Raw genomic sequence first — 57,671 nt, forward strand, 5'->3', positions numbered from 1 at the left:
TGACTCATCTTTTGTATCTCTTTTGCGGTTAATTCTGAAACTAGTCTAAACAAGTTTTTCAGTTTAATTCTTCAAGAAAGCAAAGAAGGCAGATTTCTTCTGCCTTTAAGCGGGCGCTTAATCATCCGTCTCTGACGGATTTCTTTGCTCCACTTATCGATTAAAAAACATTTTTCTTTGCGTTTAAGAGGTTCTTCATGTAAAAACTTTAAATTATATTCGATAAAGATTATAAACGCAAAGTTTTATGTTTAGCCTAATTTATTCAAGAAGGCAAAGAGGGCAGATTGCTCTGCCTTTAAGCGGACGCTTAATCATCCGTCTCTGACGGAATTTCTTTGCCTCACTTATCAATTAAAAAAACAATTTCTTTGCGTTTAAGTGGTTCTTCATATAAAAACTTTTAAAGTTATATTCCAAAAAATTATAAAAACGCAAAGTTTTATTTTTCATGTTTGCTTGAACTTTTTATATAACCGCAAAAGCCACAAAAGATAATCTTAAAGCATTGATTAGAATATTCAAGGTTCTCAAAAGAATAAAAATCGAAGATTTTTAAAGCTATTGTGACCTTTTTTCATTGTAGTTATCAACTTTAGATAAAATTGACTCATCTTTTGTCTTTTGCGGTTAATTCTGAAACTAGTTTAAACAAGTTTTTCAGTTTAATTCTTCAAGAGGCAAAGAAGGCATATTGCTTCTGCTATTAAGTCTACGCTTAACCATAGAGTTTATTTCTTTAAAAAGTTTAAACCCTTTGAAGATTAATTTTTAGCAATGTATCATTGTTTTATCTATATTTTTTTATAATTTCGCAGCAGATGTAAAGAAAAAACGTTTCACCGCTGAAAAAAACAGATCTCTTAAAATAATACGACACGGTCTGTCGCCGTTAAAGAGTAGTTTTACCGTCAGATTGAAATCTGATCTTTACATCGGAACATTAAAAATTTAACCATGATAACAACCACTCATTTTCGGGCAATCCTTCATAAAGACCACCATCATTTTGCAAGGATGAGGTTTCCCTTATTTTCTTAAGAAAAAACCTTTCTAATTTCGCCACAACGAACATAACAATTTAATTATTCAACAATTCAACGCTACGTATGAAAAGACTCTATTCCAGTGCATTAACTTTATGCACATTCCTGAGCATTTCCGCCCAGGAAGTAGTCTGGCAGAAAGACATCGAATCCTCAACGCAGGATTTTTTAAGCCAGATCACCACGACTATTGACCAGCAGTATTTGATAACTGGAAGCACCCTTCCCTTCGGCTCCGCTCAGGGTAAACTGGCTCAGGGACCGGGGCAATCTCAGGAAAAGCAGAACAACGGTTACGACTATCATTTAATTAAGTTAAACCAGCAGGGTGAAGAAGTCTGGGAAAAATATTTCTCGGGACAAAACCATGATTTTCTTTCTGCAACCGTAAATACCCAGGAAGGTGGGTTTCTTCTTGCAGGAACGAGTTTCAGCGGAAAAGGTCTGGATAAAAAGGAAGATTCCAGAGGAGGTTCTGATATCTGGCTGATAAGGATTAACGAATTCGGGGATGAATTGTGGCAGAAAACCATTGGCGGCGTTTCGGATGAAGAGGCCAGAGCGGTGATCCAGACGACGGATATGGGATTTTTTGTGGCGGGGAATGCTGCCTTCGGCTCTCTTCCCTTCGACTCCGCTCAGGGTTCCCTTCGAGAGCCTCAGGGAACATCGGGAACACAGGCAACAGCAGGCTATGGGTCGAAAGATGTTTTGGTAGTCAGACTGGATAAAAACGGGAAAGAATTATCACAACTGGTGTTGGGCGGAAAAGGTTTGGATGAGGTGGAGAAGATGATTCCGACGAAGGATGGCGGGGCCTTATTGGGTGTGTATTCGAGAAGTAGTGCGGTAACAATGAATGATAAACAATCAATGATGAATGATGGTTCTCAGAACATAAATTCTAATTCAGGAATCAATCATCAATTATCAATTATCAATCATGCTAAAGCTACCGGCAACTATGGTGAGGGTGACTACTGGATCATCAAGCTTTCCAAAGACGGTAAAGTGGAATGGGAGAAGAATTTCGGGGGCAACGGTGATGATCATTTGAGAACCCTGGCGTTGACTTCTACAGGCTATTTAATCGGAGGAGAATCGAGATCGGAAAGATCGGGAAATAAAACGGTCGGAATTGAAGAAGGAACCGATTTATGGTTGATTTCACTCGATGAAAGAGGGGAAGAAATCTGGCAGAAATCGTACAATTTTAAAAACCGGGATGTGCTGATGGGGATGAGTGTGATTACAAAGAGCCAAGGAGAAAGAGCCAGGAATCAGGATGTGACATCCGGGATTTTGCTGGGCGGTTATACCCAAGCTGAAGGGAGAATTGAAAATGATGATGAAACGTTCTGGATGCTGTATTTAGATCAGAATGGAAACGAACAGTGGAGAAAACATGTGAAGGGAGAATCAAAGAAAAAAGAAGAGAGACTTTCGGATATTAAATTAAACAGAGACGGTTCAATTGTATTGGCCGGAACGAGCGCTGAAGAATTGGGGAAAGAGAACTGGAAGATTGTAAAGCTGGGAGATAAGCAGATTGACCAGTTGATTGAGAAGCAGGATATTAGGATTTATCCGAATCCGGTGAGTGATTATGCGTATGTGGAAATAGGAGCCTCCCCCAACCCCTCCAAAGGAGGGGAGTCTTCGTTTGAAGCGGAGATTACGGTGTATGATATGGGAGGAAGGCAGCTGCAGAGTGTAAAGACGAAGAATAAGGTAACGAAGATTAATATGCAGGCGCTGGTTCAGGGAGCGTATCTGGTGAGCGTGAAAACAAATGATAATAAAACAGCGAGTGCTAAACTGATTAAGAAATAAACAGACATGAAAAAAGTAAAAATAAGTGCGTTTCTAGCGGCATTGTTATACAATGGCATACAGGCTCAGAACGCCACTTTACCGGAGCCCACTACAGGATCTCTTTCCAATTATATCAATACAGCCGTATCCGCTGCTACCGGGGTTCCGAATATCGGTATTCCGATCTATCAGCTGGAGAGCTCAAGTAAGGAGTTTCCCATAAATATAACATTGTCTTACCATGTGTACAATGCAAAACCAAATATTCCGGCCAGTGATGTTGGACAGGGATGGTCTTTATTTACTTCCGGAATCATTACCCGGCAGACAGCCAATGACATTGATGAAACAAAGCCGTGGGCAGATATTAATGAAGAACAGGCGGATATATTCTATTATTCCATTCCCGGGCATTCCGGAAAATTCAAGATTTACAGGGATGCGGAAACCGGTAATCCAGTGCTGAATAATATGACCGGAGAAAAAGTAAAGATAGAATATGTAAAAGATGCTTCCAGTACAAAATTTATCATCAACTCCTTCAAAATCACCGATGATAATGGCTTTCAATATTTTTTTAATGAGTATAATATTGGCCTTTTCAGAGATATTACTTCAATCAATTATAAAACTTCGTTTGTACTAACCCAGGTCAAAGATCCCAATGATAATGAAATCGTAAACTACACTTATGATAAAAAAATAAAGTACATGGGTACTTCTTCCATCAAGAAATACCAATACTGCAAGATCAATACGATTTTTACGGCAAAGGGAAAATTAAAATTTAATTATAGCTACGAAGAAACCCGTGACAATGATGTGCTGGAAGACGATCCTTATACCCTTAACAGCATAACGTTGACAGATCCTGCGGACCATCTTCTGTCAAGGTATCACTTTCTCTATTCAGAAACTGTTTTACTGGCGGACGAAACATCACAGGATAACGAGATGGTGGGTACTATAAAGCAGAGAAAGGCACTGAGCTCTGTACAAAAGCTGAATAAAAATCTGGCCGTGGCTGAAGAAACCTTGTTTGAATATGATCAGGAAGGATCAACCACGCAATACGGTTACTATAATGATATGAGATATGGTAATTTCCTTTGCAGCGAAAGCCAGACCCTAAGCCCGAAAAAATATTCAATGGGACTTCTTAAAAAAATAACATTCCCCACCAAAGGTTCTGTAGTGTATGATTTTGAGGCTAATACCGTATATCTTGACAAAAATTCAGGCAACATATTTCATAACTGGGAAACTCAGTATTATGAAATGACCTCAGAGACTGCATTTGACACCAATATAACCAACAATTATCCGCTTACGGCAGGCGGATCCGGGGATACGTATTTTGAAGTGATTATCAGTGAGCTGTATCTTACTACAGATCCCCATGGAAATCTTATTCCTTTTACTTATGAAATGAGAAATTCCGGAAATCAGCTTTTGATGCCTACAGCATGCGGTTCGAATACGCTGTATAAATTATTTGCCGGAAACTATAAGCTGGTAACAAAAGGCGGTGCGAAAGGAGCTATACGGAAGTACACCCTGAAAACAATGCCTTCTCCCTATAAAAATGAGGAAGTTGTAAAAGCAGGAGCCAGGGTAAAAATGATTCGCTCTTATGATGCCGACGGAACACTGGTAAAAACCAAAAAATTTGAGTATAATGCATTTGCAAACTCTATGGATTCTTCGGGAGAAGGCTATTACAATGATAATTATATCAACTCAAGTTCTCCATATGATATTTTTATCTTATATAAGAATGTAAAAGAAACAGAAATCTCCGGAGTACAGAACAATGGCTACATTCAGTATTATTTTAAGACACCCAATGATTATCAGCTTAACTATGACAGTTATTTCCCCTATTACAATTTCACTTCCGCAGGAATCATGGAAAAGAAAGAAATTTATAACAATCAGAACCAGCTGACGGAATCTTCCGAATATGAATATAATTTCCAGGAGATTCTGAATACTTCCCAGTATAATCTTTCATCAGGAACGACCAAACCATCATGGCTACAGTACACAAAAGAAACAAATAAAACCTATCTGAATCAGACTTCCTACCAGACTATTTCCGAGACGACATTCAACCCGGATAATTTTCAGGTGTCCTTATCCAAAACCACGGCACAGGATGGCTCGGTAACGGAAGTTTCCACGAAATATGCTGCGGAGCTTGCAAATACCCGTCTGGTGAATGCCAATATAATTTCTGTTCCATTGCAGATAGAGACCAAAACTGACGGCACCATCATGACGAAAGTTACAACCAAATATGATGATACGAGTCATCTTTATCCGACCTCGCTGGAATCAATCGACCTTAAACAGATCGCGGAAACACAAATAACTTTTGATGTGTACGACAGCAAAGGAAACCTGGTGCAGACCACAGACAAAGCCGGGAATTCCGTTACTACCATTTGGGGATACTATCAGACGCTTCCGATCGCACAGATTACCGGAGCAAAATATAGCGATATAGCTTCTATCTCCACCATTGCAGCTGCCATTACCGCTTCCAATGCGGATGCAGACAACCCGGCCAATGAAGCCGCATTGCTTACTGCTTTGGAAAACTTACGTCTTGATCCCGCATTGCAGCAATATCCGATATCCGTATCTGCTTATGATCCATTGGTTGGCGTTACCCATTCTATTTCTTCCAACGGGATCAAACAGAGCTATGAATATGATGCTTCGGGAAGATTATTCAGAGTGAAAAATGCCAGCGGACAGATCATTAAAGAAAATCAGTATAACTACAAACCTTAACAGAACCATGAAAAACATATTTTCAATAGTAAGCCTTTTGTTGGGGATTGTTGTTTCTGCACAGACCACCAATCTCTCAACAAGCGAAAACTATATCTACACCAAAAACTGCCTGAATGAAGACTGCAGCAAAAAAACAGAGGCGGTACAATATTCCGATGGATTGGGCAGGCTCAGGCAGACCATCAGCATCAAAAGCTCACCAACAGGGAAAGACATTGCCGTACCTGTTGAATATGATCAATTTGGAAGACAGCTACGGTCTTACCTGCCGATTCCGCAGCCCGGAACACAAAACGGCGCCATCTACACCAATCCTAAGTCCAGTGCTTCACAAACCTATGGTTCAGATCCGTATTTCTATTCCGAATCGGTTCTGGAAAACTCACCTGCCGCAAAGCTTCTTTCCACCACAAAACCCGGAACAGACTACCACGGACATTCCATCAATTACGGATATGCGCTGAATACCGCCACTGAGGTGAAGAAATATACCGTGACCACCTCATGGGTAAACGGTGCCACCGATAATGCCATCACCCTGTCCGGAAACTACAGTGCCGGGCAGCTGATGAAAGCTTCTGTCACGGATGAAGGTGGCCATATTACCACAGAGTTTACAAACGGAAAAGGACAAACCATTCTCGTACGGAAAGAGAATACGGATACTTATTATGTTTATAACAAGTATGGGCAGCTGGCTTATGTTATTCCTCCCCTAGCGGTTTCACAGGCATTGACCACCACTCTTCTCAACGATCTTTGCTACCAGTACCGATACGATAGCAAAGGAAGGCAGGTAGAAAAGAAGCTTCCCGGAAAAGGATGGGAATATATCGTCTATGATAAGCAGGATCGTGTACTGATGTCGCAGGATGCCAATATGGGAGCCTCTAAACAATGGCTTTTCACCAAATACGACAAATTTGGAAGAGCCGTCTATACCGGAATCTTTACCAGCTCGTACAACTATGGAAGTGAAGGCCGGCAGGCCGAGCAGAATAACGTCAACAATACTGCAACAGCACAAAATGAAATCAGAAGTACAACCGGGTTTAATGCTACCGGTGTAACGGCTTATTACACCAACGCTGTATATCCTACGGCGCTTACCAAAATCCTCAGTGTGCATTATTTCGACACCTATCCTGCCGGAAGTCCTGAAAGACCTTCACAGATCTTCTCTAATAGTACCATAGGGGACAATATGGGCGCTTCCGTGAATACCAAAAACCTTCCCACCGCTTCGTATGTAAAGAATATTGAAGATGACAACTGGACCAAAAGCTATATCTGGTACGACAACAAAGCAAGGGCAATCGGCACCCATTCGATTAATTATTTGGGAGGCTTTACCCAAACAGAATCTTCACTGGATTTTGCAGGGGTGGTACTGCAGACCCGAATTACTCACGCCAGACTATCCTCAGATACGCCGAAAACAATCACCCAGGCTTTTGAATATGATGCTCAGAACCGCCTGAAAAAACAGTGGCACCAGGTAGACAGTTTTCCCCAGGAGCTGCTTTCCGAGAATACCTATAACGAACTCTCACAACTCGCCAATAAAAAAGTGGGAAACAACCTGCAGAGTATAGATTACACGTACAATATCAGGGGATCGGTAACCAAAGTAAATGATCCTGCCAACCTGGGAACAGATCTTTTCGGTTACTCCCTTTCTTACTATGATCCGTCAAGTACTGCCTTAGGTAAATACAATGGAAGTATTTCCGAAATAAGCTGGAACTCTGCACAGGATAATGTGCTGAAAAAATACAGTTACCAGTATGACAATCTGAACAGGCTCACTAAAGGAACCTACGCTGAACCCAATACTTCTGTTCCGAAAAATGATTTCTACAATGAATCGGTTGCTTATGATATTGCCGGAAACATCACATCTCTTCAAAGGAATACAAAAAATTTTTCTGGCACCGCTGAACTCATCGACAACCTTACTTATACCTATGCAGGTAATAAGCTCCTTTCTGTAAATGACGGATCGGGTAACTATGCCGGTTATCCTGATACTTCCGGAACGGCAATCTCTTATGACGCCAATGGCAATATGAAAGACCATCAGGACAAAGGAATTTTACAGATCGATTATAACATCCTTGATTTGCCGGATCTGGTCAAATTTAACAAAACCTATGTCCCTCGGTTTACCGGAACCGAAATAGATTATAATGTTAAAACTAGATACCTGTACAGGGCAGATGGAGTGAAGCTTAGAAAGATCTATACCTACGGAACAGGAAAGACTAACCTGGAAGCAAGCACCATTACCGATTATCTTGATGGTTTTCAGTATGAAGAGAAATACACAGGAAGTCCTTCAGATCCCCTATTAAAATTTGTTCCTACTTCTGAAGGCTATTACGATTTTGAAAAAAATAAGTATATTTACACCTATACCGATCATTTGGGAAATGTGCGTTTAAGCTACTTTAAAAACTCAAATGACAGCGCAGAAGTTATTGAAGAAAATTCGTATTATCCGTTTGGGCTGAAGCATGATACCAATATTCTTTCCATCAACAGTACTTCTTACAAATACCAGTATAATGGTAAAGAGTACCAGACAGAAACAAAATGGAATGACTATGGGGCAAGAATGTATATGAGTGATATCGCAAGATGGGGCGTCATTGATCCATTGTCGGAGACTTCCAGAAGGTTTTCTCCGTATAATTATGCACTGAACAACCCGGTAATGTTTGTAGATCCGGACGGCAGAAAGGCCTACAATCCGGAACCTGTGGTATCCGATATCCCAAGAGGAGGGCTTTTAGATTTTTTCGGAAGCGGAGGCTACACCCAATGGGGGTCTTATGAAGAATTTATAGGAAAAGACACTTTTGGATATAGCAAGAAAGGAAGTGAGGGAGTATATGGTGGGGGAAGTGCCGCTACCTTCGGAGAAACCCAGATGTACAAAGACATCATGGCTTATCTTGCACAACCAGAGTATTTTCAAGGAATAGACTTTACGCAGTTTATAAACGATAATAATGATTGCCCTAAATGTCCGAAATTAGCAAACCCAATTGGCAAAAAAGTTCTGGAGGCTAAAACATCATTCTTAGGAAGATTATGGGCTACAGGTGAACCTAGAACTTGGGAAGATGGTATTATAACATATAATGTTAATGCGGATGGAAAAATAACTGGAGTACGACCGATAGGTGGTGCAGGACCTTTAGAGTATATTGGTGGTGTTGGAGAACTTAAATTTTTATTAGCTAATAAAAATGCGTTAAAAACATTTAAGTCTACAGAAATAGGAGCACAAGTTACTTCTAAAATCAAAGGAATGGCTGAGTCAATGAGAAAAGGTGATATGATGGGTATATATAGTGAAAAAATTGTTGTCTATTTAAAAGATGGAGAAAGATATATTTTAGATGGCCATCATAGGATACAAGCTGCAATACAAGAAAACAAAACTTTAGAAATAATTGAAGTTTCTGGACAGAGGGCATTGCAAATGTTTGGAGATAAAGTAAAACAAATTAATGCTGGACTTTTTAAATAAATGAACACAAAAAAAATATTAATAGAATATATAGATTTCATAAAAGAATTTGAGGATACTATAAAAAAAGAGAAAAACATACCCAATAATGAAAATATTTGGAGCTATATGGTAAGTAATTTAATTGATAAAGGAACTATTAACCCTTATAAATTTATAAGACATGGTTCAGGATTTACTGTTGAAAAAAATGCAGTTGTATGTGAATATGATAAAGCTCCTTTGAATGAATATGATGTTAAATTTTCGTTTTGGAAATTTAAAAATTTTATAGAAAGTAATTATAAAGAGATTATAATAGATCAAATTGTATTAAAAAAAGATTTATCTGATATGATTGAGAAAGGAATTTTGCACTGGTTAATAATCGATGACATTAACTGGAATATTTATCAAACGAATTTTAGATCATATGAACCTTAGATATTTATTTACATCCTAAATTCATTATCGGGAATAATTTTAAATAAAATCAATAAAAAACAGATGGTCATTTGGATCATCTGTTTTTATTTTATGTTAATATAAAAATCTTAAAATAATCAATATATTTACAGCTATACAGATCATTTGGAAAATGTGCGCCTGAACTATTTTAGAGACTCAAATGACAGCGCAGAAGTTATTGAAGAAAATTCGTATTATCCGTTTGGGCTGAAGCATGATACCAATATTCTTTCTATCAACAGTACTTCTTACAAATACCAGTATAATGGTAAAGAGTACCAGACAGAAACAAAATGGAATGACTATGGAGCCAGAATGTATATGAGTGATACCGCAAGATGGGGCGTGATAGATCCTTTGACAGAGACCTCCAGAAGGTTTTCTCCTTACAATTATGCACTGAACAACCCGGTGATGTTTGTAGATCCGGACGGCAGAAAGGCCTACAATCCGGAACCTGTGGTATCCGATATTCCAAGAGGAGGGCTTTTAGATTTTTTCGGAAGCGGAGGCTACACCCAATGGGGGTCTTATGAAGAATTTATAGGAAAAGACGCTTTTGGATATAGCAAGAAAGGAAGTGAGGGAGTATATGGTGGGGGAAGTAGCACTTTCGGGGAAACAGCAGCTTATCAAGCTATTATGGCTCAATTGTATTTTCCTGGTATTAATTTTAACACTCCACCCGATGATCATTTTAAGCAGTTTGGCCAGTTTTTATACACTGATAATAAAGCAACAAATAATATTGTTATTGACTTTCAAAACCCCATTACAGGAGATTTAAATACTGCACCTTGGTTATCTATGCAGTTACAGGATTTTACATTTAATGATAGTAATTATTCTACTCTTACTAATATTGCTAATCATTATGCGAAATATGCAGGTGTAGATTTAAATAATCTTAAAGGAAAGAGTACTTCGTTAGGAATAGCAACTTACCATATAGAAGCAGGACAAATGGTTGGAAAAACATTTAGTTATAATGGAGGAAAGTTTATGGCAGATGCTCTTATGACAGGAGATATAAAAAATAAAGTTATATCAATAATGGTAGGAAATGGAAAAGTTTCTTCCTATATAAATAATAAATATAATATGATTTCCGCATTAAGTCATGAAGGAGGAAAAGTGAGCCATTTGACTCTTAATCCAAAAACATGGATAGAAGGAGAAAAAGCTCATATGATAATTTATCAACATCAAATGAACTCTCCAATTTATAAACTCACAACACCTGATTTTCAAAAGAAAATGAGAGAAAACTATATTAATGCAAAATATAATTATGAAAGATATAAAAATTAATATTTATTTTATCCTAATTGGGATTTTTCTTTTTATCTCATGTAAAAAGCATCCAAAATTAGGTAATAGCCCAATTTGTTCATTTCAAAATTTGATATGTGATTATCCTGTTAATGAATTGACTAATATTAAAAATGTTGAAACTTTTTTACTTTTTGGAAATCCTACAGACGACACAATTAAAATCTCCCTTAAAGATATTCATGAAAATTATAGACATATTTATAAAAATGATACATTAAAAATTAATCTTGAAGGAATTAATATAATTTCTATACCTCCCCATGATTCATTAGGAGTACCATGTATGTCTATTGTAGATAGAAAATTCAGAAAAGAAGATGAAGTATTTAAAAGAGGCTTTTCAGTCATCAATATCAAAACAAAAGAAATTGCTTCAAAGGCTCGAGGTTATAACGTAGATCAAATACATGATTTTCAATTATATCAAAAATGGGGTAAAAAGAGCAAAAAGATTGATCTGTAAATATCAATATAAGACGGAGGTGGTGGAGGAAGTTCCACTACGATTGGCGACATTATGAGAAGCACAGGAATTACATTAGGAAGCCTTGAATCTTTTATGCAACTGACGGCTGTTTTAAATTTAAGACAGCAATTGATTGATGCAGGTTTTAATCCAGATGCTAAAACAAGCTACCAAGATTTGGGGAAATTATTAGTTGGTGTTTCATCTCTTACAGAATTGTATGAAATAACAGACGCTGAATTTATAAAGGACGATAAAGGCAAACATCCTGCAGAAACGGTAGGTAAATATGTATATCTTACGATGTCAAAAATTGACAATTTATTGTTTTTTGCTTATACTTTAGGGCATGAAATGAATCATGTATTTGATAATAGATTTTTTCAAGACAAATTTATTGAGATCACGAAGTTTGGAGATAAATCGAGTATTCCATTTCGTAATACATTTGGGCTTTATAAAGAATCGAATGGTTTGAGTTGGGAGATGCAGTCTGGAAACTCAAAATTATGCGGATTAACAGGTTTTGAAGCTGCTTCTTTTTATTATGGTCCGAAAGGTTGGGGAATGTACGATCAAAACACCGTTGATAAATTAAGTCCATATATAAATCAGTTGAATAGAGCACGTACTATTATTTACAATACCAAAAAAAATGATTTAAAATGATTTACAAAACTTTAAAAATATACTTTACACTCCTACTGTTAATTGTAACAAACAACCTTTATTCTCAATTAAATATCAGCTGGAAATTAGATTCAAAAAAAGAAAATGCAGATATTGTCATTTATAATAATAGTAATGAAAATATTGCAGTCGTTCTTGATACATTGTCATTACAAGGTTATTTTAATGATAACCACATTGTATCAAAAGAAAACTGGAGTAAAAATTACCCTTTTTTAGCTCTTACATTAAATATATATGATAGTAATAAAAATAAATTAATTACTAATACAAGCAATCCCTATTATGATTTATCTGAATTTCAAAAGGTGAAGGGTAAAAGGGATTCCTTAGAAAAGGAATATAATTCCATAATAAAAAATTGGAAAGTAAAAAATAAAATAAAAAAAGATTATGTTGCTCAAATAAATTACTATCTAGTAAAGAACTTGCTTTTAATTAAACCAAAAGACAGTATAAAATTTTCGGTAATTTTTAACTTGCGTAATATTACTAATACAGAAAATAATTTGCTTGATTCTTATATACTTGAAGACGATAATAAATATAGTTCATTATTAAAACTTAATGTAGATAAATCCATAGAAAAATATTTAACGAAAGAGCAAAAACAAAAACTGAAAAATTATGTTTTTTTCACAGGAAAAATTGAAAGTAACAAAATTGAATTACAACATTAAAACCGATATTCTCCGATCGTTCCTTTAAAACACAAAGAAGCTGTCTCATTTCACGAGTCGGCTTCTTGTTTATTTTGTCGATAAAAACATTCTTAAATGGTTGAAAATCATTCCTTGTGTATCAAAGTTAGTGATGCAGGAATCTGTATTAATTGCTGTTCTAAAAATATTGTAAAAAACGGAACTACGAAAACACGGGAACAACAATATTTCTGTAAAAACTGCCATAAAAGGTTTATAGAATTTTACAGTTATAAAGCTTATGAGAAGAATATTAATTCCCAGATTATTCAAATAACAAAAGAGGGATTAGGTTTAAGAAGTATAGCGAGAGTGCTACAAATATCAACAACCACATTACTTAAAAGGATGGTTTTTATCTCAAATCAGATCTCTTCGCCTCAAATTCCTTTACATCAATCCTACGAATTAGATGAAATGAGATTTTATATCGGTAATAAATCAAACCAGATGTGGTTGGCTTATGCCATTAATAAAATAACTAAGAAAATTGTTAGTTTTCATGTGGGAAAAAGAACTAATAAAACTTTAAAGACAATTATTAAAACTTTAATTAATTCACAAGCAGAAAAGATATATACAGACAAACTTAGAAATTACCAATATTTAATTCCTAAACAAGTCCATTCAACCCAACGATTCGGAACAAATTCCATTGAAAGAATGAACCTTACCATAAGAACAAATCTCAAAAGATTCAACAGACGGAGTATTTGTTTCAGCAAAAGTATAATTATTCTTAATGCTATTCTTAGAATCTGTTTTTGGACTTAAATAATTGTAATGAATAAAAAGATCTTGGGATACAACACAACAACTTTTGGCATGTCAGGGATTCAGCTTTAGTTGTGAATTGCTTTCATTTATCCGTATCTTTGGGATACAACACAACAAAAGAGAAGTTTAAACAATCAAAAAAATTGTTGTGAATTGCTTTCATTTATCCGTATCTTTGGGATACAACACAACCGGTTTTAGTTTTGGGAAAAGATGGCTATTGTTGTGAATTGCTTTCATTTATCCGTATCTTTGGGATACAACACAACGAATAGCGATCTTTAAACATAAAGTTTTTGGTTGTGAATTGCTTTCATTTATCCGTATCTTTGGGATACAACACAACCTCCTTAACTTCAGTTCCTGTAATCGGAACTGTTGTGAATTGCTTTCATTTATCCGTATCTTTGGGATACAACACAACTCGAGCGCCTAAATCCAGATGCTCTGGCTAGTTGTGAATTGCTTTCATTTATCCGTATCTTTGGGATACAACACAACGTATCTGATTCTCTAAGTGCCTCCGAAACTGTTGTGAATTGCTTTCATTTATCCGTATCTTTGGGATACAACACAACTATCATATCAATACGGGGTGTATTTCCGCCGTTGTGAATTGCTTTCATTTATCCGTATCTTTGGGATACAACACAACGGCTATGCTATTAATACGTAGAGCGTTTGAGTTGTGAATTGCTTTCATTTATCCGTATCTTTGGGATACAACACAACATACTCCCCCTATTATGGCAGAGGATATGTGTTGTGAATTGCTTTCATTTATCCGTATCTTTGGGATACAACACAACTAATGTCTTTTAATTTCTACTGTTGATCGGGTTGTGAATTGCTTTCATTTATCCGTATCTTTGGGATACAACACAACTGGGACATCGAAAATTAAAGGTAGACACTAGTTGTGAATTGCTTTCATTTATCCGTATCTTTGGGATACAACACAACATTCTGGAAATGCTTACCATGATGCAATTAGTTGTGAATTGCTTTCATTTATCCGTATCTTTGGGATACAACACAACAGAGACAATCTACTCTTGCGATACTCGACGGTTGTGAATTGCTTTCATTTATCCGTATCTTTGGGATACAACACAACTCTCGGTAAAGATAATACTACAGATATTCTGTTGTGAATTGCTTTCATTTATCCGTATCTTTGGGATACAACACAACTCCAAAGCCAACTCCTGTTCAGTCTCTTTGGTTGTGAATTGCTTTCATTTATCCGTATCTTTGGGATACAACACAACTATGTGGATGAATGGAATGCAGAATACTTGGTTGTGAATTGCTTTCATTTATCCGTATCTTTGGGATACAACACAACTATCGAATCAGAAAATATTAAGAATGCTATGTTGTGAATTGCTTTCATTTATCCGTATCTTTGGGATACAACACAACCAAATATGAAAATAAAATTAAGTAGTTATGGTTGTGAATTGCTTTCATTTATCCGTATCTTTGGGATACAACACAACTTGGGGCGCAAATACTAAAAAAGAATACCAGTTGTGAATTGCTTTCATTTATCCGTATCTTTGGGATACAACACAACACTATAGCGCTAAATGCTGAAACGGCAGCAGTTGTGAATTGCTTTCATTTATCCGTATCTTTGGGATACAACACAACGATGGCAAAAGAATTAAAAATCTTAGACCCGTTGTGAATTGCTTTCATTTATCCGTATCTTTGGGATACAACACAACTAGTGCATCCTGGCATCGATCCATCTTCTCGTTGTGAATTGCTTTCATTTATCCGTATCTTTGGGATACAACACAACGGAATAAAATCTTTTGCAGATGTTGTTGAAGTTGTGAATTGCTTTCATTTATCCGTATCTTTGGGATACAACACAACTAATTACATAATTTTTCGTAAAACAACACTGTTGTGAATTGCTTTCATTTATCCGTATCTTTGGGATACAACACAACTAATTACATAATTTTTCGTAAAACAACACTGTTGTGAATTGCTTTCATTTATCCGTATCTTTGGGATACAACACAACTTTTGTAGAGCAAAAATAAAAAAAGATTGAGTTGTGAATTGCTTTCATTTATCCGTATCTTTGGGATACAACACAACCATGATACATTCTTTTTATCTCATGAGGTTGTTGTGAATTGCTTTCATTTATCCGTATCTTTGGGATACAACACAACCGTCATACCTTGTATTCAATAAACCTAACCGTTGTGAATTGCTTTCATTTATCCGTATCTTTGGGATACAACACAACAGATTGATTCAAGATCATTCTTGGACATCTGTTGTGAATTGCTTTCATTTATCCGTATCTTTGGGATACAACACAACCAACTTTAAATTTAGCCATTGCCCATCGTGGTTGTGAATTGCTTTCATTTATCCGTATCTTTGGGATACAACACAACATTACTGCAAACTACCTACCTACCGGACTAGTTGTGAATTGCTTTCATTTATCCGTATCTTTGGGATACAACACAACCTCAACATTTAACCCACTGAATTGCAGTGGGTTTATTTATGATTTAGAATTTAAAAAATCAGAATAATTCGAGTTGCTGAAAGGTTGGAGGCGGTTCTTCTTTATTCCTGGCAAAAAAGATCTCGATATCCCCAAACTGTTTATCCGTAATGCACATGATGGCAACTTTCCCTGCTTTAGGCAGCATAAACTTCACCCTTTTGATATACACATCAGCATTTTCACGGCTTGGGCAATGGCGCACATACATCGAAAACTGGAACAGCATAAATCCGTCATCGATAAGCGCTTTCCGGAAACGATTGGCATCTTTCATATTTGCTTTCGTTTCGGTCGGGAGGTCATATAATACTAAAACCCACATAATTCGGTATGCATTAAACCTTTCGGCATTCATATCAGTTCAGGATAAGAGATCAGCCGTTTTTCACCGGTATAGCATTTGTAAAGCGATGAGGCCGTCGTTTTGACGGCGACTAACAATGGCCTTGTTTTGTCATCAATACGTACGTCTTTTGTGGCAATCTGCAGTATGTGTGCCTTGAATTCTTTTGACAGCTCTTCAGTTTGAGGATTAATTTTCAGCCACTGCATCACCAGTAAATCAACAAACGGACGGTAAGGCTCCATCAGGTCATCGGCAAGACAATACGGATTGTATTTATTCTTATGAAAGATCCCAAGAACGGGCAGCAACCCAGTTTCCACGATAGCTCTTGCAACAATACTCCGGAGAACGGCATAACCGAAATTAAAGAACTGGTTGGGAGAATCCCCGAAACGCTGTCTCAAAAAATCAAGACTGATCAGATATTTCCAGTAATGCTGCGCCGCAATACCTTCCATGTTGGTGACGTCGCCTGATTTTACATTTCTCTGATATTCAATCATCGGTTCATAATAATTTCCCAGTTTCTTCAGAACATTTTTCTGGTTCTCAATCTTACATTCTACCGTCTGTTTCCAAAGCTGTTTCTTCAACGGTTCACTGGCTTCCAGCTGATCTTTTACACGATCGGAATGTTCGGTATGTCCATACAGCGGTAGCATGATTCCGTGCGGTAAATGGTGAGCATCACAACTCACGACCACCACATTATTTCCCATCATTTTCTGGATCAGGTTATGCGAAATGGTAATCTGATAATGATCCAGCATCAGCAAACCCAGATCTTCCACAGGAACACTCCCCTTCTCCACTTTGGTTTCCGGACAGAGGATTTTCATCTGCTCGTCTTTGAGTTTAAGATAAGCGGGATTGCCGATGTAAATGGAGCGAGTGATCATAGTTTTTAGTTTTTATCACTCAATAATAATATTCATTAAAAATATATTCCATATCATCGGCAAAACCATAACCACAGTATTGCGACCATTTAACACATTGCTCAGCACGTGATTTGAAAGCATTTAACAAATTGTTTTTCTTTAAAAATTCCAATGCTGTTTTGAAGTTGTTGAAGGCTCCGTTATAAAACTGTTCGGAAAAATCACCATACAAAGCTGTCAATTCACAGGCACTTTCGGGCAAATATAACATTACATCTGCCAGATACTCGGGTGATGGCTGCAAGTTTTTAAAATCGGAAATAGCCCGTTTTGCTACCGAAAATTTTTCGGTGCTCCGCATTGGATTTTCTACATTAAACTCTTTACGAATGAGTTTTTTATATTTATCTGCCAGTTCTTTTTCGTTATGAGGATTAAGATAGAATTGATAAAATTCTTTTACTGCTTTGTTCTTCTCATACAGATCTAAAATCTGTTCAATAATTTGTTCTTTAGTAAGATTCTGAAGCTCTTTCTTTAATAATGCTTTTGACATACATGTTTTTATTATACTTTTGAAATATTTCCCAAACGGTCAACATTTAATTTTATACAAAGTTCCTTCACCATAGAGCCATCCATCGAACGCTCCATTTTATTTAAAGTGGAAAACTCCGCCTTATTTACAATAGAAGTAGCAATATCTTGTCTTATAAAAAATATTTGCCCTCCTGAAAAGCTTACCACTTTATAAATTTTCTCAATAGTTTCTTTTGGTAAGTTTTTAAAATCAATGTTATTTTTATTTTCAATTTCGTCCCCTGAAGGAATATACACCAAATCATTAGGGCAAAGGTAAAAATCATTTGCTCCTTTTAAATCAACCGCAGGTAATCCCTGCTTTTGCCTTTCTATAACAATATTTAAAGGAATAGTTTCATAACTTCTCTTTCCGTTTTTATCTTCATACACCGCAAAAAACAAATTGGTTCCTTTTGCCGCTTCTACATACTTAGCTTTTTTATTTCCTGTTTGCCCTACCTGAAATTTACTTCCCAATTCAAACACTCTTACTTTATTAATAGGCTGATGTGGTTTCCCATCATTGTACTTCTCAATATTTTTGTTGAGGTCTTCTATTCCTTCGGGCGAAAATGCAAGTTCCGGACTACCCTTGAATTCCAGATAATTTCTAAGAATTTTCTGGATTCCCGTGTCTGTAATAGAATGTATTGATTTTAAATCAAAAGAGGTATCAATACTTTTTCTCGTTGCAGTCAGCATTTTTCCTTTAGGAACTTTTATCCAAGGTAAATCTACTTTACCAGAAACTGTATCTTTATGCATTGGCTTTCTTATCGCCCAATTTGTCCCAGTCTGCTCTACTCTTTCCTTTATTTTTACACCGTCTTTCTCTACATATTTTTCATAATAATTTGTAGCCTTATTGATAACTCTAAGATTTTGCTTAAAGCTTACAATTATTTTCTCTAAAGAATTTTTAGCTTCAACTGTAAAATTTTTCCAAGGCTTCAAAAACTGTTTCGGAATCTCTTTTTCGATTTTCTCACCTGTCTGAGTATGAATATAGCTAACCTTCTCAAACTTCATCAGTTTCTTCTTCAAATCGTAACGTTTAGTCTCCGATTTTGCAGACTGATTATTAAGCAAATTCACGTGGTCTTTCGTTGCGCAAGCTATAACTAAAGCATCCAGGGCATGATGACGATGGTCTATTCTTTTCTTGGAGAAACCTTTTGAATCCTCAATAGGAACAGTTGGTAAAAATTTTCGATGATTTTCATTCCAAGTAGTGAATTTTTCAGAATTTGTCAATTGATTCATTCTTTCAAAACGAGGTAAAATCAAATCATTCCAGACATCATTCAGTCCCCAATCCTGTTTCAGCTGTGTTGTAATTTTTCCGTTTCCGGGAACGATGTTTTTAGAATTTACACCTTCATCCGTTCCATCTTCTGCACGAACAATATTAGAAAGCACACCGGAAATATATTTACTGATATGACGTGTATCATTTAGCTGGCGTTCAATCATTTTTTCAGGAATATCCTCTAATAAAAGTTTATTTTTTTTGCTTCGATTATTGGCATAATGTTTTTTTACAAAGTCCTCATATTCATCAACTTCAAATATTTTGATTTTATCGGAAACTTTATAACCGTGAAACTGTTTGATAAATCCAAGCCCGATATAATTATCCTTCAATTTGTTAACCGCAGATTCACAAATGATTTTATTGCTGAAACTATCGTCGAAATACCGGCTTTGCGGAATGATGTGTTCAATTTCATATTCAGGTGTAAACAGTTTATTTAAAGGAATTACCTGCCCGGTGTACGGCGATTTGTATTTCTGTTCAAGCCAAAGTTTGTACCGTTTTAAATCTGAAGAAGAAGGCTGTGCGGTTTTACTGATTTTTAAAATATCATCATCAATCTGTATGTCAGAATTTAAGACACCATCTTCATAGATTTTCAGAATTTCCTGTTGCATTGGCGAAAACGGACGGACATTTTCCACCGAATGGTCATTCATCATTTCAGCCAATAAAGCTTTGATACGGAGGTTGGTATTTTCGTTTTCAGAAATCTGATTCGTTAATTTTTTTCTCTCGTCTGCGGGAAGCTTCATTTCTCTTCCTAACTCGATATGAATTTCATTAAAGAAATCTTTGGCTCCGTTTCCGTATTTCAGCCAAATATCTTTTACAACCCGTAAAGTTTCAGTAATGACCTGTTCCACAATTGGATTACGAAGTGAATGCTGTTTAAAATCTTTTAAAAAGCTTTCCAGGTCATCTACAGAATTCCACTTCCCACTCATTGAAGCTTCTGAATGTCTTCCGTAAACAATATATTGAGCAAGCCACAATTGTAGTCCCTGAAAATCATTTTCAGTAGTAAGATGAACTGCTTTTTCTCTTACTCTATCTTTGATGTTTTCGTCATACTCGCCATTGATGATTTTCTGAATTCTGTCTTTTGATTTTTTATCGATATCGGCATAATTCCAATAATTTCCCAATCGCATCAGAGGCAACAGTTTCTTAATCGCTTTCTCAGAAAAAGAACCATATTCACTTTTGAAAGGTGGAAATTTTCTAAATGCTTCAAAGAAAGAAACCTCATCCAAATTGTTTTTATTAGCAAAAGATTTTAAAGCTTTTTCATATTCAACTTTATCATTGACAGAATAGATGATGTGCCAAATCTTTTGCTCGATTTCTCTCGTCAAGAAATCATCAGAAATATTTTCGACCTTATCTAATCTCGAAGAAATCATCGTTTTGGTTTCGTTGCAGGGATATTTTTTATCTTCCACAAAGTTCCAGCGATGCGTTTTATCATTCAGTTTAAAATGTTTGAGTAATGCTTTTTGGTCAATTTCTTTTCTGTTGTTCAAAAACTCAAAAAGGTTTTCAAAATCTTTAGTAGTGCTTAAAAATTCTTCCGTAACGTTCTCATCATAATCTTTTTTGTAAATATTGAGATTAAACATCCATTGCCAAATTCTGAATTCCTGGTAAAAAGGATTGGATTTCGGAATCGCTTTTAAATATTGTATATGCTCTGCTCCATTTTCATCTTTGTATTTTCTGAATTCCAAAGTACAGTTTGAAATAGAAGATTTCTGGCTTCTCAATGGTCTTTGGTAGAAAATAATATCCTCCATCAAAAGATGAACGAAATCTTTTTTGCTAAGCGTTAATTGATGCGCTTCATTATTTCGGTACAATTCACGAACACAATCACTATATAAATCATCGTTTTGTAATTCGGGATGAAATTCTTTTTGCTTTTCTAAAATTTGCTTTAGCTCGTCTTTATAGAATTTTCTTTCAATCGTACGAACCAGTTTTCCTTTGATTTTTTGTTTCGGATTTTGAAGAAGCGTTTCGTAAATGTAGGTTCCGACAGTTTTATGTGATTGGTCTATTTCCTGTTCGGTTTTAGTCTTGATAGCAATCCAATCCTTCTCAGAATCAACAGCTTTAAAAGTTCTTTTTATATCACCGTTTTTCAGGAATGATTCAGTAACAATAAATTCTTTTACACGTTCTATCCAATCTTCTGTTTTTACAATTTGTTTATCATATTTCCAACCATTTTCGAAATAGACATCATATAATATTTTACCTTTTATATTTTCTCCTGAATCTATAATCTTATCAACTTTTAAGCGTACGAATGTTTTATCTTTCTCTTCTTCAAAATCTTCTCCACGCAACTGATAATAACCACGTTTCTGATTAAAGTTCAAAAGAATCCAAGCCAATTCCTGTTTCTCTATTTTTTGAGAAAGTGCTTTTTTGCGGAGATAATAAATCGTCCAGTCGTAAGGTATTTTTTTATCATTTTCTAAAAGCTTTGGCTGATGATTTTTAAAATCAGAAAGCATTTCTTCAAATGAATTTTTAAAAATAAATCCAGTGTTATTATATGCTAACTTAGGCTCTGTTTCTTCTTTAAACTTTCCAAATCGTTTTCCGAAATCAATCTGTGAAGCATAATGTTCAGGAAGAAAGTTCAAAATATTAAGAACCCTATGAAGTCTTTCCCTCCTCAAAAGAAATCGTTCACGAAGTCTCCTAACACTCCTATAATTCGTTCTTGTAGCTGTTTGTGAAACAGAATTTCCTTTACCAAATTCTCCAAGAATATCCTGGGACATGGGAATAATTCTACTTCCCATTCCAAGAATCTTACCTTCTCTTTTATCGAAATCCTGATTGATTAATGCCCAACCAATCGAGTTTGTTCCCAAGTCCAATCCAAGTATATTTTTAGTCATAATCTATTAGTTTTTAGAAATTGTATAAAAATAAACAGAAAAAAAATAAATATTTTACGGAAAACCATAAAACGGATAAAAAAATAATTTTTAGATTTGTAACCGAAAGCAATTCACAATAAGGATTATTCCGTTGTGAAAACATTTGGGTTGCCTCTTGTCCATAATCAGGGGGCATTTTTATTTTCCAAATGTTTCACGAATTCAATAATAACAATTTAAAATGATGAGATAAAACATCTAAGGCGGGGCAACTCGCCTTCTTTTATTTAAGATCTTTTCAATTTACCATATAAAAAAAGCCACCTTAAAAAGGCAGCTTCCATGATTTTATATCTAACAATATTATTTTTTCGCTTTTACATCAACAGCGATTTCGATGTCTTTGCTGATCATCCATTCTGCAGGATCGGCTTCGGAAGTACCGAACTTGATTCCCCAATCAGCTCTGTTCACCGTAAATTTAGCCTGGATAGACGCTGAAGTATCCGTTACATCCACTTTCGCAGGGAATGTTACATTCATTGTTTTTCCTGACAACATAAGGTTACCACTCACCGTTTTATTGGCTCCGGCAATAGCATCAGCAGGTGCTTGTTTAAGATCTGTTACACTCGTGATTTTAAATTCTGAAGTCGGATTTTTTGCGGTATCGAAGAAATCAGGAGTTTTAAGGTGTGCCTCAAGATCTCCAGGTTTTTTATCTTTCTCTGTTACCGAAGCAGGATCTACTTTAAGAGAGTTCATATCAATAACGAAATTTCCTGCTGCTACATTTCCGTTTTCTACGCTAAGATCACCTGACTTTACCATTAAAGTTCCCCAACGAGGAGCCATTCCTCCTTTATGGAAAGCTTTCCAGTTTACCACAGACGTTGCTGTATCTACAGCCAATACTTCTCCTTTACTTTCCGCAACTTTCTGCTCTGTAGATGTTGCTGCATTTTCAGCAGTTTTTTCTTTGTTACACGACGCGGCAAGAAGTCCTACTCCTATCAATGCAATGACACTCAATTTTTTCATATTATCTAATTGTTTTAAAAGTTTATTATGATGAACAGCTGAAGTTTTTCAGCATATTTAATAGCTCCTAATTTATGATATCCAAAAATAGAGAACCTGACCCATTGGACCTCTTATCATACATCAATAAATTTAATTTCATTGAATATTTTCCGGATAAAAAGCTAAAATATAAAAAAGTTGCCGAATGCAGAATACTTTACCAAGATTAAAAATGATTATTTTAGCCGCTTAAATTTTACAATGAACGCCACACGCTATATCCATCAGGCTCTAGATATTTCAGAAAAAAGCATCTCCTCTACCCTTCAGCTTCTTGCCGAAGACTGCACCATTCCTTTTATTTCCCGTTACCGTAAAGATACAACAGGAAATCTCGACGAGACACAGATCGAGCAGATCTCAAAAATCAATAAGCAGTTTGAAGAAATTGTTAAAAGAAAGGAAACGATTCTAAAGTCAATAGAAGAGCAAAATGCCCTTTCCTCCGAATTAAAGCAACGAATTGAAGAAAGCTATGATCTGCAGGAGCTTGAAGATTTGTATCTGCCTTTTAAAAAAAGAAAAAAAACAAAAGCGGATGCTGCCAAAGAAAAAGGACTGGAACCTTTAGCCAAAATAATCATGAGCCAGAAAGCCCAGGAACTATCTTTTTTAGCTTCAAAATACCTCAACGATCAGGTAAACACTGAAGAGGAAGCTCTTCAGGGAGCAAGAGATATTATGGCCGAATGGATCAATGAAAATATGTATGTCCGTAAGAATCTCAGGAGAATGTTCCAAAGGAAAGCAGTGATCACTTCAAAAGTGGTAAAAGCGAAAAAGGATGAAGAAGAAGCCCAGAAATTCTCACAGTATTTCGAATGGGAAGAAAGCCTGAACAGAACACCTTCTCACCGTTTACTGGCCATGCTGAGGGCTGAAGCGGAAGGTTTCGTCAAGACCAATATCGGGATTGACAAAGATGAAGCCATCGAATTTATTGAAAATGCCATTATTAAATCCAATAACGAAACAGCCGGACAGATTTCCCTGGCCATAAAAGACAGCTACAAAAGATTATTGGAACCTGCCATTTCCAATGAAACCCTGCAGGAAGCCAAAGAAAAAGCAGATAAAAAAGCCATCGAAATCTTTTCTGAAAACCTTACCCAGCTGCTTTTAGCACCTCCTCTCGGAGAGAAAAGAATTCTGGCAATTGATCCCGGCTATAAAAGTGGCTGCAAAGTCGTTTGCCTCGACGAAAAAGGTGATCTTCTGCATAATGAGACTATCTATCCGCATGCCCCACAGAATGAATCCGGGATGGCGATGAAGAAAATCCGCTCTATGGTAAATGCTTATCACATTGAGGCCATCTCTATCGGAAACGGAACAGCAAGCCGCGAAACCGAATTTTTCATTAAAAAAATAGCATTTGATAAACCGCTGCAGGTATTTGTCGTTTCTGAAGCCGGCGCCTCGGTGTATTCTGCCAGCAAAATTGCGAGAGAAGAATTTCCAACGTATGACGTAACCGTTCGTGGAGCGGTTTCTATCGGACGGAGATTATCAGATCCTTTAGCAGAGCTTGTTAAGATCGATCCGAAATCCATTGGTGTCGGACAATACCAGCATGATGTAGACCAGACCCAGTTAAAGAATGAGCTGGATTCTACGGTGATGAAATGTGTAAATTCTGTCGGAATCAACCTGAATACCGCCAGCAAATCACTATTAAGCTATGTTTCGGGTATTGGCGAAAAAATGGCAGAAAATATTGTGAATTACCGTTCAGAAAACGGGGCTTTTGAAGACAGGAAACAGTTGAAAAAAGTTCCAAGGTTGGGTGAAAAGGCCTTTCAGCAGGCTGCCGCTTTCGTGAGAATCAGCAATCCGAAAAATCCGCTGGATAATTCTGCCGTGCACCCCGAAGCCTACGTAATTGTGGAAAAAATGGCGAAAGATCTGAAAATAACGACTCCTGAGCTCATCGCCAGCAAAGAGAAGATTTCTCAGATCGACCCTGAAAAATACATCACAGAAGATATCGGAATATTAGGAATTAAAGATATTTTAAAAGAGCTTGAAAAACCGGGATTGGATCCAAGAAAAGCAGCCAAAGTTTTTGAATTTGATCCCAATGTGAAAAAAATCACGGACCTTAAGATCGGCATGATCCTTCCCGGAATCGTCAATAATATCACCGCTTTCGGATGTTTTGTAGATTTAGGCATTAAAGAAAGCGGACTCGTACATATTTCCCAGCTGAAAGACGGTTTTGTTTCGGATGTAAACGAAGTGGTAAAGCTTCACCAGCACGTGCAGGTAAAAGTTACGGATGTGGATGAGGCCAGAAAAAGGATACAGCTGAGCATGATTCTGTAATCCATTAAAGATTTAACTAAAAAAGACAGCCGATAACAATAAATATTACCGGCTGTCTTTATTTAAAGTTCTGAAGGATAGCGTATCGCTGTATCGATCTCTATAGGATTATTGTACTTCCGGATCGATTCCTTTAACCTTTCATTTATTTCCCGGCTGTTGTTTTCGCCGACAAGAGTACCGTCGTTCAGATAATATTCTTCATTTGATCTTGTAGCCCCTGCAGAATTCCTCAGATAATTTACCGGGGATGCATAATATTTTAATTTGGCTTCCTTGTATTTTTCATCATTAACCATTACACTTCTGCTTTCCATATACTGAATAAACTGGTTCACATATGGTTTTGACAGTTTCTGGTTCTTAACCAATTCAAAATGATAATCGTTTTTATCATCATAAAGCTCCACGATCAGTCCCGGAAGGCCATGAAATTTATGCGGTCCTTCCTGAAAAGGTATTTCCGGACTGAACCAGGCAATCCAGTTTCTTCCGCCCCAGCTGGTAACAGCTTTCTGAACAGAGAGTTCTTTTATCTGCTTTTTTTCACCAGTCAGCTTCCAGTTTTGGACAGCCTTTGCGACACGCTTAAGAACAACACTTTCCAGAACATCATAATCATTATAAGTACTGCTGCCCTGCTGATGGGAAATAATACCTGAAGTATTGAATTGCATATCCTTTCCAAATGGAATATTATTGGTAATCAGAGAATCACCGACGTAAAAATCCCGGGGATAATATTTAACCTCTTTCTGATCAATATCCAGATGGTAATTTTCTTTGGTCATCAGGTTCTGGGTAGAATCTTTCCTGTACTGCACATCGTAAATAAAACGGTGAGACTGTGCTTTAATTCCCAGACAGCCTGCGATCCATATAGAGATAAGGATGATTTTCATTCGTGAAATTTTATGTAAATGATAATTAATTTTCGTTAAGAAAAGCCTGCTCTTCCCGTGAGAGCAGTATCCCGGATTCTTTATCTTCTTTTACCGGAATGTTTTCCCAGATGCTTTTGGTGAAATCAATTCTGGGTTCAATCCCTTTTTTATCAGATGCTGAAAAAGTATGATAAATGGTTTCCGAGGTAGATTTTCGTTCTTCCTCCTTACCGTCATACCTGATGAAGAATTTATCCGACACTGTTTTCTTTAAGGCAGGAAGGTATTTTCCGTCTTTTTTATAAAAATCGTAAATGAGCTGCACATCACCAAATTGAAATTCATATTCTTTCCCTTCAGTATTTTTTCTTTTGTAAGGGGCTAATCCTGTCTGCTGGTGAAGGGCCTCAAAATATGTAATCACCTTGTCTGCCTTGTTATAATGCATTTCTCCTTCTATGTTGATACCGCTCTCTGTTTTGATCCGAATGCTTATTAGTTGCTCCTCGCCATCGTCAGAAAGAAGCCGTGCGGAAAACTTTGTGTTTTTCGTATTCATGGTCACCAGAAGTCTGTAGATCTCAAAGCTGAAAAAATAATCTCCCATTTCGGCATGGGAAAATTCATTGGTTTTAGCATTAAAAACTGTTTTGCTGTTGCTCTTCAGATACTTCACATTATTCAGTTGCATCTGTAGAATATCATCATATTTTTTGCGGAAGCCGTCCCTGAAATTATATGCATTGCTCTTGCTCCATAGCTTGGCATCGGCAATGACCAGAAAGTAGAGTTTGTCATTACTGAAGCTTTTAGCCTTATACGTAACATCATATAGTGACGGTTGGTCGTAGTATCTTTTATGGTAGTTTTTTTGAATATCTTCAAATAGTTTCTTAAGATCCACATCCACTATTTTCACTTCTTGAATATCAATAACAGCAGGCTGTAAGGAAATGATATTCTGGTAAGAATTGGCCTTAAAGGTCTTGTATCCTGCCGCTGATACATCAAAACCTTTCGCTGCTGCGTCTAACGGTGCATAGCCGTCTTCATTGGTATACACCAGCTGATCTGCAAGGATAATTCTCGCTCCACTAACGGGCTTTTGAGTTTCGGCGTCAAGAATCTGTATTTTCTGTGAATACGTTAAAATCGAAAAAAATAAGGAAAGAATAAGAATCTGTTTCATACATGGTATTAATTGCGGCAAATATAAAAGGAAACCGCATACAATTCAACAGACTTAGAATTATTTTAATAGTATTTAACCTTTTAAAATACTTTTTTGTGATATCACCGTCAGATCCTAAGAAAAATTTAACAGTTGGTGTAAAAAACAAAGCCGGCTCACTGAGCCGGCTTCATGATTATTTTTTAGATTCTTCAACAGAAACTTTTCTGAATTCTTTGAAAAGTTTGCTAAGTTCTAAAGCTGATTTACGAGCTCTTGTTCCCGCTGCTTTGTTTCCTTTTTCTGCCTGTTGGTTTGCTTCTGTTGCAAAAGCTTCAAATTCCGCGTTGATTTTTTCAATTAATTCTTTCATTATTTTTAAAATTTAGGCTGCAAATATATGTTTTATGGCAATTCCAGCCTAATAGAGACGAAAAAATTTATATTAATTCATTAAAATTCATCCTTTCGGTTTGCTTTCCATTTATTTTTTAAAGTAAAATTTCAATTTTAATGTTTTTTATCCGTCACTCAACGATTCATTTTGCCCGTTCACCTGGAATTATCGTGTTTTTGATGGTATTTATCGTCATGCCGGTTTACACAAGAGCCATCAGGAAATGGCTATACCAATGACAGCATAATATTTTATGATACGTTTCAGCCGAAACTAATTGATTTAGGCTAAAGCCAAATGAAATTATGTAAAATTTAAACGGGCTTCAGCCCGATGAAGTTATAGCAGTTTACAATCTGCTTACGGAAATCGCAGAAAAGCTGAGCCTGAATATGCCACAGTTTAAAGAAGATCTGCAAAGCAGCAAACTTGCTGAAAAAGTAGATTCGGATTTTGAAAGCGGGGTGATAAGCGGGGTAAACGGCACTCCATCATTTTTCGTCAACGGAAAAAAATTCAATGGTGGTGCAATGGATCTGCCTGAACTGGTAAGAGAGAACGCTATTTAAATATTTTTTCAGCTTTACGAACGAAATTAAACTAGATTAATTTTTATCAGATGTAGCCTTAGTACATTTGCTAAAGAATTAAACAAAACAATTTTTTAAATCACAATATTAACAACATTAAAAATTAAACAAAATGAGTACACTTACATTAAAAGACGGAACAGAAATTTTTTACAAAGACCAGGGAGAAGGACCGGTATTGATGTTTCACCACGGATGGCCTTTATCATCAGACGATTGGGATGCGCAGGTGATTTTCTTCTTAAAAAGAGGTTACAGAGTGGTGACACATGACAGAAGAGGTCATGGAAGATCAAGTCAGAATATTTATAACCACACCATCGAACAATATGCTTCTGATGCTGCCGAATTGGTTGAGTTTTTAGATTTAAAAGACGTGATTCATATTGGTCATTCAACAGGTGGTGGAGAGGTGATCCGTTACGTAAACAAATATTCCAACGGAAGAGCAAAGAAAGCAGTACTGATCAGTGCAATTCCTCCGGTAATGGTAAAAAGCGAAACCAATCCTGATGGTGTGCCTATGGAAGTTTTCGACAATATCAGAGAACAAACGATGAACAACAGAAACCAGTTTTATTATGACCTTACGTTCCCTTTCTACGGATATAACAGAGAAGGTGCAAATATAAAAGACGGAGTCCAAAGAAACTGGTGGAGACAGGGATTAATGGGCGGTATCGTAGCGCATTATGACGGGATCAAAGCTTTCTCTGAAACAGATTTAACAGAAGATCTCAAAGCAGTAGATATTCCGGTATTGGTACTTCATGGTGAAGATGATCAGATTGTGCCTATTGAAAACTCTGCGATTAAATCTGCTAAACTATTAAAAAACGGCAAGCTGATTACCTATCCTGGTTTTCCTCACGGCATGCCGACTACGGAACATGAAACGATAAATAAAGACATCCTTGAGTTTATTCAAGACTAATTCAAATTATATTTAAATCTATTTTCTAAAAGAGTGTTTCTGATGATTCACTCTTTTTGTTTGACTTAATTAAAGTACAAAATGCCGTAATATTATGATACCATTATTTTAATTTGGTAAAATTTCTCTTATTTCGAATGGCCTGTAAGTCTTTTCAGCATTCCTTTAAAAATAATTCCATGAAAAGGCAGCACCGAGTACCAATATAACCTTCCGGAAATTCCGTGCGGACGAAAAACGGCTTTCTGCCAAAGCTTTCCTCTGTATATTTTAAACATCAGCCATGCTTCTCCGGGCAATTTCATTTCGGCAAAAAGAATTAATTTTCCTTCTTCACGGTTGGCATAGAGCACTCTCCAGAAGTCCAGCGCGTCGCCATCGTGAATGCGGTCAGGATGAGTTCGGCCGCGTCTTAAGCCTGGTCCACCCACCAAAAGATCCATAAAACCGCGTACTTTCCATAGGCTCTGCCCGTACCAGCCATTTTTTCCGCCGATGCTGAAAATTCTTTCAATACACTTTTCCCGATCATCGTAAGGTGCACTCCTCAGATCCGTAAAACATCCATAGTGAGGCACTTCCATAAAGTCTTTAAGGCTGGTATCTCTGCGGCTGCTGATAAAGCTGTCTTTCCAGCTGGAAACAATTTCATTGGCCTGAATCTTTGCTAACGTTCTTTTTAAAGCAGTTTCGTAAGAAAAAGGCTGTACTCCGGTAATTCGTTTTATTTCAGCAAGACTTTCGGGTCTGCAGATCACTTCGATCTTCATACTTCCTACCAGTGCTGTAGCCAGATTATACGACGTTGAGGTAATAAAATACAGCCAGTAGGAAGAAAGCTTCGGAGTCATTACAGGTAATGTGAAAATTTTTCTTTTCAGGTTTCTTATCCTGGCAAATTCCAAAAGCATTTCTTTGTAGGTGAGCACATCATCGCATCCTATGTCAAAACTTTGATGATAGCTTTCTTCTTTAAAGAGAACAAAGATCAGGAAATCAAGAACATTAGCAATCCCAATCGGCTGACATTTGGTATCCAGCCATCTGGGAGCTACCATGACCGGCAGCTTTTCGACAAGATCACGGATAATTTCAAAAGAGGCACTTCCCGAGCCTATGATGATTCCTGCACGGAGCACAGTAACAGGCACTTTAGATTCAATTAAAATTTTCTCTACCTGAAAACGTGAACCGAGATGCTTTGAAAGTTCTTTTTCATTAACGAGACCTGACAAATATACGATATGCTGACAATCCGTTGTTTCAATAAAATCTGTAAAATTTTCTGCACATTTCTTCTCAGAATCTTCATAATCATCTGAGTTACTCATGGAATGCATCAGGTAATAGGCGCCGGAAATATCTTTCGGAATATTCTGTAATGTTTCGGGCTTTAAAAAATCTACTTCTACCACCTCTATCAAAGATTCATCAATATCCACATTCCTGGAGAAGCGGGTTGCATCCCGGCAACAGCAGATTACTTTGTAGCCCTGTGCAGCGATTACACTTATCATTCTTTTACCAATATATCCGGTGGCTCCGGTGAGCAATATTTTTTTCATAAAAATGGATTCGATGAATTCTATTTTTTCAATCTCCGAAAATCATACCCTTTTCAGAAAATGGCCAAATATTTCTAATCCGGGCTAAATTAATGGTTAAATAAAAAATTCACTTTCAAATGATATGATTCAATTATTACAAAAACCTATTTACTATTTTTAGCAGAAAAACTATATTTTAGGTACCCATAACTCTTTATAGATACAAAAAGTTCAATATATTTGCCTTAAGATAATTCATTAATAAAAAAGGCCTAAACATCATTTCATGAAAAAACATTTTGGATTTTTACTACTTCTATTGCTCCCATTTCAAGCTTACAGTCAGCAAGATATGTCTGCTGATGAATTATTTGTAAAAGCCAGAACAGCAGCATTTGACGAAAAGGATTACACAAAATCGATTGAACTGGCAAAACAAGCTTTACAGAAAGCGCCCAATTATACAGATATTTCCGTTTTTTTAGGAAGAGTATATACCTGGAGTAAAGATACTGAGTCTGCAAGAGCGGTTTTTGAAGAACTCGGGAAAAGGGATGTTCAGGATGAAGATTATTTTATTGCCTACGCTTCGTTGGAATACTGGAATGATGATAATGCCAAGGCTGTTGAAATCGCAGATAAAGGATTGTCTTATCACCCTCAATCTGAAGCGTTATGGCTATTGAAGGCGAGAGCTTATTACTCTGATAAAAATTACACAGAATCTGAAAAGGTGATCAAAAGCCTGTTGGCCATTAATCCAAAAAATACGGAGGCCATCAGCCTGGCTGTGAAAATCAATGATCTTGCAGCTAAGAATGCCATTAGTATTACTTATAATTATTCACATTTTGATAAACAATTTGCAGATGACTGGCATATTGTAAGTGTGGGCTATAAAAGAGTAACGCCTATAGGATCGGTAATTCTGAGAGCGAACTATGCCAACAAGTTTGCCGAAAACGGCGCACAGTTTGAGCTGGAAGCTTATCCAAGATTATCGGATATGTTTTATCTGTATGTAGGAGCGGCCTATTCCAATGATGTCGGCATTTTTCCTAAATACCGTACAGGAGTTTCATTAAATGCCAATCTTCCGCACAGCTTCGAGGCGGAAATCGGTTACCGACAGCTGTATTTCAGCAATAATATCTGGATGTACACGGCTTCTGTCGGTAAATATTACAAGAATTTCTGGTTTAATATCAGAACGTATATTACCCCGGATAATAAAAATATTTCCCACTCGTATACAGGAACCATACGTTATTATACGAAAAGTGCGCAGGACTATATTGCCTTTCAGATTGGTACGGGTATCAGCCCTGAAGAATCCCGCAACAATCTTCTGGAAAACGAAACCTTTAAACTAAAAACCTTTAAAGTAGGCGGCGAATACAATTTCTCAGTTAAGAAAAATCTTTTCTCAGTGGGAACCATGTATTACAATCAGGAATACCGTCCTAATGAAAAAGGCAATCAGTTTGATATTACTTTAGGATACACCAGAAAGTTTTAATTCATTTACTTTGCTGCTTTTTTCATGAAATTGCTGTATACAGAATCCGGCATTATTTTCTGGGTCTGATAAAATTTAGAATTCATTCTTTTAAACTGATCAAAGCGTCCGTTTACTTTTTTCGCGATATCAGGATTGTCATAGCTATCTTCTTCAAGATTGTTGAGAATGAAAAGCTTTCCGTCGTGGGTATAGTACTTTTCTGAGACAAAATCGTTGAGAAGAGTTTTACTCTGCATAATAGGATAATTCCCCTTATGAATGTCCGCATCCTGTGTAAATCCTTTTCCGATCCAGGTCACTGTAGAAGGTGTCCGCAGACTGTAATTTTTGCGATAATATGCTAAAATGGATGGAGCCACATCAAAATGACTCACCGTTTTCTGGAATCTTTTTGGCGCTTTCAGCAATGGTGAATAAATCATCATTGGTACGTGGAAACGGTCTATTTTAGCCTGAATAAGAATTTCCGGCATACTGTGATCTCCGGTAACAAAGAAGATGGTTTTTGCAAAATCCGGTCTTTTACGGTAGTTTTCGAAGAACTTCTTCAGGGCATCATCTGCATTGAGAACTGAAATAAGCTGATCTTTATACTCTCCTGCCCATTTTTTCTGATCCTGGGTCAAAAGATTTGATTTCATCTTTTCATTATACATTTTTTCATAATAATCTTTGTTATTAATCAAAAATGGATTGTGGGTAGAAAGCGTAAGAATCATATTGAAATAGGGTCTGGCCTGAACTTTCTGCGAAGCAAGCACTTTACTGAAAACCGCCTGGTCTTCATATCCCCAACTTTCACCGGTACTGCTCGCAGGAAGCCTGCGATAAGGACTGCCATAGGATGCCAGATCTACAATATTATTGACTTTGCTGTACTCAAGATACTCTCTGTAACGGTCAAAGGATAAATTACCTCCATAATAAAATCCTGTTTCAAAACCGTTTGACTTAAGAATATTAAAAAGATTAAAATGATCAGGTGTCTTTTCTATTTCCAGGAATCCGTTTTTACCAAATGGCAGAGATCCTGTAAGTGATGGTAAAGCTGCAAAAGTTCGTCCTGCCGTGCTTAAGCCATTCTCCCAATACAAACTTTGGCGTGAAAGAGAATCAAGGAAAGGTGTAAAATTACCAATATATCCCTTTGGAGAAGTGTAGGCATGACCAAAACCTTCCAGCACAACAAAAACCAGATTCGGAACTTCTTCAGATTTATTTAAATACTGACCCAGAAAATCCTGAGTGTCTTCTTTTCTCCAGAAAGGAAATGCTTCATTCAGCATATTTCCGCTTAGGGCAGTATCTTCGTCACCATTGATGAGTTCTGCAAGTTCGGGATGATCGCTGATAAAATTATCTTGATTGGCTTTAAAGAAGTAGGCCCATTTGCTTTTTGCTGCATTCTGGCTAAATTCGTTCGAATTATCTAATGTTTTTGAATGTAAAACATCAGACGGAATAAATAAAGCAAGCAATCCTAAAGATAAAAATGCCACTCCAGGATAAATAGATGTGAACCCAGACCTTCTTCCCGACATCCATAATGGGATAAACGACACGGCCAGCAAAATTGCCAGTAACGCATAATTTTTAAAATTAAGCATACCACTTGCCTGGAGAATCTGCTTCATTTCTGCCTTGCTGTAATAGATAAGGTCGGCGCCCAGCAGATTTCCTGTTTCTGAAAAATAAAGGAATAAAATATACTGTAAAACGACAATGAGCCCAAATACAAGTACAGCTAAACTTCTCGCCCAGCTTTCCTTGATAAAATTAATGATAAGATACAGAATTCCGAACCCGAAGATGAGCTCAAATACAAACAGAATATTACCTGTAAACAGCGAACCGACCACCGCTGATGTATCTACTTTTGTGAACGCATTTTTATACCACAGCCATTCTGCAGTGACTCCGACAAGAAAAAGAATGCTGAAAGTTGCAGCCAGCGCTCCCCACTTTTTAAGTCCATGTTTAAGAATAGCCCAGATTCTTTCTTTTAAAGGTAAATTTTTTGTATTCTGGCTAAAGCCTTGTCTCGTCATCTCTCCCCAGCCATGTGATTTCTTGAAATAATCAATAAATCCATTGACACCGGCTCTCACCACGATCGGGTGGAAATAGAACGGCTCCGAAAAAGCAGTACCTATTAAAGCAAAGAAGTCTTTTTTCTTACTGTATACCTGTCGGCTGACCATATCGACCAATATTCCATATACAGAATAGAGGAACCCTGTGGAGAGAACAAGTGCAAACAACACGAAAAAGAAAGGCCAGTTGATAATTCCTAAAATGAGGAATATAAAGAAAATGATATATCCGGAAAATTCTACCAACGGTCCCAGAAATTCGAAGAAGAACCAATACGGAAGACTTACCATACCAAGCTTCCTGTATTTTGGGTTGAACATCATCTTGCGGTGTTTCCAGAGTGTTTCTATGGTTCCGCGCATCCAGCGGTTTCTTTGCTTTTTCAGGATATCTTTCGTTTCCGGAACTTCAGTCCAGCAAAGCGGATCAGGAATGGTAATGACTTCGTAAGGCTCGTTGCGTTCCTCCATAAATTTTCTCATCCGCACAACCAGCTCCATATCTTCTCCTACGGTATTTCTGTCGTAACCGCCACATTCCAGAACAATTTTCCGGTCGAAGACTCCGAAGGCCCCCGAGATCAGAATAAGCCCTGAAGCCCGTGACCAGGCCATTCTCCCAAGTACAAAGGCCCTGATATATTCCAATGCCTGCGTTCTTCCCAATAATGTTTTAGGCATATTTACGCTCACCACCTTTCCATCCTCAATAACGCAGTTGTTGGCAAGACGGATCACACCTCCGCAAGCAATAATTTTCTTATCGGTCTGCTCAAGAAAAGGTTTGGCGAGTTTAAGAATCGCATCCTGCTCAAGAATACAGTCTACGTCAATACACACAAGGTATTCTCCGGAAGAAACGTTGATTCCTACATTCAGCGCATCTGCCTTTCCTCCGTTTTCCTTATCTACAACGATGAGTTTTCTGAAAGCCTGATTTTTACTTTTATAAATTCCTCTGATGGCATTGGTTTCTATCTTTCCCTGCACAAAATAAGATACACATTCCAGATCATATGCTTCGATGAGCTTTTGCATAGAATCATCCTTGCTTCCGTCGTTGATAATGATGATTTCAAGGTTATGATAATAAAGAGAAAGTAAGGATCTTACATTTTCAACAATGGTCATTCCTTCGTTGTATGCAGGAGCCAAAAGACTGAAAACCGGTGCATTGGGATTGGATGCAATAATGCTGTAATCCGTAAAAACATTTTCTTTTTTATAGCGTAAAACAGCACCAAAGGCGTAAATTCCTACCCAACTGTAAATAATTGCAACAGCCGCACCATATAACAAATACAGCCAAATGACAACTTCATATATAACGTGTGAAAACTCTAACATACTTTTTCCTGCAATGCGTATTTAATAATTTGAACTAATTCTTCAGATGCATCTTCATTCGTGGCAAGCTCTGATAAATATTCGCCGTGTCCTAATGCGAAAAGGGCCTGGGCCGCATTAACCTTGATTCCTGATACTGCATCATTGTCTGAAAGCTGCTGTTTAAGCATATCTGTACAGCACTGATCTTTTGATATTTTTATTACCCGCAGAATCTCGATACGAACCTCATCCGGCTGATCATAATAAATCCCCGACAGATATTCGATCATCTGAGGATTTTCGAGCGACATCAATGTCTGTACAGCTTTTACCCTGACCTCAACCGATGCGGTATTTAGCAATTCGAGCACGCTGGAATAAAAAGATAGTAACTGAAACTTTTTTATCAATTTAAGCGTAAAAATAACTACTGTATCATTGGAACTTTCCAGCCATTTTCCGATAGTAGCTTCAGAATCCGAGGGTAAGGATGAAATGGAAAGCAGAAGCCTGAGCTGCTGCCATTCGGAAATTTTGGACGAAAAATTATCTAAAAAATCCAATCCTTCAAATCCTTTGAATCTTACCATTGCGTATTGGGCTTCCTGATAGACCTGAACGGAAGGATGCGACAAAAAATAGGCAATCTGCGGAACCGATTCCTCGGCGTTCATTACGGTAAGCTCGTGTATTCCTCTGGCAATAAGATGTGTTTTTTTCTGATTGAGTTTTTTGATGGCCTCTTTCTGGAGATCATATTCTTTAAATAAATCTCTTATTTTATTTTTTGCCGCTCCCGAAAACTTTTTTTCAGAATCCACAAGTTTCTGCAGAAATAAGTTTCGGAAGGACGGTTTGCCGGCAAGTGCATTAAAATGAATATCATCAGGCAATTCATCCTCACCGTATACAATAACATCAGATATTTTTTTATTGATGATTTCCGACCAGACTGCAAAACGGGCCGATTGGTTGTATTCGATGATGTTGTAAATGAGCACAATGATTGCCAATACAACCACCAAAGACAACATGATAATAAAAATAACAAAAAGAAAATGTACTGATGTAACTAGCATTCTATCTTATTTTGACAAAAATCTTCTTACCCTTAACATCAATTCGCTGGGGCTAAACGGTTTAACAATAAAATCTGATGCTCCAAGATCAAAAGCATTAAGCACCACCTCTTCCTGCCCCATGCTTGAAAGCATAATCACAGGTACATTTTTTCCCATAGCCTGTATCGCTGAAAGAATTTCTATTCCGGAAGCAAAAGGCATCATAATATCTGTAATGGCAAGATCTACATCTTTTTCTTTTAACGTTTCGATGGCTTCTTTACCGTTTCGGGTAAGTATCACTTCATGTCCTTCCTTCAACAGTTTATGTTCTATTGTTTTGAGAATCAGTTCATCATCTTCGGCGATCAAAATTAACATAGTTGTGATTTTATTTTATTAAACTTTTTATTATATCTAATCCTATTGTGATTTCTTCTTTTATTTCCTTATTCATGGATGAGAAGTCCATGTTTTCACTTGCTTTATTTTCCCAGCTTAATGCGCTTTCCGAAAGTCTGAAAAGTCCTGCAGTACCGGCCGTACCTTTGAGTTTGTGAAGGATCATTCTGGCCTCTGCAACATTCTTTTCTGCTGCGGCATTTTCAATATTTTGCTCAGCTTGTGTAAGCTCCTGAACCACCAGATTTAAGAACATTGCTTTAAAATCTTCATCATCATCCCCAATATGTTCGTTTAACATATCGATATTGATATATTTTTCAGAATCCTGTTTTGTTTTTGGTTCTGAACTTTTTTTATCATCATTAATGGTGATATACTTTTTAAGCATCTCCATAAGATCGGCCTGTCTGAGAGGTTTTGGAAGAAAGTCATTCATCCCGGATTCCAGGCATTTTTCTTTTTCACCAAGAACATTTCCCGCCGTTACTCCGATGATAGGCACATTACTGTATTCAGGCAGCATACGGATCTGCTGTGTAGCTTCCATCCCGTTCATTACCGGCATCTGTACATCCATCAGAATCAGAGAAAACTGTTTTCTTTTGCATTGTTCAAGGGCTTCAAGCCCGTTTACCGCTTCTGTTAAATGGGCATCTGGGGTAAGAGATTTCATCATTTTACTGTTGAGCACCATATTCACCGGGTTATCGTCTACTAAAAGAACTTCAAGCTCTCTTATAAATGAAACTGAATCTTTCCCAGATTGTTCCTGGGCTTCAATTTCTATAACATTAGTTTGTTGTGCTACCCGTCTTAGCGTTTTGTATAATTCATCAAATTTAATAGGCTTTAGAAGGAAATAAGAATTCTCTTCCTTTCGGAAAGAGTTGATAACATCGTGTTCCTCTGATGAAGTATGCAGAACCACCAAAGGAGAAATTTCCTTACGCTGATTAAACAACTCCCTTATTTTATCAATGGTTTCCAGACCTGAAATCACCGGCATATGATAATCCATCAGAATGACATCAAAACGTTCTCCTTTCAGCAGTATCTGCAGCGCTTCCATTCCGTTGGCAGCCAGGGTAGAATCAATATTTTTATACGCAAGCATATGCTGTAAGATGATCCTGTTGGCTTCATTGTCATCCACTACAAGCACTTTTTTGATCGTAAGATTTTCTTCCTCTTCTGTGAGTTCTGACATTTCGTAAGGAACCTCAATATCGAAGAAAAATACCGAACCTTTTTCCGGTGCACTGATTAACGAAAGATGACTTCCCATGTACCTCAGGATATTGTTTGAAATTGTAAGTCCAAGTCCCGTGCCTCCATAACGTTTGCTGATGGAGCTGTTTTCCTGGGTAAAGGCATCAAAAATATACTTCTGTTTCTCTACCGGAATACCAATTCCTGTATCCCGCACGGAAAAACGTAAAGTGATATTACTGTCGTCTATGCGTAATTTCTCCACTTTAAGCTCAATTTCACCTTTTTCTGTGAATTTTACAGCATTACCGAGAAGATTGATCAGAATTTGTTTTAATCTGGATTCATCCAGCAAGAGAGTCTTCGGCAGGCCTGGTTCGATATTCAGAAGAAGTTCGATGTTTTTTTTCTGCGATTGGTAGAGAATAACATTAATTACCTGGCCTACCACATCATATACATCACTTTTCTCAATCAGAAGCTCTAATTTCCCTGATTCTATTTTAGAGAAATCAAGAATATCATTAATGATGTTCAGAAGATTTTCCCCGGATTCATTAATGTAATTAAGATATTGCATTTGGATTTCATTCAGCGGTGTTCTTAGCAAAAGATCAGAGAATCCGATCACCCCGTTTAAAGGCGTACGGATCTCATGGCTCATATTCGCCAGAAACTCAGATTTTGCCTTACTGGCAGTTTCTGCTATTTTCTTGGCATTTTTAAGTTCTTTATTTGCCTGTACTGCGTGGGTAATATTTTGTACAGATACAATGACGCCTCCGATTTCATCGTCTTTAAGATACCATGGGCCAACTTTAAGATTATAATGCTGAACTTCTTTCCTGTCATCCATATGAATGGTGAAATCTTCGTTTATATAGGTTTTTCCCCTCAAAGCATTCAGGTAGATTTCCTTTCTTTCTTCGGGAACGTCGGGTGAGATGGTAAAAAGATTATTTCCGATAAGCTCTATATCATTCATCTGAAATTCATCTTTCCAGCTGCTGCTCACGGAAAGATAATTAAGCTCTTTATCGAACATGGCTACCGCTACAGGAACATACGTTACAAATGACTGCATCATTGCTTCTTTACGGGTCACCTCAAGATACATTTTCTTAAAGGCATCAATATCCTGGATGATTCCGAAAATCCTGTTGCAGACCCCATCTTCAAACTCCGGAATTCCCTTCACTCTTACCCAGATGGTAACGCCGTCGTTACGGACAAGCTGAAATTCTTCATCGAAGGTGATCCCTTCCGTTACCGCTCTATTGAAAAGATATCTCATTCTTTCCCTGCTGTCTTCTTTATAGAAACCAATGGCATTATCAAAATCAGGCTGGAAATTATTTTTTATCTTATGAATTTCTTTTGTACTCTGAGACCAGAAAACGTTCCCGGTTTTCAGGTTTACTTCCCAGCCGCCAACCTGCGCAACAGAACTCGTCTGCTCCAGCATTTTCTTGGTATAAACAAGATCTTTCTCCAGCATCATCCTTTCGGTGACATTCAGGGCTGTACTGACTACGTATGGTTTTCCTTCTTTGTCTATTTCAACGAGATTTTGATACATCCATATCAATTCTTCACCGTACTTGGTTTTGAGGATCATGGTGCCATAATCTTCTTTATTCTCATTGATGCGTTCAAGATATTGCTTCAGCAGAAGCCAGTTTTGTTCCGGCACAAGATCTTTGAGATTAAGGTGTTTGACTTCTTCTGCGGAATATTGAAGAGTCTCTCTTCCTTTCTCATTAACGGCCAGAATATTTCCTTCCATATCATGCATACTCATCAGTCCGATAGCATTCTCAAAGAAACTTCTGAAACGTCTTTCGGAGCTTTCCAAAAGCTGTTTTTCTTCTATGTGCCGGGTAATATTGATGCCGAAGCAAAAAATTTCAGAAAGTTTCTGATTTTGCTTTAACTGCCACTGAACAATTATGGAATTTCCATCCGTCATCTTTGTGGAAGTAGTGAAAGTAAGCTCTTTTCCCGTATTTTTAAAATTTTCGATCTGTGCCTGCAATTCCGGTTCCTGATCTCCTACAATGGCTAAGAAATTGCGTTCAACGACTTCATTTTTATCAACAGAGAAAACTTTTTCAAAAGCAGGATTGACATCTTTAAGCATGAACTGTTTATCCAACACACATATCAGATTGTTTGAGACATTAAAAATCTGCTGAAAATATTCTGCATTTATGGTTTGTCTGCTGCTCATCAGAAGCTTTGTAACGACTTCCCCGAGTTTTTTGAGCGCAGATATCTGATTATCAGTTATTGTTTTAGGCTTAAAATCAATCACACAGATAGTTCCCAACGCAAATCCTTCATCATCGATAAGTGGCACACCTGCATAAAAGCGTATGCCTCCCTCTAATATTATCGGGTTGTCGGAGGACCTTTCATCCTGCAACGTATCGTTGATTACGACTACTTCACCATTTGCAACAGAATATTGGCAGAGCGTATTTCTACGGTCTACGGAATCCATAGAAAGTCCTACACAACTCTTGATTCTTTGTGTGTCACTCTCCATAATTGATATCAGCGAAGAAGGACAATCAGTGATGAGACATGCCGTTTCTGCAAAAACATCCAATTGAGGATCTTTACCTAAACTCAAAAGATCGAAGAGCTCTAATTTTTTGAGCCTTCCTTCTTCATTATGAGGAATTGGATATTTGTTCATATTAATAACTGATTTCTTTTATAATATTAAATATAATTAGAAAATTGCTAAAAATATAGTTTTTTATTAAGCTTTCTTATTAAATCACATAAAAGAGATTAGCATTTTTCCGGCTTTAAAACTAATAAAAAATTATGTCAGTTTCAAAGCGCTTTGTCCGGATTTGAAAAAATAATCAAACAAATCAACAAAGTGTGGTATCAACTCTTAATTAAATATCCTTTAACTCTTTAAATAAATATTTCCATGACCTTTCTGTAATCAAAAAAGCTCCCCAAGAGACGGGAAGCTTATTAGAAATGACTGCAAAAATGAAGTGTATAGATAGACCAAAGATATCTGATATATCACCTCAGTTTTATGATTTTTGTCATATTGCAGATTTTTATTCATCATTAAAAGAAAATTACTATTATAAATTCGGATTCGGTTGCTTATCAGCATGTTTATCCAGTTCAAGCTTAAGACATCCGAGTATAAACTCGGTGTAATACAGCTGCGCATTGACCTGCCTGGTTCTGGAATGCAGATCAAGTTTCTCCGACAGAATAACTTTTCCTTTATAAACAATTGAAAAATATGCAAAAAGCTTTTGTCTTGATTCCGGTACAGGAGTCGCATAACCTGTAACGCCAATGGACCAGTCGGCCTTAAAAACTTCAGCTACATTCAGTGCCATTGTTTCTGCAATATTTGGTGACACGCAGTCGCAGGCTGCCGCTTCATTTTCGTCAATATTCAGCAGATTTACTTTTTCATCGAGCGTGTAGGCGGTTATGCCTCCTTTGTAAAATTTTGATGCCAAGTTCATCTGGGAAAACGAAAACTGCAGAAACCCTGAAGTTACACTTTCCGCAATAGCGATCGTTTCGTTGGCAGACAGAAAGTATTTCCCTATATATTCAAAAAGGTTCTGTAATTCTATAATAAAGTTGATAAGAGATCTTACGGACAGTTCTTCTGAACTGACTCCTATTCTTGAAGGTTTTAAAATCATTAATTCTTTTTATTTGTGATATTATTAAAATCTGAAGAAGTATGCTTTTCTTCCTTATGTATTGCACTCATTTTTTCGTAAAATTTATGAATCTCATCCAATTCTTCTTCGGTGAGATTCTCAATATCTACGAGACGGTTGCTTGCTTTTTCGTGGGAGGATATCAGTTCATTCAGCTTTATCTGGATTGCTTTTGAATCTTTATTCTGTGCTTTCTGAATCAAAAAAACCATTAGAAATGTGACAATTGTTGTTGTCGTATTGATCACCAGCTGCCATGCTTCAGAAAAATTGAATACGGGTCCTGCAGCCGCCCAGATAATAACCAAAAAACCAGCCCCAATGAAAGCACCTGGACTACCGGCAAAACAGGCAGCCTGGTTTGAAAATTTTTCAAAAAAATTATTTTCCATAAAAATAAATTGTGATGTAGAATTGCTTTATACAATAGAATTCTGAACTCAGTAATCTAATTTAATTAATAAAAGACCCAATTATTATGATCGTAATCAATAGAGAAACATAAATTAATAGTTAAAAGCAATCAGCAATGTTTTATATACAAAATGTTTGCTAAAGTGTTATTTTACTAAATCTGATCTGTAATGCTTATACAAAATAAAAAGTCCAGCACAATGCTGAACTTTATTACCAACCTGATAGTGAGGCAAATATATTATAATTTGCTTATTTATTCTTCTTCCTCCGTATTTTTCAGTTTCATCAGAAGCGTATAGGCATTTTTGGTTACGATCTTTTTATTCTTAAAATCATCAAAATTGAGAATCTGGATAAAACCATTTTCCGTTTCTCCCAAAGTAACCGGTGTTAACCGATAAGTCTGTTTTTTCATCTCAATAAAAACAAAATCTTTGCCTTCAAAATTCACGATGCTTTCTTCCGGAACTGCATTAGAAAAAGAGGTATTGGTTTCAATTTCAGCATTCATATACATTCCCGGAACCAGGCTATGATCGTATTTATCGAAATGACAGTGAACTTCCGCCAGACCGCCCTGGCTGATATCTTTGCTGATGAGAAGAATTTCCCCATAATATTTTTTGCTAGGGTCTGCATTCGTGTACGCTTCAAAACGCTGTCCTTTTTTCAGGTTTTCCAGGTCTTTTTCGTACACTTTAAGATTCAGATGGATATCATCCGGATTGATGAGCTCAAAAAGCACATCCGAAGGATTTACATATTTCCCGATATTCACATTCACTTTGCTTACAAAACCGTTGATCGAGCTGTACACCGGAACACTTTTGGTAATGCTTCCTGATTTTAATGATTCAGGATTGATATTGATGAGTCTGAGCTGCTGTGCCAATGAATTCATCAGAATTCTCTGGCTGTTCATTTCAGACTGAGCGAGCTGCATCGCTTTGTCGCTGCTTGCCTGACTTTGGTTCAGGGTTTTCTGACGGTTATAATCCAGTTCTGCAAAATGTGCTTTGGATCTTGCCATCAGATAATCCTGCTGAAGCTGGATAAATTGAGGATTTTCTATCACGGCAATCACCTGACCTCTGGAAACCGGCATTCCCGGAAGAAGGTTGCTGGATTTCAGATAGCCACCGAGCGGAATGCTTACGGAAACCAGATTTTGCGGCGGAACATCGATCATTCCGTTTAATTTCAGGGTCGAAGCGATATTTTGTAAGGAAAGCGTTGTTGTTTCTATCGGTGCATTTCTAAGCTGAGCATCGGTTAAAGTAACTACATTTTCATCTTTCGGGATGCTTTTTTCCTGTTTGGGAGCTTCTTCTTTTTTACATTGAATGAATACAAAAAAGCTGATTAATAAGGTATATATTGAAATTGATTTCATTTTTTTACGGATTTAAAGTAAGGTATTCCAGTTCAATGGCGCTTTGGTTAAGTTTCCAGACTGCATCGGTGTAATTGTTTTTAAGCTGTACTGCCTGATTCACGAGAATCACAAATTCGAGGTAATTGATTTCTCCGCCGATAAACTGTCTTTTCGCCGTTTCGGTAATGACATCTGCATTTTTAAGGTCGGAACTTTCATATTTTGAAACAATTTCCAGATTGGACTGATAGATTTCTCTGGCTTTTTTAAGCTGATTCTGAAGGTTGAACTCCGCATTTTTCAGCTCACTTTCTGCAACAGACTGGGCTACTTTTGCGGCTTCAATTCTCGCTTTCTGACCACCTGAAAATATCGGAAGCGAAACACCAACCTGAACCGAATGGAACTGAGGTGTTGCAGTATACAATTTATCATCCGGACCTAATCCTTTAAAGCTGTTCAGGTTATACGCCAATTGCAGACCGGGAAGCATTTTCGCTTTTTCCAGTGCGATCTGTTCTGCGGAAATATTTTTCTGCTGTTCCCAGATTTTCAGCAGAGGATGATCCGCCAGTTTTCCGTTTAAAGAATTGGCAAACGATTTTGAATCTTCGGGAATGAAATCTGTCTCCGTATTCAGAAGCCACTGAAACTGGATCTTTAAAACTGCTAATTCCTGCTGCAATTGTTTTAACTGAATTTCTATTGCCGATTTCTGACTGGAAGCGGTTGTTTTTTCCAGAATATTGCTCTCTCCTGCTTTCAGTCTGAGGTTCGCTTTGTCTGAAAAATCGGTGTAGAGTTTCAGGATTTCATTCAGCAGTTTTTCTTTTTCTTTCCAGTACAGAATGTTGTAAAAGGTAAGACTGACTGCTTTTTTAAGTTCATATTCTTTCAGGGAAACATTCAGCAAAGATTTTTTCCATTCTTCTATGTATACATTTTTCTGCTTTTTATAAACCGTCGGAAAAGCAATGTTCTGCGAAACGCCAAATTTAATATCGTTGTACGCACTGTTGATCTGTCCATAATCGAATGTTACACCAGTCTGCGGAATATCATTCGCCGATTTTATTAAAGCTTTTGAATATTCCGATTTCAGCTTTTCGTTTTTAAGATTTCTGTTGTTTTCCAGTGCGCTATTGATTGCAGTCTGAAGATTGATTGGCGTTTGCGCCTGCAGTCCAAATCCGGCAAAGCTGAATAGCAAAATGAATACAGGCGTTATATTTTTGTGATTATTTTTCATATGTAGATATTTATTGTTTTTTAAAGGTCATATGTAATCGCATTTTCTTCATAGGCGTTTGCGTTTTCCAAATGATGGCGATTTCATTTTAAATCCTTTTTCAATGTTTACATAAAGAAGCGGCAGTACAAAAAGCGTAAGGAAGGTTGCAACGAGCAGACCTCCGATCACCACGGTTGCCAACGGACGCTGAACTTCTGCTCCGGCTCCGTTGCTCAGTGCCATCGGGATAAATCCTAAAGAGGCCACGAAAGCCGTCATCAAAACCGGACGAAGCCTGGATTCTCCGCCATCAATTACAATTCTTACGATATTCCGGATTCCGATTTTGTATAATCTGTTGAATTCTGAGATGAGAACGATTCCGTTGAGAACTGCCACTCCGAAAAGGGCGATGAATCCAACGCCTGCACTGATGCTGAAAGGCATTCCTCTTAAAGCCAGAAGAAATACGCCGCCAATAATTGACAGTGGAATTGCGGTGTAAATCAACAGACTTTCTTTCACCGAGCCGAATGCTAAGAACAACATCACAAAAATAAGCGCCAATGCAACCGGAACAGCGATCATCAGACGCTGTTTTGCATTGTTCAGGTTTTCAAAAGAACCGCCGTAAGTCATATAATAACCTGTCGGAAGTTTCATCTCTTTGTTCACTTTGGTCTGAAGTTCTTCCACGATGCTCTGAACGTCTCTTCCTTTGATGTTGAATCCAACGACAATTCTGCGTTGTGCATTTTCTCTCTGTATTTGGTTGGGTCCGTTTTTCACTTCAACTTTTGCAAGCTGGGAAAGCGGAATCTGGTTTCCGAAAGGAGTCGGAACCAACAGGTTTTTAATATCATCCACATTCTTACGGACTTTGGAATCAAGACGAACGACCATATCAAAACGTTTTTCGCCTTCGAAAACGAGACCTGTACTCTGCCCTGCAAATGCAGCATTCACAATCCGATTGATATCAGAAATGGATAAATGATATTGTGCAATAACAGGACGGTTGTATTCTATGGTAACCTGCGGCATTCCTGCAATCGGTTCAATGTAAAGGTTCTGGGCTCCGTCTACGGTTTCGATAATTTTCCCGAGTTTCTGGGCATTCTGAGAAAGTACATCCAGATCATCGCCGAAAATCTTCACCACGACATCCTGTCTTGCTCCGGTCATCAGTTCATTGAAACGCATCTGCACCGGAAACTGGAAGCTTACCGTAATTCCGGGAACGTCCTGTAATTCTTTGGTCATTTTATCTGCCAGTTCCGGGAATGTGGAAGCAGAAGTCCATTCTTTTTTATCTTTCAGAATCACCATTAAATCGGCAGCATCCATCGGCATCGGATCTGTAGGAACTTCCCCACTTCCGATTTTTGTCACGACTTTTTCCACTTCCGGAAATCTTGATTTCAGTATGTGAGCAGCTTTTTGGGTACTTTCAATAGTTGTGTTAAGATTACTTCCCGGCAAAACTCTGGTTTCTACCGCAAAATCTCCTTCTTCAAGCGAAGGAATAAACTCCCCTCCCATTCTGCTGAGAATGAAAATTGCCAATAAGAAAAGTACAGCCACGATGGAGAATACCATTTTCGGAACTCTCAAGATTTTAAGCAGGGTTTTCAGATAGATTTTCTCCACTTTTTTCATCATCCGGTCAGATAAACTCGGTTTTGAACTTCTCTTTCTCAACAGCAAAGAGCTAATCATCGGAATGTACGTTAATGACAGTAAAAAAGCGCCTAGTAATGCAAAAGCCACCGTTTGCGCCATCGGTTTGAACATTTTTCCTTCAATTCCCTGTAAGGTAAGAATCGGAAGATATACGATCAGGATGATGATCTGTCCAAAAACGGCACTGTTCATCATTTTTCCGGCAGAATCGGTAACAATGGTGTCCATTTCCTCTTTTCCAACGGAGAATATTTTTTTGAATTTTGAATTATGGCTGAACTGATGCAGGACGGATTCTACAATAATCACCGCACCGTCGATAATCAGACCAAAATCCAGTGCACCGAGACTCATCAGGTTTCCGCTGACTCCGAAAAGATTCATCATACAGATCGCAAAAAGCATTGCCAGAGGAATTACGGAAGCCACAAGCAATCCTGCGCGCACATTCCCAAGGAACAGAACCAGTACAAAAACAACGATCAATGCACCTTCCGTAAGGTTTTTCTCAACGGTTCCGATGGCGTTGTTTACCATTTTGGTACGATCCAGAAATGGTTCTATTACTACTCCTTTCGGAAGTGTTTTCTGAATCTGGGCGATTTTTTCTTTAACGTTTTTGATGACCTGATTGCTGTTTTCGCCTTTCAGCATCATCACCACTGCTCCGGAAACTTCTCCCTGATCGTTGAATGTCATCGCACTGTATCTTGTGGCAAAGCTGGTTTTCACCTCTGCAACATCTCTTATGAACAATGGTATTTCATTGGTTTTGGAAGCAATCGCTATATTTTTGATGTCTTCGATATTTCCGATCAGACCTTCGCTCCGGATGTATAAAACGGTGGGGCCTTTTTCGATATATGCTCCTCCTGTGTTCTGGTTATTGGTGTTTAAAGCATCAAAAACATCGTTGATGGTGATTCCGTAAGCATTTAATCTGTCGGGATTGACGGCAATTTCGTATTGTTTTAATTTGCCTCCGAAACTGCTGACTTCGGCAACTCCTTTCACCCCAAGAAGCTGCCTTCTTACGATCCAGTCCTGAATGGTGCGGAGTTCTGTAATGTCATATTTTTTCTCGTAGCCTTTTTCGGGACGAACCACATACTGGAAAATTTCGCCTAAACCTGTGGAAATAGGACCTAATTCAGGAGTTCCTATTCCCTGCGGAATCTGGGTCTGAACCTGCTGCAGCCGTTCTGCAACCTGCTGTCTTGCCCAGTAAATATCTACATCATCCTCGAAAACGATGGTAACGAGCGATAAACCGAAACGTGAAAAACTGCGAATTTCTTTTAATCCTGAAATGTTATTGTTTGCCTGTTCTATGGGAAATGTCACCAGTCTTTCGATGTCTGTTGCTCCAAATGAAGGAGCAATGGTGATGACCTGAACCTGATTGTTGGTAATGTCCGGAACTGCATCTATGGGAAGTTTGGTGACCTGATAGGAACCCACGCCTACCAATCCCAAAACCAACAGCGCAATGATGAGCTTGTTCTTTACAGAAAACTCAATGATTTTTGTAAGCATAATGTTTTGTTGAGCTTATTATGAATAAATAAGGTAATTTATACTGTTTTGCAGCCCGAAGTGCCTCATTCTTTTGCCTTTAATTTTTGAATCGGCGAATCTCGTTCCTCAATTTGAGTGGAACTCTTCGTTGGAACAAAAAAGCGGGAATCCTTCGACAAGCTCAGGATAAACTTCTGGCAGATTAGCTGCCCAAATAAAAACCTGTATAAAAATTTACCAATAAGTATCAGAAATCTCCCAAGGTGATATTTGAGAGGAATTCAGAAAAAAATCAACAAGATTTCGGCGGCTGCCAGATGGAATTGAGAATATCTTTATTGTAAAAGATGCTTTTGTAAAAAGTCTGTTTAGATTTAATAATCGGGTTGGATTCTCTGTCAGAAAACTGAAAAGTAAATGGTGTCGCGGGCGTACATACTACCACAAGATGTGCTGCGTGCGAAACAAATGGCAACTGCTGATCTTTTGTATAATCTGAATCTTTTACCGGATTGTCATAATGAATTTTGAAGAATGAACCGATAGTAATAGCAGGATTCTGCTCCTTATGCTCCAGGTAATGTTCAATAAGAGCCGGAACTTTCAAAAACTGATACAGCTCGGTTGTAGAAACCAAGTATAAACTAAGCAATAGTATCGAGATCAGTTTTTTCACTTCTGTAAAATTATAAAATGTTTCGTTAAGAATCATTTTAAATTTAAAATAAATCAGCAAATCAATCAAAGGCTAATTACTGCTCAAGCCATTTTTTGAATTCCGCCACTTTGTTTTTGCTGATCAGAATATCGTCCGAACTTGTCGGCGTAACAATAATTTTGAGCTGTTTTTTTCCATAGATAAGAATATTGGTTATCGCACTGATGTTGACAATATATTGTCTGTTTGCTCTATAGAATTTAAATTGATCCAGCATTTTTGCTATTTCATCCAAACTTGAATTAATAGAATACTGATTGCCTGAATGGGTTTTGATATAAACGGTATTATTTTCAAGGAAGAAGTATGCTATTTCGGATGTTTCCAAAGAAATCAGTTCATCTTTATGATAGGTGATGATTCTTTTCTTTATATTTTCTGCAATTTCATCATCAGAATCGTCTATATCCGGATTTGAATTGCTATGAATAAGATTCAGTTGGGTATTTATTGCCGTAAGGGCATTAACCTCATCATTAAGATTGCTAAGCTGCTGCTCTTTATAGCTTTCATATTTTTTATAGATCATTCGGATCAGGAAGAAGCTAATTCCTAAAATCACTAATGTTGCTAAGATAAAAATAAGCAAAAATCTAAGATATAAATTGGAGATCTCCTGTTCAATCACTTTTGTATTGGCGTGGGAAGCAAGCATCCAGTCACTGCCCGCTACCGGAAATACACTCACAATTTCAGAAGAACGACCTGACTTTTTGCTGAAATTACGGATTCCGGTATTCTCTTTTCCAGAATTCAGAATATCAATAAAGCCTGAACTGACCTCTCCGGAAATAAAATCTGAATTGCTTTTGTCAATAACCTGCCCCACCAACGCAGGATTTGGATGGCAGAGTTCGATACCTTTCTGATTGTACATACAGATAAATCCACTTTGCATATCTGTATTAATAATGCTGTTCTGAAGATTCTGAATGACTTGCTGTTTCGAAAGCCCGCTTTTCAGCTGCAGTTCTAATAATTTCCCTATTTCCCTCGACTCTCTTTTTCCTGCTTCTAATTTACTGTTAAAAAGCTCCTGCCTGGAAGACTTGTACAAGTATTGAAAAGAAAAAAAACTGATCAGCAAAATAACGACACCAACTGCCAGAAACGTGATAATGTAAAGTTTGATTTTCTTCATCGAATGATCATTAACCCTTTATATATTTCAAAAGTAATAAATTATTTACAGGCTGATATTCTCTTTCATGCTGATTTTTTTCCCTTTCACCAACACGCCAGCTATGTAATATACTGATTATCCATAACTTTGAATTATATTTAACATAAAATCTTTTGTGATGAAAAACAAAAATAAACTATTGCTGATCTTGTTAGCGGTCTTTATCGGACTGCAATTTTTCCGTCCTAAGGGAATAGATCACGGAACAAAAGCGCCTGATCTTGCGAATGTCCCCAAACAAGTGAATGCTATTTTGAGGTCATCCTGTTTCGACTGCCATTCTTCAGAAGTTAATCTCCGATGGTATGATAAAATTACTCCAGCGAATTTTCTGGTCGCTTCTCATATACGAGATGGCCGGAAAGCTTTGGATTTTTCAAAATGGGCTTCCTGGCCAAAAGCACAGCAAAATACGATTATCTATTATTCTATCAATAAGATTTTATCTGGTGAAATGCCTATTCCGAGTTATGCAGAAGTTCATTCTTATGCAAAACTGAATCAAAGTGAGATTAATATTTTAAAGAATTATGCTTTAACACTTTCGCCAAGGAAAATTACTGACAGTTCGCAGATCAGTTCAGCAGAAAAACAATATAATGAATGGATAAATGGAACGCTGAAACATTCTTCAGTAAAACCATCGCCCAACGGCTTGCCGTATATCCCGGATTACAGGAACTGGAAGGCCATCAGTACGACCGACCGATTTGACAATGGTACCATGCGTATCATTTTCGGTAATGATATTGCTGTGAAAGCCATTCAGGAAAAACAGACAAATCCATGGCCCGACGGAACTGCTTTTGCAAAAACAGCATGGAAACAGCAAATAAAGAAAGATGGCAGCATCGGTACAGGGGAATTTCTGCAGGTGGAATTTATGGTAAAAGATGCTAAGAAGTATGCTAAAACCAAAGGCTGGGGATGGGGTCGCTGGAAAGGAAATGATCTGAAACCTTACGGAGAATCAGCTGATTTTGATAAAGAATGCATAGAATGTCACAAACCCATGGAGAATCAGGACCATGTATTTACCTCTCCATTGTATTTAATTTCCCAACTTAAAAAAATTCAGAAATGAAAAATATCATCATCCTGTTCTTTTGTTTTTTATTAACAATTTCATGCGAACAACATACTAAAAATACACTGAACCTTACGGCATCTGTACAGCAAAATGACGAATTAAAGGAAAACCCTCTATTAATGAGGCCAATTACAAGTTCGATAAATCCTGAAAACAGTACCATGTCAACTTTTTATGGCAATGATATTGCTTTTAATTATGCTCAACATCATTCAGATGCTGATTATCCTGAAGATGCTATTTTATACGAGGTAACATGGAAGCAAAAACCAGATGAAGTGTGGTTTGGGGGTAATATTCCGAAGGAAATTTATTCAGTAGAGAAAATTTCTTTTACTGATTCCCGGTCTGTGTATGAAAGATACGAAGGAAAACCACTTCGCCGGATTTTAGGTAATAATACTAAAGACCGGTTAAGAAAAGAGATTATTCTGGATCAGAAGACGGCTGTATCTCCTTAACTTTTCAATTAATAGTTTCATTTTAATATTATGGATGATGTAGCTTAATTTTAGAAATTAACTTTTATAAATAAATAACTAAAAAATACGTCAAATGAAAAATCATCTGACGTATTTGAGTGAAGAAAGTAATATTTAAAAATAAGGATATTCTTTATTTCAGGATGATCAGTAAACAATTGTTACTTATATTTTTCATCGATAATCTGGCTTATTTCTTTAATAAAATCGTCATAGCTGGATTTTTTATTTAAAAAGCCAAAATCTAAAAATTTATCTCCCATAATCTGCTTCACAATATCACGGGAATAAACAGATGAAATAAAAACAGGAAGAAATGGTAAGGCTAATATTTTCTTCATATTTTGAACTCCAATCTTCAGCGAATCTATATCGAAAAACATAAACATCGGATAACCATCGTCAAAAAGCAGTTCTTCCTCATCAAAAATTTCTAAAAAGTAAGTTTTCTCAACAAACGCGGCAAGTTTGTTAATCAATAAATCATTGCTGCTTACCATGAAGCATTTAATTGTTGTACTCAAAAAATTGTCCAGGTTATAGTTGGTGTTGTAAATTCATTTGTTGTAGAATCTTTTGAACTTTCAGATTTTTTCACAACTTTCTTTTTCACTTTCAGCTTATAAAGCTCTTGTTTTTTAATTTCAGTTTTCATGGTGATTAATTTTGATACAAATGTGTAACACACGAAAAATGAAAACAAAATCGTTCGTCGGAATATCCAATAACTCCGACAGAAACATCAAAAACAAGGTTAAAAGAAAATGAATATTATATGAAATTCTTCAATTTTAATAGTTGAAGGATAACAATAAAACTTTCAGCCAGTATATAACAGACCGGCTTTTTAGGCAACAGATCGACTATCAAAGATTAAAACTCTGATAGCCGATCTGTAAAATTAATGATTAAAAGTAAGGTTGAAGGCCTACGAATTACAAGCCCAGTATAGAAAATAATTCTTCTTTTTTACTTATTGCTAAGGAGATGACCTTGCCGTTATTAAGTTCCACCATATTGCCGTTTACGGCCTGAACAGCGGATAAGTTGATAATAAAAGAACGCTGCACCCTGAAAAAATCCGGAAGCTTGAGTGCTTCATCCATAGATTTCATAGTAGAAAGCGTAGTATAAGAGGTTTTCTCGGTGGCAATCTTTAAGTAATCACCCTGAGCTTCTACATACAGAATATCTTTAAGTAAAATTTTGACCAGCTTCCCTTCTGTTTTAATGAAAATCCGATCTGTTAAAGCTTCTGTTTTGGGCTTTTTGGTATTTTCGATATAATCTTTAGCACGGTTTACGGCTTTTAGGAACCGGTCGAAACGTACGGGCTTTACGAGGTAATCTTTAGCGCCTGTATCAAAACCGTCTAAGGCAAAATCACGATGTGCGGTGATGAAAATTACAGCGGGAGGATTTTGCAGAGATTGTATAAGCTCCAGCCCGTTTATTTTGGGCATCTGGATATCCGTCAGCACAATATCAATTTCTGCATTCTGCAGATAATCTAGTGCTTCCAGCGGATCTCCGAAAGAATTTGATAATGTAAGAAACGGTATTTTTTCGATAAAACTTTCTATGACCTCCCTACCCAAAGGCTCGTCATCGATCACTATACAACGTAATACTTTGCTCATTCAAACTAATTTTTAAAGAAACCATATAAACTCCATTTTCATCTTTAACAGACAATTCATGCATGTCCGGGTATAATAATGACAGTCGCTTTTCTGCATTGGTAAGGCCGATACCTCCTAAATAACTTTTACCTCTGTCAGCAGTACCTACATTCTCAGTGTCATTTTCTATAACAAAGAAAAATGTATCGTCCCGTATGTCTATGATAACATTTACAAACTGCTCTTTTGTGCTTTTTAAACCATATTTAAAGGCATTTTCTATGAATACAAATGTAAGTAGCGGGGCAACCTGATAATCCTTTCCGGGATATTCTTCCTTTATCGTAAGAGTAATTTTTTTATCTTCAGGATAACGCATCTTTTCTAACGCGAAATAATTTGAAATAAACTCCAGCTCTTTTTGCAAAGAAACCTTCTCTGTATTCGATTCATATAAGGTATATGCCATTATATCTGACAAATTTAAGACAATTTCAGGAGCTTTATCATCTTTTTTCACCGTTAATGCATATAAATTGTTAAGGGTATTGAACAAAAAATGCGGATTAAGCTGAGCTTTTAAGAATTCTTTTTCAATATTAATGTTATTTATTTCCAGGTCAGATTTTTGCTTCTGAATGCGTAATTTAGTCTCATTGAGCCTTGTAACATCCACGATAATTTTGGTAAAGAAGAAGGGCGAAAGGGAATAAATGACGGACAACGAGTTAAGGATAATAAATTTCAGTTTAAAAACTTCCGTCAGGCTGGGGCGGTATCCTTTTTCTTTTCCCATGATCGGATAAAGATTGGTTAAATCATATCCTACATAATCTGCCGCAACATAGAAAAAGTTGTTTATGAATAACCAGGTAAGAATAAGCAATGGAGCGACTATAATGATCATCCACAGATTATTGGTTTTCTTTGCATACGGCAAAAAGCAATAAAAAAATAAATAAAAAACAACGGCGCTGCTGACTAAAACTCTTACCGATAAAAACATTGACTGCCCAAAAGAGATATTAAGAGCCAGATAGTAATCAAAAAAGAGCAAAAGCGTAAAGGACAGCCACATCAGAACATGAGATAAAATTCTTATGCTGACGTGATATTGTTCTTTGTGCTTTATAAAATTTATAAGTCCGGCAAATGTGAGAATACCATTCTCTTTTTTAGAAAAGCTCATTAATATTAGTTGTTTAACAGTCTGTTATAATAATTCTTTAAAAAAATATAGCACATATATTCAAATTGTCTCTGGCTGGAATCAAACCATCGGTTGATGCTCATATGTATAAAGCTCGGTAAGTTTTCTCTGCTCAGATTCAGGGTTTTTATTTTCATTTCTCTTTGTGCAAAAGCTTCATTTAGTTCTGCACTTTTCATATAATTATACAAAGATTTTGAATATGACCTGTATTGTGAATATAATGATTTCTTCATATTTTGATCAAATTCCGTTTCAAATGCAGCTTCCATTTCTTTGCAAAAATAAAACTTGTCATCCAGACAGAAATCAAATGATGATAAATAGCTATCTATATTTTTTATGGCTGAATAAAGTCTGTGGTTTTCATCTTCATCAAAATATCCGTCAGCAAGACAATTTATGAAAAAACCGCTGTCGTAGCAAAACAGCAGCTCCGTATTTTCCATGTATTCTTCGCCATATCTTTCAATTTCACGCCGGTATGTATCTAACTGAATATTCCAGACCGCATGATTTTTCATGAAAGGATCAACGGCTTTGTAAAAACTTTGTGAAATTTCTGAAAAATAGGAAGTATCATTTAAATTCAATCTTAATCTGATATGATAATGGGGATCTGTGTATCTGATGAAAAAAAATGACCTGATCATTCCGTTCGATTTCCATACAGATGATAAAGGTTCCAAAATTTCTCTTATTAAAACATCTGAAAAAGGAGAACTGCAGTATATTTTAGCATAAAACCATTCCGAACCGGGTATGAAATCTCTCTCGATATCTTTCTGATATTTTTTTTCAACTGGCAATCTAAAATGATAAGGATTCATATTTTTATAGGGAATAACCATCTGCCCTGCAAATTTCGAATCTTCCGCCGGCATTAGCCATTCTGTCAGTACAATCTTATTTTTTTTGCGGATTTCTTCAAGAAGCAAGGAGAGATAAGAGTCGTTATGCACATCTAAAAACAATTCGTTATCTCCGTGTATCAATGAAACAAACTGCTCTATCCGGATGCTTTTCAGATAATCCTTAAGAGCATCTGCTGGTGATGCATGTCTTAAAATTTCTGCAACGTCAGTTTCTCTTAAAATCCATGTTGCTCTGTGCAGAATGATTTTTTTATATACAATTCTGGGAAAAAATTTTTTGTGACTGAGACTGTAATCGATGTTGAAATTTAATCCTAAAACATTCTGATACTGCAGTGCGCATAGAAATCTAAAAGCCGGGATCGTACTGTTGTTAAAATTATACGCGTTCGAAAGCCTCGGAATAATTCTTTTTTTTAAACTTTTTGACCGTATGATTACCTCATCATTCTCTATCGAAATCATCAAATCTTCCAATACAATCTGATTTTCTTTTTTTACTGATCCTTCTGTAAGAATGCATATTTCATAATCGGAAAACGACTGATTACGCGCAACATTACCAATTTTTCCGGCTGGAACATGACGGATATCCGCAAAAATAATCTCAGGATCATTCTCTTTTTCAGTATTCCTGATATCGAGGCATAAATTTTCAATTTCATGGTCGAGATAGGCAAACCTTCCGATGAGAGATGCGTTCGCTCCTCCCATATTCTGGATGAAGAAATGTTCCTGATGAAAACTGCCCATCAGTGTAATATTTCCGGGAATTTTCTTATTGTAAACAGCAGTATTGGGAAGATCAGAATCTGTTACTTCCAGCGTATAAGCCTGTCCGGAATTTTCTATTTTATCATACAGCCAGGCCGCATTGGGCTTGGGCGCAATCATTTTACTTTCACTGCTTTTATTCTTATCATATCCTGAAAAATGATCGTCATAAGGAATATTTCCCAGAGACTTTTCGGCAGGAAAACCAATCCCAAATTCATTATCCAGAACCGTTAAAAGCGGCAATTCCTGATTTTCGTATTTAACTCTGAAAAGATTAATAAAATTCTTTATCAGTTTATCATTACTTGACTCACTATTCGGAATCTTACCCACAAAATTGATCGCCGAAGCTATATCTGAAGCATATTTATCATAAAATTCCCGGTATTTTAAATCATCTATATCGCTGTTTAAAAAATCAATATGAAATAAATGCTTGTAACCAATATTATACTGATCCACAATACGTTCTAATTCATTAATTTCTTCTAATGGCAAAAAATCAGGTTCTGTATTGTTTATTACTGAAATGCAGTCTGCCAGTTTTTTCAATAAAACTGAATATTTCATGTCGGCAGGAAAATGATCACGTTCTATATTACTGATTATTTTATTTAAATTTTCAAAATCTTTTATCTCGAAAATTTCGCTTACCAAAAATCCGGAATCAATTAAATCATTAATAAACTCCATGATCTCTTCCTCAGTAAAATCATCAGGGAGAACGGATCTGATTTCGTCCAAAGAGGTTTTACCTTTTTGCTGCAGGCTGTCATAAATAAGATCTATAAATTCAGTTTTTTCCAGTGCGCTAAGCTGATATTCTATCTTGTTTTCTTTTTGTGAGAAAAATGGCTCTGTAAATCTGTAATTACCCGCTATTTGGTAGGCAGAACTATTAACAGTATATTTTAGCCACGGACTTATTCTTTCATCATTTTCGACTGTTTTTTTTAATTCATCCAAAAATTCAAGATCTATCCTGGCAATACGTTTTTTTTGATTTTTACATTCCTTGTTAAAATTTATAATTCCCAA

At 36.9% G+C, this 57,671-nt stretch carries 38 protein-coding genes, 1 pseudogene and 1 CRISPR repeat array (1 of these 40 cut by a window edge); of the genes and pseudogenes, 15 read left to right on the top strand and 24 right to left on the bottom strand.

Features of this window, described 5'->3' with window-relative positions; translation table 11 throughout:
• Positions 1–1,109 precede the first annotated feature (1,109 nt).
• The 9 genes from AC3WV0_RS05055 (at position 1,110) to AC3WV0_RS05095 (ending at position 13,614) form a co-directional block, all read left to right on the top strand.
• Entirely contained in the window at positions 1,110–2,879 is a 1,770-nt protein-coding gene (locus AC3WV0_RS05055; protein ID WP_488844518.1) for a T9SS type A sorting domain-containing protein, read from the top strand.
• 6 nt (positions 2,880–2,885) lie between these two features.
• Entirely contained in the window at positions 2,886–5,660 is a 2,775-nt protein-coding gene (locus tag AC3WV0_RS05060; protein WP_488844520.1) for a hypothetical protein, read from the top strand.
• Between the two features lie 7 nt (positions 5,661–5,667).
• The gene (locus AC3WV0_RS05065; RefSeq protein ID WP_488844522.1) at positions 5,668–9,201 is read left to right on the top strand and encodes a DUF6443 domain-containing protein; all 3,534 of its coding nucleotides are present in this window, start codon (positions 5,668–5,670) and stop codon (positions 9,199–9,201) included.
• Positions 9,202–9,624 (top strand): DUF6896 domain-containing protein, encoded by a 423-nt coding sequence (locus tag AC3WV0_RS05070; RefSeq protein WP_488844524.1) that lies wholly within the window; start codon positions 9,202–9,204, stop codon positions 9,622–9,624.
• A 156-nt stretch (positions 9,625–9,780) separates the two neighbouring features.
• Complete coding sequence (locus tag AC3WV0_RS05075) at positions 9,781–10,959, top strand: RHS repeat-associated core domain-containing protein (protein ID WP_488844704.1); 1,179 nt, start codon at positions 9,781–9,783, stop codon at positions 10,957–10,959.
• Positions 10,940–11,446 (top strand): hypothetical protein, encoded by a 507-nt coding sequence (locus AC3WV0_RS05080; protein ID WP_488844526.1) that lies wholly within the window; start codon positions 10,940–10,942, stop codon positions 11,444–11,446. Before AC3WV0_RS05075 ends, AC3WV0_RS05080 begins: the two co-directional genes overlap by 20 nt.
• A 54-nt stretch (positions 11,447–11,500) precedes the next feature.
• Positions 11,501–12,118 (top strand): hypothetical protein, encoded by a 618-nt coding sequence (locus AC3WV0_RS05085; RefSeq protein WP_488844528.1) that lies wholly within the window; start codon positions 11,501–11,503, stop codon positions 12,116–12,118.
• On the top strand, positions 12,115–12,819 hold the full coding sequence (locus tag AC3WV0_RS05090) for a hypothetical protein (RefSeq protein ID WP_488844530.1): 705 nt from the start codon (positions 12,115–12,117) through the stop codon (positions 12,817–12,819). Before AC3WV0_RS05085 ends, AC3WV0_RS05090 begins: the two co-directional genes overlap by 4 nt.
• Before the next feature lie 96 nt (positions 12,820–12,915).
• Complete coding sequence (locus AC3WV0_RS05095; protein WP_488844532.1) at positions 12,916–13,614, top strand: IS1 family transposase; 699 nt, start codon at positions 12,916–12,918, stop codon at positions 13,612–13,614.
• 71 nt (positions 13,615–13,685) lie between these two features.
• Positions 13,686–16,120: a CRISPR direct-repeat array (repeat unit 47 nt; unit sequence GTTGTGAATTGCTTTCATTTATCCGTATCTTTGGGATACAACACAAC).
• A 58-nt stretch (positions 16,121–16,178) separates the two neighbouring features.
• Here the strand turns inward: AC3WV0_RS05095 and cas2 are convergent.
• The 5 genes from cas2 to AC3WV0_RS05120 all read right to left on the bottom strand — a co-directional run bounded on the left by cas2 (position 16,179) and on the right by AC3WV0_RS05120 (position 23,224).
• A complete protein-coding gene (cas2, locus tag AC3WV0_RS05100; protein WP_488844534.1) occupies positions 16,179–16,517 on the bottom strand; it encodes a CRISPR-associated endonuclease Cas2 in 339 nt (112 codons plus the stop codon).
• Positions 16,514–17,407, bottom strand: a complete 894-nt coding sequence (gene cas1 / locus AC3WV0_RS05105; RefSeq protein ID WP_488844536.1) for a type II CRISPR-associated endonuclease Cas1 — start codon at positions 17,405–17,407, stop codon at positions 16,514–16,516. The genes cas2 and cas1 overlap by 4 nt, the downstream gene beginning before the upstream one ends.
• Positions 17,408–17,426: 19 nt before the next feature.
• Positions 17,427–17,945: a DUF6155 family protein gene (locus AC3WV0_RS05110; RefSeq protein ID WP_488844538.1), complete on the bottom strand. Its 519-nt coding sequence runs from the start codon at positions 17,943–17,945 to the stop codon at positions 17,427–17,429.
• 11 nt (positions 17,946–17,956) lie between these two features.
• A complete protein-coding gene (gene cas9, locus AC3WV0_RS05115) occupies positions 17,957–22,201 on the bottom strand; it encodes a type II CRISPR RNA-guided endonuclease Cas9 (protein WP_488844540.1) in 4,245 nt (1,414 codons plus the stop codon).
• Positions 22,202–22,546: 345 nt separating this feature from the next.
• Positions 22,547–23,224: a YceI family protein gene (locus AC3WV0_RS05120; protein WP_488844542.1), complete on the bottom strand. Its 678-nt coding sequence runs from the start codon at positions 23,222–23,224 to the stop codon at positions 22,547–22,549.
• Between the two features lie 243 nt (positions 23,225–23,467).
• Between AC3WV0_RS05120 and AC3WV0_RS05125 the strand changes: the two genes are divergently transcribed.
• Positions 23,468–25,591 (top strand): Tex family protein, encoded by a 2,124-nt coding sequence (locus AC3WV0_RS05125; protein WP_488844544.1) that lies wholly within the window; start codon positions 23,468–23,470, stop codon positions 25,589–25,591.
• Positions 25,592–25,653: 62 nt separating this feature from the next.
• Here the strand turns inward: AC3WV0_RS05125 and AC3WV0_RS05130 are convergent, their stop codons facing one another.
• The 3 genes from AC3WV0_RS05130 to AC3WV0_RS05140 form a co-directional block, all read right to left on the bottom strand.
• Positions 25,654–26,493: a GLPGLI family protein gene (locus tag AC3WV0_RS05130; protein WP_488844546.1), complete on the bottom strand. Its 840-nt coding sequence runs from the start codon at positions 26,491–26,493 to the stop codon at positions 25,654–25,656.
• A 25-nt stretch (positions 26,494–26,518) separates the two neighbouring features.
• On the bottom strand, positions 26,519–27,664 hold the full coding sequence (locus tag AC3WV0_RS05135; protein ID WP_488844548.1) for a hypothetical protein: 1,146 nt from the start codon (positions 27,662–27,664) through the stop codon (positions 26,519–26,521).
• 178 nt (positions 27,665–27,842) lie between these two features.
• Positions 27,843–28,019 (bottom strand): histone H1, encoded by a 177-nt coding sequence (locus AC3WV0_RS05140; RefSeq protein ID WP_042720556.1) that lies wholly within the window; start codon positions 28,017–28,019, stop codon positions 27,843–27,845.
• Positions 28,020–28,399: 380 nt separating this feature from the next.
• On the opposite strand from AC3WV0_RS05140, the gene AC3WV0_RS05145 reads away from it, so the two are divergent.
• Both AC3WV0_RS05145 and AC3WV0_RS05150 read left to right on the top strand, forming a co-directional pair.
• The gene (locus AC3WV0_RS05145) at positions 28,400–28,612 is read left to right on the top strand and encodes a DsbA family protein (protein ID WP_488844706.1); all 213 of its coding nucleotides are present in this window, start codon (positions 28,400–28,402) and stop codon (positions 28,610–28,612) included.
• Between the two features lie 133 nt (positions 28,613–28,745).
• On the top strand, positions 28,746–29,567 hold the full coding sequence (locus tag AC3WV0_RS05150; protein ID WP_488844550.1) for an alpha/beta fold hydrolase: 822 nt from the start codon (positions 28,746–28,748) through the stop codon (positions 29,565–29,567).
• Between the two features lie 128 nt (positions 29,568–29,695).
• On the opposite strand, the gene AC3WV0_RS05155 is transcribed toward AC3WV0_RS05150, so the two are convergent.
• A complete protein-coding gene (locus AC3WV0_RS05155) occupies positions 29,696–31,132 on the bottom strand; it encodes an SDR family oxidoreductase (RefSeq protein ID WP_488844552.1) in 1,437 nt (478 codons plus the stop codon).
• Between the two features lie 268 nt (positions 31,133–31,400).
• Here AC3WV0_RS05155 and AC3WV0_RS05160 point away from each other — a divergent pair, with 268 nt between their 5' ends.
• Positions 31,401–32,633 (top strand): YaiO family outer membrane beta-barrel protein, encoded by a 1,233-nt coding sequence (locus AC3WV0_RS05160; RefSeq protein WP_488844554.1) that lies wholly within the window; start codon positions 31,401–31,403, stop codon positions 32,631–32,633.
• 5 nt (positions 32,634–32,638) lie between these two features.
• Here the strand turns inward: AC3WV0_RS05160 and AC3WV0_RS05165 are convergent, their stop codons facing one another.
• The 10 genes and pseudogenes from AC3WV0_RS05165 to AC3WV0_RS05210 form a co-directional block, all read right to left on the bottom strand.
• Positions 32,639–36,076, bottom strand: a complete 3,438-nt coding sequence (locus tag AC3WV0_RS05165; protein ID WP_488844556.1) for a sulfatase-like hydrolase/transferase — start codon at positions 36,074–36,076, stop codon at positions 32,639–32,641.
• On the bottom strand, positions 36,070–37,137 hold the full coding sequence (locus tag AC3WV0_RS05170) for a HEAT repeat domain-containing protein (protein WP_488844558.1): 1,068 nt from the start codon (positions 37,135–37,137) through the stop codon (positions 36,070–36,072). Before AC3WV0_RS05170 ends, AC3WV0_RS05165 begins: the two co-directional genes overlap by 7 nt.
• 6 nt (positions 37,138–37,143) lie before the next feature.
• Positions 37,144–37,500, bottom strand: coding sequence for a response regulator transcription factor (locus AC3WV0_RS05175; protein ID WP_090001070.1), 357 nt, complete (start codon positions 37,498–37,500; stop codon positions 37,144–37,146).
• A 10-nt stretch (positions 37,501–37,510) separates the two neighbouring features.
• The gene (locus AC3WV0_RS05180) at positions 37,511–41,434 is read right to left on the bottom strand and encodes a response regulator (protein WP_488844561.1); all 3,924 of its coding nucleotides are present in this window, start codon (positions 41,432–41,434) and stop codon (positions 37,511–37,513) included.
• Positions 41,435–41,846: 412 nt separating this feature from the next.
• The gene (locus AC3WV0_RS05185) at positions 41,847–42,431 is read right to left on the bottom strand and encodes a CinA family protein (protein ID WP_488844563.1); all 585 of its coding nucleotides are present in this window, start codon (positions 42,429–42,431) and stop codon (positions 41,847–41,849) included.
• Complete coding sequence (locus tag AC3WV0_RS05190; protein ID WP_488844565.1) at positions 42,431–42,844, bottom strand: low affinity iron permease family protein; 414 nt, start codon at positions 42,842–42,844, stop codon at positions 42,431–42,433. Before AC3WV0_RS05190 ends, AC3WV0_RS05185 begins: the two co-directional genes overlap by 1 nt.
• Positions 42,845–43,122: 278 nt before the next feature.
• Positions 43,123–44,262 (bottom strand): efflux RND transporter periplasmic adaptor subunit, encoded by a 1,140-nt coding sequence (locus AC3WV0_RS05195; protein WP_488844567.1) that lies wholly within the window; start codon positions 44,260–44,262, stop codon positions 43,123–43,125.
• 4 nt (positions 44,263–44,266) lie between these two features.
• Positions 44,267–48,694 (bottom strand): annotated as a pseudogene (locus tag AC3WV0_RS05200) (CusA/CzcA family heavy metal efflux RND transporter).
• A gap of 274 nt (positions 48,695–48,968) precedes the next feature.
• The gene (locus AC3WV0_RS05205; protein WP_488844569.1) at positions 48,969–49,388 is read right to left on the bottom strand and encodes a hypothetical protein; all 420 of its coding nucleotides are present in this window, start codon (positions 49,386–49,388) and stop codon (positions 48,969–48,971) included.
• A gap of 40 nt (positions 49,389–49,428) precedes the next feature.
• Positions 49,429–50,535: a LytR/AlgR family response regulator transcription factor gene (locus AC3WV0_RS05210; RefSeq protein ID WP_488844571.1), complete on the bottom strand. Its 1,107-nt coding sequence runs from the start codon at positions 50,533–50,535 to the stop codon at positions 49,429–49,431.
• A 160-nt stretch (positions 50,536–50,695) separates the two neighbouring features.
• Between AC3WV0_RS05210 and AC3WV0_RS05215 the strand changes: the two genes are divergently transcribed.
• Together AC3WV0_RS05215 and AC3WV0_RS05220 are read left to right on the top strand one after the other, a co-directional pair.
• Positions 50,696–51,661: a cytochrome P460 family protein gene (locus AC3WV0_RS05215; RefSeq protein WP_488844572.1), complete on the top strand. Its 966-nt coding sequence runs from the start codon at positions 50,696–50,698 to the stop codon at positions 51,659–51,661.
• The gene (locus AC3WV0_RS05220) at positions 51,658–52,128 is read left to right on the top strand and encodes a hypothetical protein (protein ID WP_488844574.1); all 471 of its coding nucleotides are present in this window, start codon (positions 51,658–51,660) and stop codon (positions 52,126–52,128) included. The genes AC3WV0_RS05215 and AC3WV0_RS05220 overlap by 4 nt, the downstream gene beginning before the upstream one ends.
• Before the next feature lie 182 nt (positions 52,129–52,310).
• On the opposite strand, the gene AC3WV0_RS05225 is transcribed toward AC3WV0_RS05220, so the two are convergent.
• From AC3WV0_RS05225 to AC3WV0_RS05245, 5 genes are all read right to left on the bottom strand, one after another.
• Positions 52,311–52,673, bottom strand: coding sequence for a hypothetical protein (locus AC3WV0_RS05225; protein ID WP_488844576.1), 363 nt, complete (start codon positions 52,671–52,673; stop codon positions 52,311–52,313).
• Positions 52,670–52,804, bottom strand: a complete 135-nt coding sequence (locus tag AC3WV0_RS05230) for a hypothetical protein (RefSeq protein ID WP_488844578.1) — start codon at positions 52,802–52,804, stop codon at positions 52,670–52,672. The genes AC3WV0_RS05225 and AC3WV0_RS05230 overlap by 4 nt, the downstream gene beginning before the upstream one ends.
• A gap of 280 nt (positions 52,805–53,084) precedes the next feature.
• Positions 53,085–53,789: a LytR/AlgR family response regulator transcription factor gene (locus tag AC3WV0_RS05235; protein WP_488844580.1), complete on the bottom strand. Its 705-nt coding sequence runs from the start codon at positions 53,787–53,789 to the stop codon at positions 53,085–53,087.
• The gene (locus AC3WV0_RS05240) at positions 53,755–54,960 is read right to left on the bottom strand and encodes a sensor histidine kinase (RefSeq protein WP_488844582.1); all 1,206 of its coding nucleotides are present in this window, start codon (positions 54,958–54,960) and stop codon (positions 53,755–53,757) included. Before AC3WV0_RS05240 ends, AC3WV0_RS05235 begins: the two co-directional genes overlap by 35 nt.
• Before the next feature lie 5 nt (positions 54,961–54,965).
• On the bottom strand, positions 54,966–57,671 hold the 3' portion of the coding sequence (locus tag AC3WV0_RS05245) for a lantibiotic dehydratase (RefSeq protein ID WP_488844584.1). The gene runs 306 nt beyond the window's last position; only the last 2,706 of its 3,012 coding nucleotides appear in the window; the start codon falls outside the window, past its right edge; it ends in the stop codon at positions 54,966–54,968.

The organism is Chryseobacterium sp. 27AL (assembly GCF_057815395.1).

Excerpts from the sequence above, each read along its gene's own strand:
- AC3WV0_RS05220 (WP_488844574.1), top strand. The coding sequence starts at position 51,658 with ATGAAAAATATCATCATCCTGTTCTTTTGTTTTTTATTAACAATTTCA.
- AC3WV0_RS05240 (WP_488844582.1), bottom strand. The coding sequence starts at position 54,960 with ATGAGCTTTTCTAAAAAAGAGAATGGTATTCTCACATTTGCCGGACTT.
- AC3WV0_RS05120 (WP_488844542.1), bottom strand. The coding sequence starts at position 23,224 with ATGAAAAAATTGAGTGTCATTGCATTGATAGGAGTAGGACTTCTTGCC.
- cas2 (WP_488844534.1), bottom strand. The coding sequence starts at position 16,517 with ATGAATGCCGAAAGGTTTAATGCATACCGAATTATGTGGGTTTTAGTA.
- AC3WV0_RS05180 (WP_488844561.1), bottom strand. The coding sequence starts at position 41,434 with ATGAACAAATATCCAATTCCTCATAATGAAGAAGGAAGGCTCAAAAAA.
- AC3WV0_RS05235 (WP_488844580.1), bottom strand. The coding sequence starts at position 53,789 with ATGAGCAAAGTATTACGTTGTATAGTGATCGATGACGAGCCTTTGGGT.
- AC3WV0_RS05130 (WP_488844546.1), bottom strand. The coding sequence starts at position 26,493 with ATGAAAATCATCCTTATCTCTATATGGATCGCAGGCTGTCTGGGAATT.
- AC3WV0_RS05090 (WP_488844530.1), top strand. The coding sequence starts at position 12,115 with ATGATTTACAAAACTTTAAAAATATACTTTACACTCCTACTGTTAATT.
- AC3WV0_RS05150 (WP_488844550.1), top strand. The coding sequence starts at position 28,746 with ATGAGTACACTTACATTAAAAGACGGAACAGAAATTTTTTACAAAGAC.
- AC3WV0_RS05135 (WP_488844548.1), bottom strand. The coding sequence starts at position 27,664 with ATGAAACAGATTCTTATTCTTTCCTTATTTTTTTCGATTTTAACGTAT.
- AC3WV0_RS05175 (WP_090001070.1), bottom strand. The coding sequence starts at position 37,500 with ATGTTAATTTTGATCGCCGAAGATGATGAACTGATTCTCAAAACAATA.
- AC3WV0_RS05205 (WP_488844569.1), bottom strand. The coding sequence starts at position 49,388 with ATGATTCTTAACGAAACATTTTATAATTTTACAGAAGTGAAAAAACTG.
- AC3WV0_RS05185 (WP_488844563.1), bottom strand. The coding sequence starts at position 42,431 with ATGATTTTAAAACCTTCAAGAATAGGAGTCAGTTCAGAAGAACTGTCC.
- AC3WV0_RS05155 (WP_488844552.1), bottom strand. The coding sequence starts at position 31,132 with ATGAAAAAAATATTGCTCACCGGAGCCACCGGATATATTGGTAAAAGA.
- AC3WV0_RS05230 (WP_488844578.1), bottom strand. The coding sequence starts at position 52,804 with ATGAAAACTGAAATTAAAAAACAAGAGCTTTATAAGCTGAAAGTGAAA.
- AC3WV0_RS05195 (WP_488844567.1), bottom strand. The coding sequence starts at position 44,262 with ATGAAATCAATTTCAATATATACCTTATTAATCAGCTTTTTTGTATTC.
- AC3WV0_RS05165 (WP_488844556.1), bottom strand. The coding sequence starts at position 36,076 with ATGTTAGAGTTTTCACACGTTATATATGAAGTTGTCATTTGGCTGTAT.
- AC3WV0_RS05060 (WP_488844520.1), top strand. The coding sequence starts at position 2,886 with ATGAAAAAAGTAAAAATAAGTGCGTTTCTAGCGGCATTGTTATACAAT.
- AC3WV0_RS05215 (WP_488844572.1), top strand. The coding sequence starts at position 50,696 with ATGAAAAACAAAAATAAACTATTGCTGATCTTGTTAGCGGTCTTTATC.
- AC3WV0_RS05110 (WP_488844538.1), bottom strand. The coding sequence starts at position 17,945 with ATGTCAAAAGCATTATTAAAGAAAGAGCTTCAGAATCTTACTAAAGAA.
- AC3WV0_RS05055 (WP_488844518.1), top strand. The coding sequence starts at position 1,110 with ATGAAAAGACTCTATTCCAGTGCATTAACTTTATGCACATTCCTGAGC.
- AC3WV0_RS05085 (WP_488844528.1), top strand. The coding sequence starts at position 11,501 with ATGAGAAGCACAGGAATTACATTAGGAAGCCTTGAATCTTTTATGCAA.
- cas1 (WP_488844536.1), bottom strand. The coding sequence starts at position 17,407 with ATGATCACTCGCTCCATTTACATCGGCAATCCCGCTTATCTTAAACTC.
- AC3WV0_RS05160 (WP_488844554.1), top strand. The coding sequence starts at position 31,401 with ATGAAAAAACATTTTGGATTTTTACTACTTCTATTGCTCCCATTTCAA.
- AC3WV0_RS05095 (WP_488844532.1), top strand. The coding sequence starts at position 12,916 with ATGGTTGAAAATCATTCCTTGTGTATCAAAGTTAGTGATGCAGGAATC.
- AC3WV0_RS05210 (WP_488844571.1), bottom strand. The coding sequence starts at position 50,535 with ATGAAGAAAATCAAACTTTACATTATCACGTTTCTGGCAGTTGGTGTC.
- AC3WV0_RS05170 (WP_488844558.1), bottom strand. The coding sequence starts at position 37,137 with ATGCTAGTTACATCAGTACATTTTCTTTTTGTTATTTTTATTATCATG.
- cas9 (WP_488844540.1), bottom strand. The coding sequence starts at position 22,201 with ATGACTAAAAATATACTTGGATTGGACTTGGGAACAAACTCGATTGGT.
- AC3WV0_RS05070 (WP_488844524.1), top strand. The coding sequence starts at position 9,202 with ATGAACACAAAAAAAATATTAATAGAATATATAGATTTCATAAAAGAA.
- AC3WV0_RS05190 (WP_488844565.1), bottom strand. The coding sequence starts at position 42,844 with ATGGAAAATAATTTTTTTGAAAAATTTTCAAACCAGGCTGCCTGTTTT.
- AC3WV0_RS05080 (WP_488844526.1), top strand. The coding sequence starts at position 10,940 with ATGAAAGATATAAAAATTAATATTTATTTTATCCTAATTGGGATTTTT.
- AC3WV0_RS05125 (WP_488844544.1), top strand. The coding sequence starts at position 23,468 with ATGAACGCCACACGCTATATCCATCAGGCTCTAGATATTTCAGAAAAA.
- AC3WV0_RS05140 (WP_042720556.1), bottom strand. The coding sequence starts at position 28,019 with ATGAAAGAATTAATTGAAAAAATCAACGCGGAATTTGAAGCTTTTGCA.
- AC3WV0_RS05065 (WP_488844522.1), top strand. The coding sequence starts at position 5,668 with ATGAAAAACATATTTTCAATAGTAAGCCTTTTGTTGGGGATTGTTGTT.